We start from the raw sequence: 55,344 nt of genomic DNA on the forward strand, positions 1-55,344 counted from the left end.
GGAGACGCGTGGCAAGCTGCCGTTGATCAACTCATCTTGGGGGCTGACAGAAACCGCGCCAGCCGCCTTGTTGCAGCACGAACCGGCAAAGGGCGCGGGTATCGTGGGCGTGCCGCTGCCCGGTGTGACCGTGAAATTGATCCCTGATGACGACGGGCGCTGCGATGTGCGGGTGGCGGGGCCGACGATCACCAAGGGCTATCATGACAATCCCGATAAATCCGCTGATGCGTTCGACGAAGACGGGTTCTTTGTCACGGGCGACGCGATGCGTTTTGTCGACCCGGAGGACCCTTCGCGCGGGCTGATGTTTGACGGGCGCATGTCCGAAGACTTCAAGCTGATGACGGGGACATGGGTGCGCGCGGCGCAGCTGCGGCTGGATATGCTGGCTGCCTTGGCCCCTTATGTGTCGGATCTTGTGCTGACAGGTCAGGGTCGTGCCGAAGTGGGCATGTTGCTGGTGCCCAACCACGCCACGATCAAGGCCGAGGGCTGGCAGGTGTCGGATGATGCGGGCGCAATGATCTGCCCGCCGCTGATGGAAAAGATCGGCGCAGTGATGAAGAAATTGGCCTCGAAAACAATCGGCAGCGCGTCGCGTGTGACGGGTGCGGTCATCATGACCGATCCGCCTTCGATGGGCGATGGAGAGGTCACGGCCAAAGGCAATCTTAACTTTCCCAAGATGCTGATGCGCCGGGCGGAATTGGTCGACCGGGTTTACGATCCCGCAGACGGTGCGCGTATATCGGCGGTTTAATGCAATAAACTGCCCAATAGGGCGAGTTGTCTTGCGGCAGTATTTAGTAAGTGCACAATAAAGCATCGACGTTTGGGAGGACCGAGATGACCGCTGCCAACACAATAGCGAATGCAGTCACATATTTCGTCGACCGTCACACTGAAGAAGGGCGCGCTAACAAAGTTGCGTTCCGAGAGATTGGCCGTGACCGGACATTGACCTACGGAGAGATGGCTGCGGGGGCGGGGATGGTTGCGGGCGCGTTGGCGCGCGCCGACATTCGCCCCGAAGAACGCGCAGCAATATTGGTGCTGGACCAGATCGAATTTCCGCAGATTTTCTGGGGTGCCATAAAATGCGGGGTTATTCCCGTGCCCCTCAACACGCTTTTGGCGGCCTCCGTCTATGATGCGATCCTGCGGGATGCACGGGCTGCGATCCTTTTTGTATCGGCCGAGCTGTGGGACGTCACCAAGGACGCGGTCGCGGGAAACCCCTATTTGCGGCATGTGGTGGTGATCGGTGACCCGGTCGACGGCACCACCAGTTTTGACGATTTCATTGCGTGTGCCGCGCCGCGCGACACCTTGCCGGTCAGCCCGGATGAGGTTGCATTCTGGCTTTATTCATCTGGGTCGACGGGCCAGCCGAAAGGCGTCGCGCATGTGCATTCCGCCTTGCGGGCGACCTCTGACACTTACGGGAAACAGGTGCTTGAAATTGCCGAGGACGATGTTGTGTTCTCTGCCGCCAAGTTCTTTTTTGCTTACGGTCTCGGCAATGCCATGTCGTTCCCACTGTCTGTCGGGGCAACGACCCTGCTGCTTGCGGGCCGCCCGACGCCCGATGGTGTTGTGGATATTCTGAACGCCGAAAAGCCGACTGTATTTTGCGGCGTGCCGACGCTTTATGCCGCGATGGTCGCCCATATGGACAGCGCGGGCAGCCTGAAGGTGCCACTGCGCACCTGTATTTCAGCGGGCGAGGCTTTGCCGGAAGAGGTGGGGTTAAGGTGGGAAAAACACGCGGGCACCAGCATCCTTGACGGTGTGGGATCGACTGAAATGCTCCATATTTTTCTAAGTAATCGCAAAGATGATCTGGTGTATGGCACATCGGGTGTTGCTGTGCCCGGTTATACGCTGCGTTTGGTGGACGAGACAGGCGAGGACGTGCTGCCCGGCGGCGTGGGCGAATTGTTGGTGAACGGGGCCTCGGCTGCGAATTCATACTGGAACCAACGCGACAAATCCCGCAACACTTTCGAAGGTGTTTGGACCCGGACAGGTGACAAATACGAGTTGGCCGAGGATGGCCGGCTGACCTACTGTGGGCGCACGGATGATATGTTCAAGGTGTCCGGCATCTGGCTGTCGCCGTTTGAGGTTGAAGGTGCGCTGGTCAGCCATCCGCGCGTGTTGGAAGCCGCCGTTGTGGCTGCCGAAGACGCCGACGGGCTGGAGAAACCCAAGGCTTTCGTCGTGCTCAAGGATGGCAGCGCGGATGATGCCTTGCTGGCCGAGCTGAAAAGCCACGTCAAAGAAAAGATCGGCAAATGGAAATATCCCCGCTGGATCGAGGTGGTCGAAGACCTGCCCAAAACAGCGACGGGAAAAATACAACGGTTCAAATTGCGAGGGGAAGCATGATGGGTGTGACATGGTCAAATGAAGCGGGTCAGCGGCTGACGGCGGGTGGGAAATCTCTGGAATATGCTGCATGGGGCCCAAAACCTGCCGATGCTCCAACGCTTGTGTTGCTGCACGAAGGGTTGGGCAGCGTTGCGTTATGGCGTGATTTTCCGCAGGCGCTGGTGGATGCCACCGGCTTTGGTGTGCTGGCCTATTCGCGGGCGGGCTATGGGGCATCTGATCCCGTTGATCTGCCGCGCCCGCTGGACTACATGACCCGCGAGGCGGAACAATCTCTGGGCGATGTGCTGGATGCTGCGGGGATTGAGCATGCGATTTTGCTGGGCCATTCCGATGGGGCCACGATTGCCACGATCTATGCGGGGTCGGTGTCCGATATGCGTATCCGGTCGCTGATTCTTTTGGCTCCGCATTTCTTTACCGAGCCGGACGGTTTGGCAGCGATCAGATCGGCAGGCGATGCCTATGCCAATGGAGGGCTAAAGGAAAAGCTGGCCAAGTATCACGACAATGTAGATGTCGCGTTTCACGGCTGGCATGATGTCTGGACTGATCCGGGGTTCGCGGCGTGGAATGTCGGCGATAGCATCGACCATTTGCGTATACCGGTGCTTGCCATTCAGGGGCGCGATGATCCTTACGGAACGCTGGCCCAGATCCAAGAGATCGAGACCCGGATATATTCCCCTCTGGAAACAGCGATTTTGGACAACTGCGGGCATGCGCCGCAGTCGGATCAACCCCATGCCACCTTGGAGGCGGTCCGTGAATTCTGCGCCCGCCTAGACCGGATTGAACGCGAAATCGTTCAGATGGCCTAGGGCATGGGCGTTTTGGTTCCACCGCATGCACATGTGCCGGGCCTGAACGCGCGCCATCCCGAAGATTGGTTTGATCATATCAAGGCGAGTGCCACCGACGAAACGCCGGTTCAACTGCTGCATCAGACCGAGGCGTGGCAGGCCGGGTTATCCTATTTCCATGGCGGGTATTTTTGGGAATGCCACGAGGTTCTAGAGGCGGTTTGGATGCATGCGCCTGATCCCTCACCTGAACGGACCTTTGTGCAATCCATGATCCAACTGGCCAACGCGCGGCTGAAAGTTCGGATGGGCAAACCGAACGCGGCGCGTAGGCTCTGTGCTATGGTCGATGATCTGTTGGGGCAATGCGGGGCGGCTGAAACGATTCTGGGGCTGCGGCTGAGCGATACCAGTGCTTGGGTCGAAGCAACGCGAGTGCAGATAAATATGCTAGATAATGCATGAAATACCAAGTTACTTGGCCTAAATTCAGAAATATATGGCAATAATATGCCATATTGTGCACTAATTGACCAAAGAGACGGTGTTGTGAAGTGGCGACAAACCGGACCGACAAGGGAGACTGCATGTGACCAAGATTATCGATTTTCAAACTGATCCGTCCAAATATCGCCACTGGAAAATCGATTATGATGGCCCTGTTGCCAACCTCTATATGGATGTGGATGAAAACGGCGGGCTGTTTGAGGGCTACGAGCTAAAGCTGAATTCCTATGATCTGGGCGTTGATATCGAATTGGCAGATATCGTGCAGCGGATGCGGTTTGAACATCCAGAGGTTAAAGTCATTGTGATGCAATCGGCCAAGGACAAGGTGTTTTGCGCCGGTGCCAATATCCGCATGCTTGGCGGCGCTGCGCATAGTCACAAGGTGAACTTTTGTAAGTTCACCAACGAGACGCGCAACACCTATGAAGCGGCGCTGGCAGACAGTGGCCAAAACTATATCTGCGCGGTCAAAGGGGCCTGTGCAGGGGGCGGATACGAACTGGCTCTGGCGTGCAATCACATCATGCTGACCGATGATAGCACGTCCTCGGTTGCCCTGCCCGAGGTGCCGCTGCTGGCGGTTCTACCCGGTACAGGCGGCCTGACCCGCGTCACCGACAAGCGCAAGGTTCGCCGGGACCGCGCCGATGTGTTTTGTTCGATCGAGGAAGGCGTGAAGGGCAAGCGTGCCAAGGAATGGCGTCTGGTCGATGAGGTGATCCCGAATTCAAAGTTTGACGAAACGGTGGTTGCACGCGCACGCGAGATGGCTGCAAATTCGGACAAGGTAGATGTGGCGCAAGGTATTGAACTCACACCCCTGTCGCGAAGCTTCACCGCGGATGGCATCACCTATTCCACCGTTGAGGTGGTGCTGAACCGCAGTGCAAAACGCGCGACGGTGACCATCAAAGGGCCAGATGCCGCGGCCCCTGCCGATGTGGATGCGTTGGCAGCTCAAGGCGCAGAGGCATGGATATTGCGCTGTGCACGGGAACTCGACGACGCCATCCTGCACTTGCGCAACAACGAAAAGGAACTGGGCCTGATCGAATTTCAGACCCAAGGTGATCCGGAGCTTGTGATCGCCCATGAGGCGCTATTGCTGGCCAACAAGGATCACTGGCTTGCCAATGAAATCCTGCAATACTGGAAACGTGTGTTGAAGCGGGTTGATATGACCTCGCGCAGTTTGGTTGCGATTGTCGAACATGGATCGTGCTTTGCAGGCCCCTTGGCCGAACTGCTGTGGGCCGTGGATCGCAGCTATATGATGCTTGAGGAATTTGACGGGGATAACCGCCCCCTTGCGACGGTGACCCTGAGCGATGGCAACTTTGGTACATATAAAATGGGCAATGACCTGACCCGGCTTGAAACGCGGTTCTTGGGTACGCCCGAGGATATCGCGACGCTTGAGGGCCTGAAGGGTCAGCAGCTTGAGGCCGATGCCGCCGATGATGCCGGATTAGTCACTTATGTCTATGACGACATCGATTGGGAGGATGAGGTGCGCCTGTTTATGGAGGAGCGCGCCAGCTTTAGTCCCGATGCCATGACGGGGATGGAGGCGAACCTGCGTTTTGCCGGCCCCGAAACCATGGAAACCCGCATATTTGGCCGCCTGACCGCGTGGCAGAACTGGATTTTCCAGCGTCCCAACGCGGTTGGCCCTGACGGCGCGCTGCAACGTTACGGCACAGGCATGCGCGGTGAATACAACATGGAACGTGTGTAACGGGCGCGGATTTTTTCAAAAAATCCGACCCAAAATCTTTGAAAGATTTTGACCCCACGAGGAGGAAATCAATGATCGACCTAATCAACGTAAGCTATGACACCCAAATTCCGAATAACGTGAATCTGAGCCAGGACAAAAAGGTGCTGAAAGCGCTGGAGAAATGGCACCCGGGCTACATCAATTGGTGGAACGACCTGATCCCGCAAAACTTTCAGGAATCGATGGTGTATTTGCGCACGGCCGTGTCGGTTGATCCAAAGGGCTGGGCAAAGTTCGATTATGTAAAGATGCCCGAATACCGCTGGGGTGTTTTGCTGGCCCCCGCGGTTGAAGATCGTAAAATCCCGATGGGTGAACATTACGGCGAACCCGCGTGGCAAGAAGTGCCCGGCGAATATCGCAATATGCTGAAACGTCTGATCGTGATCCAAGGCGATACGGAGCCGGGATCGGTCGAGCAGCAGCGCTTCCTTGGGCTGACCGCGCCATCGCTTTACGACATGCGCAACCTGTTCCAAGTCAATGTCGAGGAAGGCCGCCACCTGTGGGCGATGGTATATCTGCTGCAAAAATACTTTGGCCGTGATGGGCGTGAAGAAGCGGATGATTTGCTGGTGCGGTCCTCGGGTTCGGATGACAGCCCGCGCATGCTGGGCGCGTTTAACGAAGAAACGCCGGATTGGTTGTCGTTTTTCATGTTCACCTATTTCACCGACCGTGACGGCAAAATGCAGCTGGAAAGCCTTGCGCAATCCGGGTTCGACCCGCTGTCGCGCACCTGCCGCTTTATGCTGACCGAGGAAGCGCACCACATGTTTGTCGGCGAAACCGGCGTGGGGCGCACCATTCAAGCGACGCTTGAGGCGATGAACAAGGCGGGCATCACCGACCCCTATGATATCAATAAGATCCGCGATTTGGGCGTGATCGACCTGCCCACGATCCAGAAAAAGCTGAACCTGCACTATACACTGTCGCTGGATCTGTTCGGCCAAGAAGTATCGACCAACGCGGCCAATGCGTTCAACTATGGTATCAAAGGCCGGTACATGGAGCAGCGGATCGACGATGATCACAAACTGCAAAACGATACCTATGCGGTGACGTCAGTGAAGGATGGCAAGATCATCACCGAAGACGTGCCTGCGCTAACCGCGATCAACATGCGTCTGCGCGATGATTATGTGCGTGATGCGGCAGGCGGTGTCGGGCGCTGGAACAAGCAGATCGCCAAGGCTGGGATCGATTACGAATTCAAGATGCCGCACGAGGGTTTCCACCGTCAGATCGGCGTGTTCAGCGCCGTGGCTGTTGACCCCGATGGTAATATCATGTCGTCGGATGAATGGCACAAACGCAAAGACGAATGGCTGCCGACCAAGGCGGATGGTGATTATATCCAATCGTTGATGGTACCTTGCTATGAGCCGGGTAAATACGCCAGCTGGATCGCCGCACCCAAAGTTGGCATCGATAACAAGCCGGGCGACTTTGAATATGTAAAGTTGCACATGGCCTAAAGCGCGCGGTGGGGTGTACCCACCCTACGCAGATAAAAACGATGGGTGGGCTTTGGTCCGCCCATCCGCACATAAAGCCGCAGGAGCATGCGTCATGAACCAGCCCGTCAAACAGCACCTCATCGACCCCGAGATCTGTATCCGGTGCTATACCTGTGAAATGACCTGCCCTGTGGGCGCGATTGAACATGACGACAACAATGTCGTGGTGAATTTCGACACCTGTAATTTTTGCATGGATTGCATTCCCGTCTGCCCGACTGGATCGATCGACGAATGGCGCGTGGTCGACACACCCTACACGCTGGAGCAGCAGTTCGAGATGGACGAGCTGCCCGATCAAGAAGACATCGCCGCACCCGCCCCATCGTCGGACGAGGGGGCCGTGGACCCAATTGCGGCATTATTGGCCGAGGCACATAAAGGCGCGGGCGGAAAAGCCAAAGCACCGCTGACGGCCAGCAAGCCCGCCGTAAATATGTACAACCTTGGCAAGCCGGCCAAGATGAAGGTGCAGGGGAATTACCGTCTGACCGATGACCCTGACCACGACTTGCGGCACATCATCCTTGACCCCGGCGCGCTGCCGTTTCCGGTGCTCGAAGGGCAATCGGTTGGCATCCTCCCCCCCGGCACCGATGCAGATGGCAACGCGCATCTTCCACGGCTTTATTCGATTTCTAGCCCGCGGGACGGTGAGCGCCCCGGTTATCACAACATCTCGCTTACGGTGAAACGCGAGGAAGGCGGGCTGGCGTCAAACTTCCTATGTGATCTGGAAACCGGAACCGAGGTCGAGGTGACAGGCCCCTTTGGCGCGACATTCCTGATGCCAAGCGATCCGAAGGCGCATTTGCTGCTGATCTGTACAGGGACCGGTTCCGCGCCTATGCGCGCCTTTACCATGCAGCGCCAGCGCAGCGGCGCGACAGGCGGCATGACAATGTTCTTTGGCGCGCGTACGCCGCAAAGCCTGCCGTATTTCGGCCCGCTCAAGAAGATACCGGAAAGCCTGATGAAACAGCATCTGGTGTTCAGTCGCGAGGCGGGCACAGACAAGGAATATGTGCAGGACCGGATTATCGCTGAGCAGGAAGCCATCGCGGAATTGTTGGTCGATGAACACACCTATATTTATATCTGCGGGTTGCGGGGCATGGAGGAAGGTGTTGAAAGGGCGATGACTTCAATCGCCGAAAGCATGGGGCAGCAATGGGAAGCGTTGCGCGACACCATGCGTGAAGACGGCCGCTACCATGTGGAAACCTACTGAATGACCGACACGCCTTTTGTTCATGAAATTCGCGTCACTTGGGGCGATTGCGACCCGGCGCAGATCGCCTATACCGCCCGTCTACCATGGTTCGCCCTAGACGCGATCAATGCCTGGTGGGAAGAACATTTCGACGGCGAAGGTTGGTTTCAGATGGAAATCGACCGCAATATGGGCACGCCTTTTGTGAACCTGTCGATGGATTTCAGCAGCCCCGTCACCCCGCGCCATCGTCTGATGTGCGAGACTTATCCGACGCGGCTGGGCGAGAAGTCCATCACATTCGGGATGAAAGCCTATCAGAATAATGTGCTGTGTTTCACGGGCAGCTTTACCTGCGTGTTCACCCAAGCGGACGTTTTCAAAAGCATGCCAGCACCTGATCGTATCCGCAAAGTGGTCGAACCGCTGATACGCGAAGGGTAATGCATTTTTTTGCAGAATATTCTTGATCCCGCGGGGTATGGCGGTAATCTTGCACTATTGTTCATTTATGGATGTTTATGCCGGATAGTTTGCCCCCGCCCACACCAGGCGAAGAGCTGATCAAGCGGATTGCCGTGCGGGTACGAGAGGCGCGAAAATCCCGTGGCCTACCTCGCCGTGTCTTGTCTGAGTTGTCTGGCGTGTCACCACGTTATCTGGCCCAGCTTGAGGCGGGAGAGGGCAATATCTCGGTGATATTGCTGCAACGGGTTGCCGGTGCGCTTGACCTCAAGATCGATGCATTGCTGGCCGAGAATATGCCGCTTGACCGAGACGCCGAAAGGATGGCGCAGGTGTTCAGCAAGGCCAGCCCGGACATTCAGCAACAGGTGCGTGCGTTATTGTTCGCGCACAGCCAGACCGAATTGCGGGCGGGCCGTATCTGCCTGATAGGTCTACGCGGTGCGGGAAAATCGACATTGGGTAAATTGGCGGGCGAAGTGCTTGGGCTGCCATTTATTGAATTGAACAAAGAGATCGAGGCCGCGTTGGATATGCCAATTGCTGAAGTGCTGGCGCTTTATGGGCAAGAGGGATACCGCGAGCTTGAGGCTGAAGCGCTGGAACGGGTCAGCGCGACGCATGATAGAATGATCCTTGCGGCTGCGGGCGGCATCGTCGCCGAGAAAACCACTTATGTGCGGCTGTTGCAGCGGTTTCACACGATCTGGCTTCATACCAGCCCTGCGGAATATATGCAGCGTGTGCGGGCCCAAGGTGATGAGCGTCCGATGGAAGGTAATCCTGCGGCAATGACCCAGTTAAAGACCCTGTTGGACACCCGTACACCGCTATACGAACGCGCAGATTCGCAGGTCAATACGTCAAACCGCCCGGTCAAGGCATCGCTCAAGGACCTGCTGCGGATTATTGAAAAACGCCGTTTTCTGGATGTGCTTGACGGGTGACCGCGCCACGGCAAAGCCATGTGGTGTTGTACGATTTGGGCACGGCCTGCTTGGATCTGATCGCCGCGCTGTCTAGGGCCGGGTTCGCCATCAGCGTGATAGAGCCTGACCGAGATGATGCAGTACGGGTGGGGGATATCCTTGGCCGACGGCTGCCTGATCTGCAGTTGCGCGTGGACAGTGGCGTGCCGGGCTACTGCGATGTGTTCGTTTGCCACGCCGCCGCCGCAGGGCACGCACCGCCGGGTGCATTGGTTGTAGTTCTGAACGGACCGCAGGGGTTTTCTAATGTACCCGCACCGGCCCGTACTGTCGCACTGAATTTACTGGACCCCCGCTTGATCGAAGTCAGCCTTGGTCGCGCCTCGGCCGAGCTGCGTGGTAAAGCCTTGGATTTCGCCAATGCGCTGAATGTGCCGGTGATTCAAATTGAGGGGGGCGCATTTACCGGCACGATCTTGCAAGATACGGCCCTTGCATTGGCGGACCGACTTTTGCTGGTGGGCATTACCCCGTGGGAGTTGGACGAGGCGTTGGAAAAGGCAGGGTTCGTCCAAGGGGTGCTGAAGGCGCAGGACCATATTGGACTAGAGGTTGCCTTTGCCCGGCGCCGGGCGGCTGGCACCGATCTTTTGGTGGCTGATCGCATGGTCCGTGAGGGCAGGCTCGGGCGGTCTATCGGGGTCGGATGGTATCGCTATCCGGGTGGTGGCGGCGCGGTGATCGATCCGCTGATGGAAGATATGATCGTCGAGGAAGCCCGCTTTGCCCGGATTGACCAACTGCCGTTGGCGGCAACCGAGGCCTCGGACGCTTTGATCGTCGGGGTTATGAATGCGGCCAGCGCAGCACTGCAAAGCGGTGTGACGTCTCAAGAGCTGGATCAACTGGCGTTTTATGCGTTGGGGCTGCCGGACCTCACGGCGCGCGCACGGTCCTTAGGGCAGGGGCCTTTGACACAACAGTTGCGAAACCTGCACGCGGTTCACCCTGAACTTTGGGCTCCATCCCCTTTTCTGCCGCTGCTTTTCTAATGTGCCTGGAATAGCGGGTACGAAAAAGGGCCACGTAGAACGCGGCCCTTTTCCCAAGATTATGTGGATGTAATTACATCGTCCAAGCCATACGTGCAGGGTGATATTCAAACCCGATGTGGTGGCCCGCGCCAACCAGACCTTCTTTGGTGTGGTTATAAAGCGAGCGCCAGTATGGTTGGATTGTCACGCCTTCGCCTTGGATCAACGCCTCGCCTTCAGCCATGATCGCACGGCGTTTTTCAACGTCAGCAACAGACAGCGCTTTGGTCAACAGGGCATCGAATTCGGGGTTGGACCAGCCGAATTCATTCCATGCCTCACCGGAACGATAGGCCAGCGCCCAGATTTGCACGCCCAAAGGCCGCGCGTTCCAGTTGGTCGAGGAGAACGGGTATTTTGTCCAGTCGTTCCAGAACGTCGAACCGGGCAGGATCGTCCGCTTGACCTTGATGCCCGCATCCCGCAATTGCGCGGCAACGGCATCGGTGGTGTCCTTGCGCCAAGCATCGTCGATCGAGAACAACTCGTGCTCGAAATCAGCCATGCCTGCCTCTTCCATCAGCGCCTTGGCAGCAGCAGGATCGACCTTGCGCGGGGGCAATTCCGCGTATTCCGGGTGCATCGGACCAACGTGGTGGTTTTCGGCAACCAAGCCGCGCCCGGCATAGCCAAGCTCAAGCAGGACGGCATTATCAACCGCCATTGTAATGGCCTGACGGACACGCGCATCGGCGTATGGCTTCATGCCGTCCACTTCGGCAAGCTGGTTGGGACGGACCACGATGGTCGCCGCAGTGGCAATTTCGTTTTCGTTCCAGCCATCAAGCGTTCCGAACACGTCGATGAATTCACCCTCGATCGAATAGGTTGCATCGATTTCGTCAGCTTCGGCTGCCGCAACAAAAGCGGAGGGGTCTGTGCCGTAGTCGATGTATTCCAGACGGTCGATATAAGGCCCGCCATACACCTCGGTGCCCCACCATGTGTGTTCCGTGTTTCGGACCAAGACGCTTTTTACACCTACTTCAAGCGATTCAGGAAGGTAGGCACCGGTCCCAATGGGGTTGTCCAGCATGGTTTCTGGATCAAAGCCTTCGGGAACAATTGCGGCGGGATAATCGGCCATGCCGGGGATCAAGGTGATATCAGGGCGCGGCAGCGTCAGCTTGACCGTGTGGTCGTCAACAGCGGTAATCGAGCCTTCGATTGCCTTGCCTGTTTCCTCGTCGATCAGGGTCGCAAAACGGCCGGCCATCGAATTGCCCTCGACGGCCTTGTCGCACCATCCTTCGATGTTGCGCACAACGTCGGCGGCGGTAAAGGCTGTGCCGTTGTTCCAGGTGACGCCCTTGCGCACGTTCAGGGTATATTCGGTGGCGTCGTCGTTGATTTCCCAGCTTTCCAGCAAGGCGGGGGTGAACGTGCCGTCATTTTCCCAGATCGCCAGATATTCCAGCCACCCGCGCGAGAAGTTCGCGATTTGTGACCAGTCATAGGTGCGCGGATCTTTGAGGGCGCGCACTTCCATTTGCATGCGGACTGTGCCGCCTTCTTTGTGGGCGGCAGCGCTGGCGGGGGCGGGCAGGCCGATCATGGCATAGGCGGTGGCAGTGGTTGCGCCAAATGCGCTGGCCAACGCCAGAAATTCGCGTCGGTTTACCGGATCTGCCTTGGCAGCCTCGGCTGATTTTAGAATGGCCTCTGGCAGGGGCTTACCGGTACGGGTCAAAAAACTCATGATCTTCCTCTCTGTTGGTGTGACTACGGCTTTTGCCGCTTTCCACGTTCGCCCCCATGGCTGTAGCCGCAGGGTTGGTGATGCAGTTGATCTGCGCTTGTTACCCAGTTGAACCTAGGCTTGGTTGGCTGAGTGTCAACTTTGCGTTGCCATGCGTCAAGACCGTAGCCGGGCATTAGCCGTTAAAGCCTTGGAAATGAGAAAAATGCGGCGCGTTGCGCCATTTGATTTTGGCATCTGCCACAGGCAGATGCGTGCCTCCGGCGGGGATATTTATGAGCCAGAGAAGTCAGGGCGTGGTGGTTTGCCGTGCTGCGGCGAGCAGGTGTTCGAGCCTGTCCAGATCACCGATTTCATTTGCGAAGATCAGCACGAGCCGTGCGTTAAGGGCATGGCTTTGCGCGTCGGTCAAACCGGCATGGGCATCCATCAGCGCATTGTAAAAGCTGTCCGCGTCGAGGCCGAGGGTGTCGTCGAGGATCATATCATTGCTCCGAGGGCGCGGTCACGGGCCGCGATGATTGCGGCGGGGGCGGGTGTGTCAAAGACGGCGCAGACATGACCGTCGGGACGCAGGAGGTAGATTTTATCCGTACCGTAACGGGTTTCGGCGTGGCCATCCGTGGCGCGGTAGCAAGGATAGTCTGCGGATTGGTTGATGCCGATGCGCGCGATGCCTGCGATATCGGGCAGGGTCATTGGGCTGGCGGTGATCAGGGTAAAATTGCCGTGGGTTGCGGTAAGTAACCAGGTTTGGTCCTGCCCGTCATGCAGGGGGGCATCGATCAGCGCGGTACCTGGCGGCACCAGCGCGGCACCCGGGGTTTGCAGGGGGGAAGCGGAGAGATTGCATGGTTGTGACAGCCGGCCCGAGTTGATCAGTTTGCACGCAAAAGGGTGTTCGGTAGCAAGCTTGAGAACCTGATCACGAAAGAGGGCCTCGATGGGTGACTTGGGCGTCATGAAATTGGTGGCGCGTGACGAGTTGATGATGTTTTCTGCGGAGCCGTGGACCCGTTCGATGTTGTAGCTTTCGAGAAGCGGTTCGCGGGCGTTTCCCTGCAGGACTGCGGCAAGTTTCCAGCCCAGATTATCCACGTCTTGGATGCCGCCATTACCGCCCCGAGCGCCAAAGGGGCTGACCACATGGGCGCTGTCGCCGACAAAGATCACGCGGTTATGCACGAAGCGATCCAGCTTGGCGCAGCGAAATTTATAGACGCTCATCCAGTCGAGGCGAAAGGGGGTATCGCCAACGATGGCCTTGATGCGCGGGATGACTTTGGCCTCGGTCGCTTCTTCCTTGGGGTCGGTATCGGGTCCAAGTTGCAAGTCGATACGGTAGATGTTGTCGGGCTGTTTGTGCAGCAAGGCGGATTGGCCACTATGGAACGGCGGGTTGAACCAGAACCAGCGTTCGGGTGTGTCGTCGCTGCCAAAAGGCGAGGTTTCCATCTCTACGTCAACGATCAGGAAGTGTTCCTCGAAGGTTTGGCCGTTGAAGGGGAGGTTCATGCGTTTGCGCGTGGCCGAACCCGCGCCGTCGCAAGCGAGGTAATAGTCGGCTTCGACTGTGTAGTCGCCATCGGGGGTGGTGATATCAAGCGTGGCATGGTCGCCGTGGTCACTGTGATTTGTGACCTTGTTGAGGAAACGCAGGTCGATCAGGTCGGGGAATTCTGCAGCGCGTTCTGCCAGATATTGTTCGACGTAATATTGCTGCAGGTTGATGAAGGCTGGATATTTGTGACCCGGCTCAGGCAGTAGATCGAAGGCGTAGACCTGATTTTCGCCGTGGAAATTACGCCCGACTTTCCAGGTGACGCCCTTGGCCAGCATCCGTTCGCCAACCCCCAGACGATCAAAGATTTCGAGGGTCCGTTTCGCCCAGCAGATTGCGCGCGAGCCAACGGACACCACATTGTTGTCATCCAGCACGACCGACGCCGTGCCACGTTGGGCCAGATCAATCGCCATCGCCAGCCCGATGGGGCCAGCGCCGACGATCACCACGGGATGGCGGGGTTCGGGCCGCGTCAGGCCCGGAGGGGGCGTATAGGGGAATGGGGCGTAATCATAGGCCATGGCGGGTTTAGCTTTGCAATTGTTCCCACATCTCGATGTCGCGTTTGTCGGTCCAGATGCGGGGGTGACTGATCCCGCGGGCCTCGTCATAAGCGCGGGCGACGTTGAAGGGCAGGCAATGTTCATAGATCGCGTAATCAGCGAATTTTGGGTCGCATTCCGCGCGCACAGCATCCCATGCGTCTTTCAATGTGCCGTTACGTGCAGCGACGCGGGCGGCGGGGCGGTACGTGCTTTCGACGAAGTCGCGGGTATTTTCAATGGCGGCGTTTACCATGTCGCTGCCCACCAGCGCATCGCCGCGACCGGGGGCGATGGCATCGACATCATAGGCTTTGATCGCGTCCAGCGTATTACCCCAATCGGCGAAATAGCCGTCGCCACAGTAGCAGGCGGAATGGTATTCAACGATATCACCGGTGAACATGACGTTTTCATCGGGGACATGGACGACAATATCGCCCGCAGTATGGGCGCGGCCCAGATGCATCAAGTCAATACGGCGGTTACCGAGGTACACAGTCATACGGTCGTTGAAGGTGGTCGTGGGGTAGGTGAGCCCCGGAATGGATTCATGCCCCTCGAACAGGCGGGGGAAACGTTGGAATTCGCTGTCCCAATCTTCTTGGCCACGCTCATTGACCATGCCGCGTGCCATTTCAGACATGATGATCTGATCCGCGTTGAAAGCCGAGGCCCCTAGGACGCGGACGGCGTGGTAATGGGTGAGTGCCACATGGGTGATGGGCTTGTCGGTGACCTCGCGGACTTTCTCGATGACTTTGCCCGCGAGGCGGGGGGTCGCCTGCGCCTCGACGATCATGACGCTGTCATCACCGATGATGACGCCTGAATTCGGATCGCCCTCGGCGGTGAAGGCCCAGAGGTCTTTACCGACTTCGGTAAAGGAGATCTTCTTTTCGGTCATGTCCCCTTGGGATGCGAATTTCTTGGCCATTTGTATTCCTTTATCGACTGTCTGCGCGCGGGGCGATTGTGGGTGCCTCCGGCGGGAGTTTATTTGGCAAAATGAAGCGAGGATCAGGGTTGCGGTTTGGCGGGAAGAATTGTGCCGGAGCAGGCACCAAACCCGATCCGGTAGCCGTTGCCTTGGGCGTGGCCGGTCAGGATCATTGTATCGCCGTCCTCGATAAAGCTGCGGGTGGAGCCGTCGGACAGGGTGATAGGTTCCTTGCCGCCCCAGCTGAGTTCAAGCAGGCTGCCACGTTCGTTTTTTTCGGGGCCCGAGATCGTGCCGGAGCCGAGCAAATCGCCAGCGTTCATCGCACAGCCAGACGAGGCGTGATGCGCCAGTTGTTGCGGCGCGGAATAATACATCGTGTTGTAGTTTGTACGTGCGAGGACTTCTTGTTCGCCGCCATCGGGTTGGATCAATATGCTTAGGTCGATGTCATAAAGCATCGGTTTGGGTTCTTGCAGATAGGGCAGTAGTTCCTTCTCGCGGTCCGGTGTCGGGGTCCGGAACGGGTCGAGCGCTGCGGCTGTCACGATCCAGGGGGAGATTGAGGTTGCAAAGGCTTTGGCTTGGAACGGGCCGAGCGGTTGATATTCCCAGGCCTGGATGTCGCGGGCTGACCAGTCATTCAGCAGCACGTAGCCAAAGATCATTTCATCTGCTTCGGCGACGCTGATCATGTTACCCATTTCGGTAGAAGTCCCGACGATGGCACCCATCTCAAGTTCGATATCCAGGCGTTTGCAGGGGCCGAAAGTCGGCGTATCGGCATCTGGTGCTTTGAGCTGCCCGTTCGGGCGATAGATGTCGGTGCCCGAGACAACCACGGTAGAGGCGCGGCCGTTATAGCCGATGGGAATGTGCAGCCAATTGGGCGGCAGCGCGTTTTCCACCCCACGAAACATCGTGCCGACATTGGTGGCATGGTGACGGCCAGCGTAGAAGTCCGTGTATTCGGAGACAACGAAAGGCATGTGCAAACGGATTTCCGACATCGGCACAAGATGTGGGGCGGCTTTGGCTTGATCAGGACTGCCGGAGGCGAGAAGAGCGGTAAGTTGCGCGCGCAGCTTGGCCCATGTGTCTGGTCCCAGATCCATCACGTCGTTCCAATAAGGCACGTCAAACACCGGGTCGAAATGCAGCAGGATCAGATCCTCGGCCTCGACCGCGGCCATGTCCAGAACCATATCGCCAATGGCAACACCGCAACGCGGTTCAAGGCTGTCGGTCGAAAACACGCCATAGGGCAGGTTGTTGAGTGGGAAATCAGTGTCGGCGCTGTTGGCGCTTTCCACCCATGAAGTCAGCAATGTCATAGTCTGTCCTTGAATTAATTTGTCTGCGCGACCCTTGGATCAGAGCCTATTTCTTGCCCGGTGTACCGTCGAACTTTTTCTCGAGGCTGTCCCAACAATCGATGTAGTCATCCTGCAAGGGGGCCTCCTGCGCGGCGAACTTGGTCAGATGCTGTGGGAAGCGGGTTTCGAACATAAACGACATTGTATTGTCGAGTTTTTCCGCCTTGAGATCGGCATTCGACGCGCCCTCGAACGCATTTTTGTCAGGCCCGTGGGGCAGCATCATATTGTGCAGCGACATGCCACCCGGGATAAACCCTTTGGGCTTGGCGTCGTATTGGCCATAGATGTTGCCCATGAGTTCGGACATGACGTTTTTATGGTACCATGGTGGGCGGAACGTATCCTCGGCGACCATCCAGCGTTCGCGGAACAGCACAAAATCGATATTCGCGGTGCCTTCGACGCCCGACGGGGCTGTTAGCACGGTAAAGATCGACGGGTCGGGATGGTCGAACAGGACAGCGCCCACAGGGCAATAGGTGCGCAGGTCGTATTTGACAGGGGCGTAATTGCCGTGCCACGCAACGACGTCCAAGGGGGAATGGCCGATCTTGGTTTCGTGAAATTGTCCGCACCATTTGATCGTCACGGTTGAGGGCGCATCGCGGTCTTCGAACGCGGCGACCGGTGTTTTGAAATCGCGGCGGTTGGCCATGCAGTTTGCGCCAATCGGGCCACGACCGGGGAGTTCGAATTTCTGGCCGTAGTTTTCGCAGACAAAACCGCGCGCTGGGCCTTCGATGACTTCGACGCGGTAAACCAAACCGCGCGGGATGATCGCGATTTCCTTGGGTTCAAGGTCGATCACGCCCAATTCTGTGCAAAACCGCAAACGGCCCTCTTGGGGGACGATCAACATTTCGCTGTCGGCGGAGTAGAAATAGGCATCGACCATGCTGTCGGTGACCAGATAGATGTGGCTGGCCATGCCGATCTGGGTGTTCACATCGCCCGCCGTCGTCATGGTGCGCATGCCGGTCAGCCATGTGAGTTTCTGGATGGAATGCGGCACCGGATCCCAGCGGTATTGACCAAGGCTGGTCACGTCCTGCGGGATATGCGGCGCGGATTTCCAATAGGGCAGATCGATTTTTTCATAGCGGTGCGAATGTTTCACCGACGGACGGATGCGGTAGCACCATGTGCGTTCGTTCTGATGGCTGGGCGCGGTGAAGGCCGTGCCGGACAGCTGTTCGCCGTACAGGCCGTAATTGCATTTTTGCGGGCTGTTCATGCCTTGGGGCAGGGCACCGGGTAACGCTTCGGTTTCAAAGTCATTGCCGAAACCGGGCATATAGCCTGCGGTCGTGCCCATCGGGCTGGTTGCTGTCGTCAGGTCGGATGGGGTTACTTGGCGGTTCACGAAAGCCTCCCTTGCAAAATCTGTTGCGTTTGTAATAGTTGTTTTTGTAACTAACAAGCGGTCCCTTACATGTCAGACGCCGATTTCGACCTTACCCAGTTCCTGCCCTATCTGCTGAACCAAGCAGCCGAGGCAAGCAGTCTGGAGTTCCAGAAAATCTATAAAGACCGGTATGGGATGCTGAGAACCGAATGGCGGGTGCTGTTTCATCTCGGGCTTTACGGGCGCATGACCGCAAGCGAGATCGGGGCGCGCGCAAATATGCACAAGACCAAGATCAGCCGCGCGGTGCAACGGCTGGCAGAGCGGCGTTTCGTGACGCGTTCCCGTGACGATGCCGACCGCAGGGTCGAACATCTTGCCCTGACGGCACAGGGACAGGCGGCCTATGCGGATCTGCATCAGGTTGCGCAACGCTATGATGATGAGCTGACGGCGGGCCTTGGCCCGGCAGAGCGCGCAGCGCTGAAAAAGATGCTGGTGGCGCTTTCGGCGAAATTTCCTGCGGGCTTTACTTGAGCGCGGTTCGGCGTCACCGATAGCACATGAATGATCAAGCCCGTGGATTTCTAATTACCTTGATCGGCGTCCTTTGCGTGGTGCCGGATTCGCTGTTTGTGCGGCTGATTGATGCGCCTGCGCTTACGATCGCGTTTTGGCGGTTGGTGGTGGCTGGCGGGTTTATCTGCGGCTGGATATTTTGGACCAAGGGTTCGGGGCCGTTCCTCGCGGTGCTGAAAACCGGGCGCTACGGCGCGATATATATGGTCGGTACAGGGGCGAGCGGCGTTTTGTTTGTGCTGGCGGTCAGTCTGACGTCGGTCGCCAATGTGGTATTCATCATCGCATCGCTGCCTGTTTTCGCCACGATCTATAGCCGGATTTTTCTGGCAGAACCGATCAGCCGGCGGATGTTGATCACGATTGCAGCCGTCTTGGTGGGCATGGCACTTATCGCCTACGGGTCGGGGCAGTCGGGGCATGCCAGTTTGGCGGGCGATCTGCTTGCTTTGGCCGTGTCCGCATTGTTCGCAGCAGGTTTGACGGCGGCGCGTTATGCCAAGGCCGTGTCCATGGTGCCGGGGGCGGGCTTGTCCTATTTGATTGCTGCAGGGTTGATTGCACCCTTTGCCGTGCCTCTTGCGATGCCCGTCGATCAGGCCCCACTGGTGTTGGGTCACGGTGTGTTCATTATGGTGAGTTCGGTCTTGTTGGCGCTTGGCCCGCGCTACATTCCCTCGGCCGAGGTTGGGTTGCTGGTACTTTTGGAATCGGTGCTGGCACCGCTATTGGTCTGGGCCGTCGTGGGCGAAAACCCGGGTGCCTATGCGTTGACCGGCGGGGGGCTGGTGATCCTGGCGCTGTTCACATCAAATATGATGGCCTTGTCGCGCCGGGACCGTATCAGAAATTGATCTCTACTCCGGGCAGGTTGAGAGCCTTCATCAGATCGCGTAACTCTTGGCGGGCGGCCACGTTCGAGATGTTGAGTTGTTTGACGCCGATGTCCTTGAGGTCCAGCAGAGTCAGCCCGCGCGGGAACAGCTCGCGGAAAATGACCCGCTCGTTAAAGCCGGGCGCAATCCGAAAGCCGATCCGCTTGCTGAGGTTCAGGATCGCACGCTCCATCTTGTCTTTGTTGACCATGCGCTGCGCGCCCATCCGGTTGCGCACGACGATCCAGTCAATCGGGGCAAGCCCGGCCTGAGCGCGCAACTGCCGCGCATTCCAGACCATTTCGGAATAAACCGACGGGCCGGTGATTTTGTCGCCAGTGGCATCCGTATGGGCCAGCAGATCAAAATCGATAAAGCTGTCATTCAGCGGGGTGATCAGCGTGTCGGCCAGCGAATGGGCAACCTGGCTAAGCCGGGTGTGCGAACCGGGGCAGTCAATCAGGATAAAATCGCTGACCGGTTCCAGCTCGGCAATGGCGGCGCTAAGACGGTGATCATAGATGTTTTCACCGGGCTTTAGGGCATCGGCCTCTACCTCGGGCAGTTCGTGCATGGACGGGGATGGCAGATCGAGATCGGCGGATGCGAGAAATGATTTGCGATTGTCGATATACCGCCCAAAGGTGCGCTGGCGCAGGTCGAGGTCCAAAACACTGACCCGGTGGCCCATCCGCGCAAGGGCGGTTGCGACATGCATTGAAACGGTTGATTTGCCCGCTCCGCCTTTTTCATTTCCGACGACGATAATATGCGCCATTTCCAGCTGTCCCTTCTACTCCCCCGCTTTTGCCGGGGCCACATTGGGGCGAACCATATGGCAGATATGGTGCTTTTGAAAGGACTAGCGCGCCCAGTATTGTGGTTATTGTATCAGGGCTTTGCCGCGTTCCATCTTGTGATGAATTGGCGGGCGTCACGGCGATGCGGGCCGTTTGATGTGGTTGGGTTGAATTACGCGGACGCGCTCAGATGGCTGCGGCAGGCGGTGATCATCTGCGTCAGTTCACGCCGGTCGCCATATAGCCGCTTTAACGCAGCGGCTAGTACCAATGCTTGGCTATATTGCCGGCTGCGCATCAGGTTTTGAGCTGCGGACAGATCTTGTGTCCACAGTTCTGGCTGGGCGGGCGGTGCGTATTTGGGCGCAGGGGGCTGTTGCTGAGGTTTTCGGACGGGACGGCGGGTCAGGCAAGACGTGGTCATCAGCGAACCTTTCGAGGAGGGCTGAGGCGACGTTGCCTGGAAATCCTTTTCAAAACCTAAACGCGGCTGCGTTGGGACATGAAAATTTATGCGAAACGCGGGTGGGTTTTCGGCGGCTTGCCGGACTGGTTGGGCACGCCATCAATGGGTCGCTTGCACGTTGTGCCAGACCGTGCCTGTAGAGCCAACGAAGATGTCGGTCTAGCATAGGAGTTTAAACGCGGTACAATACTTGAGCTTATCAAGAAGGAAGGCGCAGTATGATTTCCTACGTCACCGTTGGCGCTGATGATATCGCGCGTGCAAAGCGGTTTTATTCGGCGTTTCTGCCAGCCCTTGGTTACGGGCTAAAGGAAGGCCCCGAAGGGCTAAGCTATGCGCTGCCTGTCGAGCCGGGTCAGTCACCGGTTCTGCCGGATTTCTACGTAAAGCCAACCTTTGATGGGGCCCCGGCGACCGCTGGAAACGGTGCCATGACTGCGTTCGAGGCACGCAGCCAAGCCCAGGTTCGCGACCTTCACGCCGCCGCCCTTGCCGCTGGCGGTTCGGATGAAGGCCAGCCGGGTTTTCGCCCGTCATACGGGCCGCATTTTTACGTCAGCTATCTTCGCGACCCTCAAGGCAACAAGATCGCGCTGTTCTCTAGCGATCTGAACGAGCCGGGGCGGGACGGATAACACGGCTCGCGCAGTGCTGCCCTGAATGTGGAAAGGCGAAAAGTAACCAATTAGCTGAATGGTGCGCATTGGTCTCAGCATTTAAAACTCAATGCGGCATCAATCAGGTGCCGCAATTGGCGACTGTGCATCTTTGCGTCGGCACTGGCCATTCCCGGCACCTGTAGTGAGTATCGGGTGATTGATGCCCCGACGATGACAGCGATGAACATGGCCAGACGCTCTTTGACGTGGGCACCGTCCATTCGGGCCTCAAGTGGGTCAATTAATTTGTCGAACAGGGCGACCCGCACACGTTCACCGACAATGGGGTCATCCGCGTTTAGGATAATCATCCGGGTCGTGGAGAACTTGTGATCTTCCGACGTGGGATCCGTGAATTTTTCAATCGCCGTTTCAATTGGGTCATTGGCAGGGTCAAGCAGCTCCGGCCAATTAAGGCATTCTTTTAGGCTCGCATTAAACAGACCCAGCTTGCCGCCGAAGTAGCGTGAAATCAGTGCGACATCGACACCGGCCTGCCCGGCGATTTTTCGTAAGGATGCATTGGAATAGCCGAACTCTCCAAACTGCCGAGTGGCGGATTGTAAAAGCGCGCTGCGTGTATGTTCTGACTTGCTCATGATTTTTTATAGGTCGCTCAATATTTGTCAACAAGTGTTGACTTCATGCGCATGCGCCCCTACCTCCACTGTCAACGATTGTTGACTTATAGGGAAAGCACATGTCCAACACAGCACTTATTACCGGCGCATCTTCTGGCATTGGTCGCGAATTTGCACGGTATCATGCGGCAAAGGGGGGTGACTTGATCATCACAGCGCGTCGGGAGAACAAGCTTAACGAACTCAAAGACGAGCTTGAGAGCAAGCACGGCATTAACGTGAAAACGATCCCGCTTGATTTGGGGGCGCAAGGGGCTGCCAAGGCGCTTTATGATGCCACACAGAGTGCGCAGATTGATATCTTGATCAATAATGCCGGTTTCGGGGGACATGGTACATTCTTGGACCGGGGTCTTGAGGCCGACATGAACATGCTTGATCTCAACGTCGCTGCGTTGGTGCAGCTGTGTCACTTGGTTGGCAAAGATATGGTCGCGCGCGGCAGTGGCAAAGTTCTTAACGTCAGCTCAACGGGGGCTTATCAACCCGGCCCCTTGCAGGCGACATATTTTGCGACCAAAGCGTTTGTGAGCACTCTTTCCCCCGCGCTTGATTTTGAATGGCGCCCCTACGGGGTGACCGTCACGGCGCTAGAACCCGGATTCGTTGATACAGGCTTTGCACAGGCGGCCGCGATGGATCAGCTTGCAATGACACAGGATAACCCGGCAACGCCCGAAAATGTCGCAAAATTCGGGTATGAGGCCATGCTGAAAGGCAAATTGCGGGTCATCAATGATCGGAAAATGCGGTTCATGCTGAACTGGTTGGTCCCCCTTTTGCCACGCCGTATGGTGATGAAAATGGTCTATGATATGCAAATGAAGTAAATCGCAGGACGCGGCAGTACGGCGTCAAACCGGATACGGCCTCCCCCGCAAACACCCCCAAAAAAAATGGCGCGCCTCGCTGAGGCACGCCATTTTTGTTCGTAATAGGCAGAAGGGTTTAGAAGCCCAAACCTGCATATTTGTTTTTGAACTTGGACACGCGGCCGCCGGTATCCATCAAGCGGGATGTGCCGCCGTTCCATGCAGGGTGCACGGAGGGGTCAATATCCAACGCCAGCTGGTCGCCTTCTTTGCCGTAGGTCGATTTCATTTCCACGACGGTGCCGTCTGTCATTTTGACGTTGATCGTGTGGTATTCGGGGTGTGTATCGGCTTTCATGACAGCTCTCCTTACGCGTTCGCGCCAGATTTTGGCTTGTAATGGGCGTTCTCGACAATCCGTGCCGATTTGCCGCGACGGCTGCGCAGGTAATACAGCTTGGCGCGACGGACGCGGCCACGACGGACAACGGTGATGCTTTCGATGTTGGTCGAGTGCAGCGGGAATACGCGCTCTACGCCTTCACCAAAGGAAATCTTGCGCACGGTGAACGAACCGGCAATGCCGTGGCCGTTGTTGCGTGCAATGCAGACGCCTTCGTAGTTCTGAACGCGGGTACGTGTACCTTCGGTCACTTTAAAGCCCACGCGGATGGTGTCACCAGCGCGGAAGTCTGGGATTTCTTTACCCAGTTCGGCGATTTGTTCCGCCTCGATCTGTGCAATCAGGTTCATCTGATCGTCTCCTATGAATGCTCGCGGTTAGTCCACGAAGTTTTGCGCGATCCCATAGCTTCGGTCTGTCTGGCGGGCCTGCCGTAGCACCCCATCGAAGGTAGCATCATCTTTGCTTTGAATTTCTGCGGATGCAGAAAAGGCTGGAGCCGCAAAAGCGATTCCAGACGTAGGCGTCGTATAGGTCGGATATTCCCTTGGATCAAGAGGGTATCACCGCCTAAATGCGTCGCCCTTTAGGTGGTGAAATAGGGGGCCAGATTGCTGCGCACGCGGTCCAGCATGGTGTCGCCGTCCATGTTGGGCACGAACGTCTGGTCGGTGATCGCCTCGTAGGCGTCGATATAGACCTGCGAGGTTGCTGCAATCAGATCGGCGGGAATTTCAGGGATGTTATCCTTGTAAGGGTCGCAGCGCGCATCGACCCACGACCGGATAACATCCTTGTCAAAGGACGGGGGGCGGGTGCCGTTTTCAAGCGCCGCCTGATACCCATCCGCCAGCCAAAAGCGTGAGCTGTCAGGCGTGTGAATTTCATCAGCCAGTAGGATGTTCCCATCGGCATCGGTGCCAAATTCGTATTTCGTATCGACTAGGATCAACCCGTTCTTGGCGGCCATTTCTTGTCCTCGGGCAAACAGCCGCAAGGCGATGTCGCTGATCTGATCCCATTGTGCTTGGGTGAGCAGACCCTGTTCTACGATTTCGGTTTCCGTCAGCGGCGCGTCATGACCGCCATCGAATTCTTTGGACGTGGGCGTGATGATCGCATGGGGCAGCGCCTCATTATCACGCAGCCCGTCGGGGAAGCTGTGGCCGTACATCTGCCGCGCGCCCTTTTTGTACAGCGTCAAAACCGATGTACCGGTGGAGCCGGCCAGATACCCGCGCACCACAATCTCGACGGGCAGGATGGTCAGGCGTTTGCCGATCACCACATTGGGGTCGGGGTATTCCAGCACGTGGTTGGGGCAGATATCTGCGGTGTTATCAAACCAGAACCGCGCCGTTTGGGTCAAAACCTGACCCTTGAACGGGATCGCCGTCAGGATCCGATCAAAGGCCGATATCCGGTCCGATGAGATCAGGATGCGGCGGTCATCTGGCAGATCATAGCAATCGCGCACCTTGCCGAAATAGGGGTTTGGCAGCTCGTCAATGCGGGCGTGGTCAAGGGTGCGGCTGAGGTCGGTCATGATTTGCCCTTTGGTTTTGGCGTGTATTTTGCCCACATATCAGGGCGGCGCTGTTCTGTCAGCCGTTCGCCTTGGGCCAACCGCCATTTCGCGATTTCGCCGTGGTTGCCCGACATCAGAACGGGTGGTATTTCGCGGCCCATCCATTCGGCGGGACGGGTGTATTGGGGATGTTCCAACAGGCCCGAGGAATGGCTTTCCTCGACCGTGCTATCTGCGTTGCCCAGCACACCGGGCAGCAGGCGCACGGTGGCGTCGATCATCGCCTGCGCCGCCAGTTCGCCACCGGTCATGACAAAATCGCCCAAGGACACTTCGGTAATGCCATAGTGTTCGATCACGCGTTCATCGACGCCCTCAAAACGGCCACACAGCATGGTGACGCCCGAACATTTAGCCAGATCGGCGGCCATCGCCTGATCAAAGCGGCGTCCGCGCGGCGACATGTACAGGATCGGCCAACGTCCCGCCGCGCCCGACATGGCTTCTTCGATCGCGGGGCCAACCACATCGGCACGCATGACCATGCCAGCACCGCCGCCTGCGGGCGTGTCATCAACGTTGCGGTGTTTACCAATGCCATAGTCGCGTAGATTATGGGTGCGTAGCTGCCACTTGCCCTCTTGCAGGGCGCGGCCCGTCAGGCTGGCCCCCAGCACGCCGGGGAAAAGTTCGGGGAATAGCGTGACAATCTCGGCCCGCCAAACACCTGCGTAATCGGGGGTGTCTTGCATCAATTCGCGGGGTTTCAGCGTCGGACGTACCGATTGGCGGCCGTGAGAACGGGGCTTTGCGGGCCCGTCAGGGGCGTTTGTCTTGCTTGGCGGTGTTGTCATGTCACATTGGCCTTTTCCAGCACGGCTTTTGCAGGGCCGCGCGGGGTCTGGAACGCCGCCCCATTTTGCAGGCGCGGCTTAATCAGCCTTGGCATCGGGGAGTATCCCATCGGGGGGATCGGCGATAATGCGACCTGTGGCCAGATCGACCGTGGGAACCGCCGCCTTGGTAAAGGGCAGGAACACGGTGGCCGAGGTGCCAGCAAGCTGCGTTTCCAGCAGATCATCCGCGCCGTGGTTTTGAACGGTCTTGACCTTACCGATCAACGTGCCGCCCGTATCAAACACCTCAAGCCCGATCAGGTCGGCATGATAAAACTCATCGTCGGGCAACGAGGGCAGCTGATCCCGCCGGGCAAACAGCACGGTGCCGCGCAGGGCGTCTGCTTCTTCCTTTGACGTCACATCCGTGATGCGGGCGACAAAGCCGTTCTTGATCGGACGCACCAGCGCGATTGCAAAGCTGCGCTTGCCGTCTTCTGATGTCAGGGGGCTGTAGGTTTCGATGTCTTCGGGAACTGCACAATAGCTTTTGACGCGCAATTCGCCGCGCACGCCATATGACCCCGCAATCGCGCCTACGGATACTTTGTCGTTCATTGCAATAACTCCGAATTCACACAGATTGTGCCGGTCCACTGACCTTCACCAGCCCGACATTCGCTTTTCATCAGCGTACGTTCAAACCAGATGCCAATGGCAATACCTAAACCAAGAATAAAGATGAGACGCAGCAATCGGAACATGATCGGCTTTCGGGTCAGGGACGACGTCAGGGCGCGGTCGGTGTCAGAGTGATGAGAAAGTACATCGGACAGCCTGCATTGGCAAAGTGATGCCAGCTGTCGAATACACCTGTAGCTTCCCGGCGCAGCAAAGACCGCGCCGGGGAACCGTTTGATTATTCTGCTGCGGCTTCTTCTGCTGCAGGTTCTTCCGCTGGTGCTGCTGCGGCTTCTGCTGCTGCGGCGGCCTTGGCGGCTTTTTCTTCAACGCGCTCTTGGGCTTTCTTGCCCGGTGTACCCTTCTTGGGGTTGTTGCGCTCTGTCTTTGGGGTCACGCCTGCGGCTTCGAGCATACGTGCAACACGGTCTGTTGGCTGTGCGCCTTTGCTCATCCAATACTGAACGCGTTCAACGTCCATTTTCACGCGCTCTTCGCTGTCTTTGGCCAGCAGAGGGTTATATGTGCCCAGCTTTTCAATAAAGCGGCCATCGCGTGGCATGCGGCTGTCGGCAGCAACGATACGGTAGAACGGGCGCTTTTTGGAACCGCCACGGGCGAGACGAATTTTCATGGACATGATGTATTTCCTTTGGGTTTAGGTGTGGTGGGTTTCACCCACCCTACGACTGGTGTTGTTTGTGGTGCTGAATGACTTCAGCGATGATGAAGTTCAGAAACTTCTTGGCGAATTCGGGATCGAGGTCAGCCTCTTTCGCCAAATCTTCGAGACGTGCGATCTGACCGGCTTCGCGGTTCGGATCGGACGGGGGAAGGTCGTGTTCAGCTTTGAGTTTCCCCACAGCCTGAGTGTGTTTGAACCGCTCGCCCAGCGTGTAAACAAGGATTGCATCTAGGCGGTCGATGCTCGCGCGGTGTTCTTTAAGAACCTCGGCGGCCAATTTAGCACTATTGGTCATTACAGCCCCAATTCATCGACGGTCGCGCCGTTGAACATCGGCTTGGTGAACGAACGGTCATAACGACGGATGCATTTGGTCGCCTTGGCGTGCTCATAGGCGCGCAGGCATTCAGGATCGTCCCACATCTTTGCGCGGTACGCCTCGTAATCGGCGAGCGACGCAAAGGAAAAGTGGCAATAGGCGATGTCGTTGGGGCCTTCATGCGGCATATGATAGCCGTGATGGATGCCGCCCAGCTTCACCACAAGGTGCAGCCACGCTTTTGCATAGATTTCGAATTCCGGTAATTTGTCGGGGTCGATTTCATATCTGACGGTGCAACTGATCATTTCTTTTTCCCAAATCCTGACAGGCCGCCGGGCAGGCCCATGCCGCCGCCCATACCGCCCATGTCGGGCAGCTTGCCGCCCATTTGTTTCGCCGCGGCTTCAAGCGCTTTGGGGTCCATGCCTTGGGCCATGGCCGCAGGGTCCATGCCGCCTTTGCCGCCCATCATGCCCTTCATGGCTTGTTTGAGCATGCCGCCTTTGCCCATCTTTTTCATCATATCGCTCATCTGGCGCTGCATCTTCATCAGCTTGTTCAACTCGGACACTTCGAGGCCGGCACCCTTAGCGATACGTTTCTTGCGGCTGGCTTGCAGCAGCGCGGGGTTGGCGCGCTCTTTCTTGGTCATGGATTGGATCAGGGCAATCTGGCGCTTGAGCACCTTGTCGTCAAAGCCCGCTTCTTCGACCTGTTTGGCCATTTTACCCATGCCGGGCATCATGCCCATCATGCCTTGCATGCCGCCCATCTTGAGCATCTGTTCAAGCTGCATTTTCAGGTCGTTCATATTGAACTGACCCTTGGCCATGCGGCGCATCATCTTTTCGGCTTGTTCGGCCTCGATGGTTTCTTGGGCTTTTTCAACAAGGGCGACAATGTCACCCATGCCAAGGATACGACCCGCGATGCGTTCAGGTTCAAACGTCTCGAGCGCGTCCATCTTTTCGCCAAGACCGACGAATTTGATCGGCTTGCCAGTGACGGCGCGCATGGACAGGGCCGCACCACCGCGACCGTCGCCGTCCATGCGGGTCAGGACCACGCCGGAAATGCCGATGCGGTCGTTGAAGTTTTCAGCTGTTTGCACGGCGTCCTGGCCGGTCAGGCCATCGACCACCAGCAGTGTTTCGCGCGGGTTGGACACGTCGCGGACGGCTTCGACCTGTTGCATCAACTCTTCGTCGATGGACAGGCGACCCGCAGTATCCAGCATATAGACGTCATAGCCGCCCATGGCGGCTTGGGTCTTCGCGCGTTTGGCGATCTGGACGGGGTTTTCGCCCTTAACGATGGGCAGGGTATCAACGCCGATTTGCACACCGAGAATCGCCAGCTGTTCCATCGCGGCGGGGCGGTTAACGTCAAGTGACGCCATCAGCACGCGTTTGCCGTCGCGGTCTTTGAGACGTTTTGCCAGCTTGGCAGTCGTTGTCGTCTTACCGGACCCTTGCAGACCAACCATCAGAATCGGGGCAGGGGCGTTGTCGATTTTCAGCGAGCCGGGCTCGCCTTCGCCGCGGAGCACGTCAATCAGAGTGTCATGGACAATCTTGACGACCTGTTGACCGGGGGTGATCGATTTGGTGACCGCTTGGCCGGTGGCTTTGTCTTGGACGGCTTTGACGAAATCACGGGCGACGGGCAGGGATACGTCAGCCTCAAGCAGGGCGACGCGAACTTCGCGTAGGGCGGTTTTGACGTCTTCTTCGGACAGCGCCCCTTGTTTGGTGAGGCGGTCAAAGACGCCGGAAAGGCGTTCGGATAGATTCTCAAACATGGGCCATGGCCCCCTTCGGTCGGTTGCGGATGATCCTAATCTAGGAAGCCCGCGTTAAATACACAAATGCCCCCACGGGCGTAACACGCTGGTGGGGGGCGATCTCTGGCCGCGCCAGAGACCGGAAGGCATAGTGCTTCCGGGATTTGTGGGTCGTTTAAGTGAGGGGCGGGTTTGAGTCAACCCGCCCGTCGTGCCCGGTGATCAGGCGGCCAATGCGTCAATGGCGTCGTTGGCGCGCGCCATCGTGCCGTCGGGGTCTTTGGCTAGCGCATCTGCGGAAACGATGGTGACGTCGGTCATGCCCATAAAGCCAAGAACAGTTTTCAGGTAGCTGGTGTTGAAATCCGCAGGGGATCCAGCTGGAACGCCGCCCGATGCCATCGCGATGATCACGCGTTTGCCTTTGACCAGACCTTCGGGGCCGGTTTCGGTATAGCGGAAAGTCACGCCGGTGCGGGCGATCAGATCGATCCATGCCTTCAGGGATGCAGGCACGCTGAAGTTATAGAGAGGCGCACCAATAACGATTGTATCTGCGGCCAACAGCTCGGCGACCAGTTTGTCGGATTCGATCAAAGCCTCGGCTTGCTCGGGGGAGCGGGCCTCGGCCGGGGTAGCGCGGGCAACGGCCCATGTTCCGGTGATTTGCGGCAGCGGTTCCAGTGCAAGGTCGCGCACGGTTACATCTGTATCGCCCAGCGTGGCGATGATGCGGTCGGTCATGGCGCGGGTTACGGAATCGGTGGTGTTGGCAGAGGAGTCGACGCGTAGAATAGACATGGGAGATGTCCCTTATTTTGAGTTTCTGTTCCCTGATCTAGATGCGCCTTGCACGGGCGGACGCAACTTGCGAAAACCGCGTAGGATCTGTTCGATTTTGCACATATTTTCGTTTGAAAGGGTGCCGCAGTGGATAATTGGGATGAGATTAAGACAGCTTATCAAGTCGCGCGCATGGGCACAGTGAGCGGCGCTGCCGAAGTTTTGGGCGTGCATCATGCCACCGTGATCCGCCATATTGATGCATTAGAGGCGCGCCTGTCCGTCAAACTGTTCCAGCGGCATGCCCGTGGCTACAAGGCAACCGAGGCGGGGGAGGACCTGTTGCGCGTGGCGCAGGCGACGAACGATCAGTTCAGCCAGTTGGCCAACCGCATTAAGGGGCGCGGAGAGAGCGTATCAGGCGAGCTGGTCGTGACGTCCTTATTAGGGCTTGCCGATTGGGTCACGCCCTTGCTGGTTGAATTCCAAAAGCAGAACCCGGAAATTTCCATCCGTTTCCTGACTGGCGAACGACTGTTCCGGCTTGAGTACGGCGAAGCGCATGTGGCGATCCGCGCGGGCAAAGTGCCAGAGCAGCCGGACAACGTCGTGCAGCCCTTCAGGGCGCTTAGGGTCGGGCTGTTTGCGCATCGCAGTTATATCGAGGCGTTTGGCAAGCCATCGGGGGTCGAGGATTACGGAAACCACCGTTTTGTTGTTCACGACGACATGGAGAACCGCGCGCCGTTCTTTCAGTGGATGCGAGCCGTGGTGCCGAAAAGCGCGATGACCTTTCGCTGTCTGGATTCAAATGCGCTGACAACGGCCATTCGCAGCGGTGCCGGTATCGGGTTTGTTGGATACGAGGAAGTGCTGGATGATCCCGATCTGATCGAGGTTCATCCGCAGTTGCCTGAATGGGATTCAGCACTGTGGCTTGTTACCCATGTCGATTTGCACCGAACGCCCAAGGTTCAGGCGCTGCTGAAATTCTTGAAAGACAGCGCAAAGGTGCAATCTGGTGCGGCCTGATATTCAGGGGCATCTGGCAATGCTCACGTTCTCGGCTTTGGTGGCGGGGGCATTTTCATTGGGGTCGATGTCGGCGAACATGATATCGCCTGCTGCGTTGAATGCTGCTAGGTTTGTTATTGCGGGGGCTGTGATTGCTGTTGCGGTTGCCGCGACGACGGGGATCACACGTGAAGCCGCCCGTGCGCCGTGGCGCTACGTGATATTGGGCGGGCTTTTCGCCGTCTATTTTGTGCTGATGTTCGAGGGGTTGAAAACTGCGCAGCCCGTTAGTGCTGCGGCGGTTTTCACACTCACCCCTGTCATTGCGGCAGGTTTTGGTTGGCTGTTGTTGAGGCAGAAAACAACGTTGCGGATGGCCTTGGCGCTGGCCATCGGTGCGATTGGGGCGCTTTGGGTTATTTTCCGCGCAGATATCGCCGCCCTACAACGGTTTGAGGTCGGGCGCGGCGAGGCGGTGTATCTTATCGGCTGTGTCAGCCACGCGCTTTATACGCCAATGGTGCGCAAGCTGAACAGGGGCGAGCCTGCGGTGGTGTTCACATTGGGGACGCTTATCGGTGGTGGGGCGTTGATCTTTATCTATGGGTGGCGTGATGTGCTGGGCACGAACTGGCTGGCGCTGCCGCCTATCGTTTGGATAACGATCCTTTATGTCTCGGTGGCGGCGTCCTCTGCCACGTTTGTTTTGCTGCAGTTTGCGTCGCTGCGACTGCCCTCGGCCAAGGTGATGGCCTATACCTATCTGACACCAAGCTGGGTGATTTTGTGGGAGGTCGCGTTGGGCAATGGCACGCCATCGACGATTGTATTGGGGGGCGTGGGGTTAACGATACTGGCGCTGTACCTTTTACTGCGGAATGACCAAGTTTTGACCTAACGTGATAAATAAATAAACAAATTTGGGAACCGATGCGTTTGCCAAGGAGTTATCATCACGGAAAGTTAATAAAGGAATGGTTACATGCGTAGCATTATCTATCTAATCGGTCTGGTCGTAGTTGTACTTGCCATCTTGCGCTTTGCGTTTGGCATTATCTAACTACATCAAGCATGGCTCTTTCGTGTTATTACCTCGTCACGGAAGAGCCAGCAAAACCTACTCCAACTCGATTGCTTCAGCGTTTGACGATTCCGCTTTAATCTCCGCTGCCAGAAACTTTTCAAAATCATCCAGATTTACCGGGTCAAACTGACCAAACCCTTGCATCCACACCGATGGCGACTGCAGTGCAGAGGGTTCAAGTTTGCACCACTTAAGGCGACCACGCTTTTCCTGCGCGATCAGGCCTGCCCGTTCCAACACGCCCAGATGCTTGGAAATCGCGGCAAGGGACATATCAAACGGCTCGGCGACATCCGTCACGGCCATGTCATCCTCTAGCAACATCGACAGAATGGCCCGACGGGTCGGGTCAGCAAGGGCTGCGAATATGGAGTCTAGCTGGGCGGACATGGTGCTTCTTTGTTACCGGTTAAGGGGTGTGGATTAGCTTTCAGATATCCATAGCGGATCGGACCCTCAACCAAAAGGTTGAATAACAATCAGGCGCGATTTCGGGCGGTTTTGACTCCGTGGCGGGGCTTTTTCATCTGTTTTGAATTTGCAAAATAAAGCAAAATCAATTGGATACACGAGTATTCAATCCTGTTGACTCGGCTGGGCAGTAAAAGTAGCTAAGCACCAACACATCCACGGGGATTTTTGGCGTGACCGATCCGGACCAACAGCAGCGACTAAAGCAGCTTGAGGCCAAGATCGCGGCGGCAAAGCAAGCGCAAGCACCAAAGCCCCGCGTGGATGAGCATTATTCTCAGGCATCGCTCGCCTGGCGGATGGTGATTGAGCTTTGCGCCGGTCTTGGGATCGGTTTTGGCATCGGGTATACGTTGGATTGGTTCTTTGGAACGCTCCCGATATTCATGGTGCTGTTTGTAATGCTGGGCCTTGCGGCTGGGGTAAAGACGATGCTCCGCTCTGCGCAAGAAATCCAGGAAAAGAAGATGGCCGAAACGGTCGAAGAAGATAAAGGGCCCTGACATGGCGGCAGAAGCACACGGCGAAGAAGCGGGCGGCTTGGTTTTCCACCCGATGGATCAGTTCATCGTTAAGCCGTTCTTTGGCGATGGCGCTGTTTCTTGGTACACGATCACCAACGCAACCGTTTGGATGGCTCTGGCTGTTCTGGCCGTGTTCGCCTTGCTGGTTCTGGGCACCTCAAAACGGTCGGTTATCCCGACACGCTTGCAGTCGGTAGCCGAGCTTGCCTACGGCTTTATCTACAAGATGGTCGAAGACATTTGCGGTAAAGAAGGGGTTAAATATTTCCCCTACATTATGACACTGTTCATGTTCATCGTATTCGCGAACTTCCTTGGCCTGCTGCCAATGGCGTTCACGCCAACATCGCATATCGCTGTCACTGCGATCATGGCCTTTGCAGTATTCTTTGCCGTTACCATTCTGGGCTTCGTCAAAAACGGCGCGTCTTTCTTGGGCTTGTTCTGGGTCTCCAGCGCACCGCTTGCACTGCGCCCTATTCTGGCACTGATCGAAGTGATCTCGTATTTCGTGCGCCCGGTCAGCCACTCCATTCGTTTGGCGGGTAACATGATGGCTGGTCACGCCGTGATCAAAGTTTTCGCAGGCTTCGCCGCGATTGCAGCCATCGCGCCTTTGTCCGTCGTGGCAATCACCGCGATGTATGGCCTCGAAATCCTGGTGTCCTTTATCCAGGCCTACGTGTTCACCATTCTGACGTGTGTCTATCTGAAAGACGCGCTTCATCCGCATCACTAACAACGGGCGTGGGTCATTCTGACCTGCCCCACTTCATCACCTCAATTCCATCGTAAGGAGAATTCTCATGGAAGGCGATATCGTACAAATGGGCGCATACATTGGCGCGGGTCTGGCATGCATGGGCATGGGCGGCGCGGCAGTCGGTGTGGGCAACGTTGCAGGCAACTACCTTGCCGGCGCACTGCGCAACCCTTCGGCAGCTGCTGGTCAGACTGCAACACTGTTCATCGGCATCGCGTTTGCAGAAGCCCTGGGGATCTTCTCGTTCCTCGTTGCTCTGCTGTTGATGTTCGCCGTTTAAGCGTCAGACTGACACTTCCTTACGCTTCGGGCAGCGCGTTACGGCGCGCTGCCCAAGGGATTTGAACGTTTTGACAGGAGGCCACAATGGCAACTGAACCAATTGATATGGAAGTCGCTGGCATGTGTGTCAACGAATTCGGCGGTGCCATTGGCATGCCCCAACTTTGCGGCGAATGGTTCGGCAACCAGATCTTCTGGCTGGTCGTGGCGCTTGTTGCGATCTACTTCATTCTATCCCGGATTGCTTTGCCGCGCATTGGATCGGTTTTGGCTGAACGCCAAGGCACAATCACCAATGACATCGCTGCTGCCGAAGACCTTAAGGTCAAGGCAACAGAGGCAGAAGCCGCATATGATAAAGCGCTGATCGATGCCCGCGCCGAGGCGCACCGCATCGTTGCAGCCGCAAAAGCAGATATTCAAGCCGATCTGAACAAGGCAATTGCGCAAGCAGACGCCGAGATCGCCGAGAAAGCTGCTGAATCCGAAAAAGCCATCTCTGAAATTCGCGCAAGCGCCATGCAAAACGTCGAAGAGGTGGCAAAAGACACCGCTCAGGCGATTGTGGCAGCCTTGGGTGGTTCCGCAGATGCGAAAACTGTTTCCGCGGCCGTCGAAGCCCGGATGAAAGGATAAGCCATGCGTTTGACTTTCTCAGCTTTGATTGCAGGCCTGGTGGCATCACCGGCTTTTGCAGCGGGCGACGTTTTCTTTTCGCTGAACAACACAGACTTCATCGTGTTGCTCGCGTTCATTCTGTTCATCGGTGTTTTGTTCTATTTCAAAGTACCTTCGTTGTTATCGGGCATGCTCGATAACCGGGCGGAAGGGATCAAGTCGGAACTGGACGAAGCCCGTGCCCTGCGTGAAGAAGCGCAGACACTTTTGGCCAGCTACGAGCGCAAGCAGCAAGAAGTCAAAGATCAAGCCGACCGGATTGTAACAGCTGCAAAAGCTGAAGCGACCGAAGCTGCGGATCAAGCCCGTGCCGATCTGGAGAAATCCATCGAGCGTCGTTTGGCCGCCGCCGAAGAGCAAATCGGTTCGGCACAAGCTGCTGCCGTGAAAGAAGTACGTGACCAAGCGATTGTGATCGCTGTTGCCGCTGCAAAGGAAGTCATCGCCAAGAAGATGACCGCCGCAGAGGGCAATGCCTTGATCGCAAGCGCAATCGCGGATGTAGATTCCAAGCTGCACTAAGCTTAGCTATCTTAACGAAAGGCCTCGGATACTCTCCGGGGCCTTTTGCGTTTGTGGCTAGTTTTCTAAAGGTCAGTCTTGCTGCGTCTCGTGTTGTAGTCGTTGATGCGCAACAACTTCGTTACGCTCTGCCCGTTGCTGATCGCGTAGCGCGTTCTCCACATAGTTCAGATGTGCTTCGACAGCGGCGCGGGCGGCAACGGGATCACGGGCCTGAAGCGCATCATTGATCGCGCGGTGCTGATCCAGAAGGGCAGACCGCGTAGTGCGCTGTTTGAACATCACCTGCCGGTTATAGAACACGCCACCTTGCAGCAGGTCGTACATCGACCGCATCATATGCAGCATCACGACGTTATGGCTCGCTTCGATAATGGCCATGTGGAACTGCGCATCCAGCTGTGCTTCGTCCTCGGCTGCGCGGGTATCTTGGGCGGTTTCCATCTTGCGAAAGGTGGTGTCGACAACCTTTAGATCCGTGTCTGACGCCAAACGTGCCGCGCGTTCTGCGGCTAGGCCTTCCATGTCGCGGCGGAAAGACAGATAGTCGAACACCGCCTCGTCGTGGCGCGAGAATAGTTCGATCAGCGGTGCCGAAAAGGCCCCACCGAGCACGTCTGCCACATAGACGCCGGCACCGGGTTTGGCGATCAGCAGTCCCGATTTGTCGAGCTGTGCAATCGCATCGCGCAGGGACGGGCGCGACACATCAAGCCGTTTGGCCAGTTCACGTTCTGCCGGTAAGCGTTCCCCGGGGCGTAATATGCCGCGCAGGATCAGCTGCTCGACCTGCCGCACGACGGCATGCGATAGCTTTTCTGACGATACAGGCTGAAATGGCATGAAATGACCTCTCGAATTGGTCAAATTATATGACCGGCAGGGGGCAGCGACAATATCTTTGTCAGTGTTTCACCCGCTGTTAATCGCTGTGGCGTACCGATTGGGCATGAGAAACATATATTTGCTTGTCCTTATCGTTTTTAGCTTGGCCGCGTGCAACACAGCCGGCCCGCATTTCAGGGGGCTGACTGCCACTAGGGTTGCCGTTGACGGGTCCGTGTTTGATGTACGGGTTCGGGGAAACCTGGCCGAAGCGATGCGCATAAATTTCGAATACGCGCCCCGTTTAGGTCCGATCACGGATCGGGCTGCTTTTGCGATGTCTGCGGTCAGCGGCTGTGACGTGACGGAGGTGTGGGGCGATCAGGCATTGGCCACGGGCGTTCTGGCATGCCCAACCTCAGGCGCGCCTCGCGCAGTACGCCCACCCATCAAGTGCAGCTTGTCGGCCCAAACGCCGACCAATTCAGAAAATCCAGCGATGCACAGTTTGTCGTGTAATACCGGGATCTAGCGCAATATCTTGTGGATAAGCGGAGACTACCCTCTTTCCCTAGCGTCTTTGGATTGACAGGACGCGATGCATCACGCCTACTTGCATGCATCTTGGGAATCAGACAAGCGAGGGCAATTGCGGTTTTCCAAACTCAGACTGACGGGCTTTAAAAGCTTTGTTGATCCAACGGACCTGATCATCGCAGATGGTCTGACAGGTGTGGTTGGCCCCAATGGCTGTGGCAAATCGAACCTGCTCGAGGCATTGCGGTGGGTGATGGGGGAAAACCGTCCGACTGCCATGCGCGGTGGCGGCATGGAAGATGTGATCTTTGCCGGTGCCTCGACCCGCCCTGCGCGCAACTTTGCCGAAGTCGCCCTGCATATCGACAACACCGAACGACTGGCCCCGGCTGGGTTCAACGATGCCGATCAGATTGAAATCGTGCGCCGTATCACGCGGGATGTTGGCAGTGCCTATAAGGCGGCTGGCAAAGACGTACGCGCCCGCGATGTCCAGATGCTGTTTGCAGATGCCTCGACCGGGGCGCATTCGCCAGCCTTGGTACGGCAAGGCCAGATTTCGGAACTGATCAACGCCAAACCCAAGAACCGCCGCCGCATTCTGGAAGAGGCTGCCGGGATTTCTGGGCTATATGCGCGGCGCCACGAGGCCGAGCTGAAACTGAATGCTGCCGAGGCAAACCTCGCCCGTGTTGATGATGTGATTGAACAGCTGGCGGCGCAATTGGCGCAGCTCGCGCGTCAGGCGCGGCAAGCGGCGCGGTATCGTGAAATCGGGAATGACCTGCGCAAATCCGAAGGTATGCTCTTGTACCGTCGTTGGCGCGAAGCTGATGATGCGCGTGCGGCCGCGGCCGACGAGCTGCGCATTCGTGTGACCGAGGCGGCGCAAGCCGAAGGCGCGGTGCGCCAGGCCGCCAAGGCGCGTCAAAGCGCCGAGGATGCATTGCCGCCGTTACGCGAAGAGGATGCGATTGCGGCGGCTGTTGTTCAGCGTCTTGGGGTGCAACGCGATACCCTTGCCGATCAAGAAGCCCGCGCGCAGGAAACTATTGATGCGCTGACCAATCGGATCGCGCAACTGACCCGTGATATCGAACGCGAGGCTGGGTTGAACCGCGATGCGGGCGACACAATCCAACGGCTTGAGTGGGAATCAAAAGAGCTTGAGAAAGCAGGGTCCGGCCATGCGGCGGCGCTGGAAGCCACGGCTGAAACCGCCCGCGAGGCCGCATCGGTTCTGCAAAGCCATGAAGCGGCATTGTCGCAAATGACCGAGGACGTTGCCCGCCTTGCGGCGCGGCACGGATCGGCGGAACGTCTGCTGGGCGACAGCCGTAAAACCTTGGCCAAGTCAGAGAGCGAGGCCGAAAAGGCACGCGATGCTGTCGCGCAAAGCAAGGCTGCGTTGGTGAAGGCTGCGGCTGATTTCGATGCGGCAAAGACCGCCGAGGCTGCCGCCGCGCAGCAGGCTGCGGCTGCGGAAACGGCCCTGAACGAGGCGGAAGAGCAGCGTGCGCTAACGCAAAGCCGGGAGGCAGAAGCACGCGCAGAACGGTCGGAAGCGGAAGGCGAGATGAACGCCCTGCGCGCCGAAGCCGGTGCGCTGGCCAAACTGGTGGAACGGGACACTGCCGAAGGTGGGCAGATATTGGACCGCTTGCAGGTCGAACACGGATTCGAAAAGGCGCTTGGTGCGGCATTGGCTGATGATCTGCGTGCGCCTCAGGTTAACGCAGATGGCCCATCGGGCTGGGCCGTATTGCCTGCCTATGATGTGGTGCAACCGCTGCCCGACGGGGTGACGGCGCTGACGGCCCATGTGTCCTTGCCCGATGTTCTGGCCCGCAGAATGAGTCAGATCGGCCTTGTAGAGGCGGACGACGGACCACGGTTGCAGGCAGCATTGCGCCCCGGACAACGTTTGGTGTCGCCCGAGGGGGATTTGTGGCGTTGGGACGGTTTCCGGGCATGGGCAGAGGATGCGCCATCCGCCGCTGCGCTGCGTTTGCAACAGATTAACCGGCTCGAAGTGTTGAAGCAGTCGTTGGAGCAGGCCAGTCAGCGTGCCGATGGCGCGCGGGATGCGCATGAAGCATTGCAACAGACCCTGAGTGCGCAAACTCAGGCGGACAAGCTGGCCCGCGATGCCCGCCGGGATGCTGATCGGGCGGTTGCGGATGCTGGCCGTGCGCTGAGTCGGGCCGAGGCCGATCGCAATCTCGCAGAGGGCCGGCTGGAGAGCCTTGGGCTGGCGGTATCGCGCCACGAGGAAGAAGCCATGACTGCGCGCCAATCCGTGACCGAGGCCGAGCGCGCGCTTTCCGAGCTTGATGATGTGGCTGAGGCCCGCGAAGGTGTTGAAACTTTGCGGATGACGGTGGAAGGCGCGCGGATTGCGATGATGTCGCGCCGGTCTGCCCATGATGAATTGCGTCGCGAGGGCGATGCCCGGTTAAAGCGCGCGCAAGAAGTGACCAAAGAATTGAGCGGCTGGCGTCATCGTTTGGACACGGCTGAAAAGCGTAGCGCCGAGCTCGTGGAACGGAAGATTACATCAGAGGCCGAATTGAAAGACGCGAGTGCCGCACCCGCCGAGATCGCAGCCAAGCGTGATGAGTTAACCCAAGCGATCACCGCAGCAGATGCGCGCAAGGCAGAGGCGGCGGATCGTTTGTCGCTGGCCGAGGGCCTGCTGCGCGAGGCGACAGTGGCCGAGCGGGATGCAGAACGGCTGGCATCAGAGGCGCGCGAAGCGCGTGCCCGCTCTGAGGCGCGCGGGGATGCGGCCAAAGAAACGGTGGCCTATGCTGCGGAACGCATCGCCGAAGATCAGCAGATGACGCCCAATCAGTTGTTGGCATCACTGGACATGGACCCTGAAAAAATGCCGGGATCTGATGCGTTGGAGGCTGATGTGAACCGGCTGAAACGCCAGCGAGAGGCGTTGGGTGCCGTGAACCTGCGCGCCGAAGAAGATGCCCGCGAAGTTCAGGAAGAGCATGATAACCTAGCCACCGAGAAAGAAGACCTGACCGAGGCGATCAAGACATTGCGCAGTGGCATTTCCAGCCTGAACCGAGAGGGGCGCGAGCGTCTTTTGACGGCGTTTGAACAGGTCAATAACAACTTTTCGATGCTGTTTAGGCATCTGTTTAATGGCGGTGAAGCGAATTTGGTCATGGTTGAATCCGACGATCCGTTGGAGGCCGGGCTTGAGATTATGTGCCAGCCTCCGGGCAAAAAGCTGAGCACGCTGAGCCTGTTGTCCGGGGGGGAGCAAACCCTGACCGCAATGGCGTTAATCTTCGCGGTATTCTTGGCCAACCCGGCCCCAATTTGTGTGCTGGACGAGGTTGACGCACCGCTGGACGACGCCAACGTGACGCGGTTTTGCGATCTACTGGACGAAATGTGTCGCCAGACCAATACGCGGTTTTTGATCATCACCCACCACGCAGTTACCATGGCCCGGATGGACCGGCTGTTTGGCGTCACGATGGCCGAACAGGGCGTTAGCCAACTGGTGTCGGTTGATCTGAAGAAAGCCGAAACACTCGTCGCCTAGAGCAAGTACAGGGGCTAACCCCGTCCGTGCGGCGCGTAGAAGTCGATATTGGGATTGATCGGTATGATCCGGTTCGGGTTTATCGTCTCATGGCTATAATGATAATGGCGCACGATGTGATCCATCCTTACCGTGTCGTGCACACCGGGCATCTGGTATAATTCGCGTGTATAGGCCCAGAGGTTCGGGTAATCGATGATCCGCTTGCGATTGCATTTGAAATGCGTGTGGTAGACGTTGTCGAACCGCACCAGCGTCGTGAACAACCGCCAGTCAGCCTCTGTCAGGGTGTCGCCCATCAGATATCTATTGTCGGCCAAAATCCCCTCAATCCAGTCGAGGCTGCCAAAGAGAGGGTGAACCGCTTCGTCATAGGCGGCTTGGGTCGTGGCGAAGCCGCATTTATAGACGCCATTATTGACGGTGTCATAGACGCGGCTGTTAACCGCTTCGATGTCATCGCGCAGGTGTTCGGGCCAGTAATCTGCGCTGTTGCAGGTGATCGCGTTAAACGCGCTGTTGAACATCCGGATGATTTCAGAAGATTCGTTTGAAACGATCGTCTCGTTGGTTTTGTCCCATAGAATAGGCACGGTCACGCGGCCGCTGAACTTTGGATCTGCGCGGGTATAGATGTCGCGAGCATAGGGGTAGTCAAACAACGTGTCACCTGTGGCACCGGGGAAATCCGTTGCGAATTCCCAACCCTCGCCCAGCATATCGGGGTGAACGGCCGAGATCGAGATGTGATCCTCGAGACCCTTGAGCGCGCGGAAGATGAGCGCTCGATGCGCCCACGGACAGGCATAGCTTACATACAGATGATACCGTCCGCTTTCGGCTTTGAACCCGCCATCGCCGCTGGGGCCAGCGCTGCCATCTGCTGTCACCCAATTGCGAAATTTCGCGGCCGAGCGTTCGAACTTCCCGCCAGAGGATTTCGTATCGTACCATTGGTCTTTCCAGACGCCATCTACCAAAAGGCCCATTGATCACTCCTTTACTTTGTGAGGCTAAGCTATCGCGCTGTAAGATTATGGCCACAGGTATGCGCGCACATCAGCGTCTGCAAAGATGCACCACTGTTATCTTTTTCCAAGCACCAGTTGATTTCGCGCAGCTTCACGTCATCTTGGTTAACAATGGGGGTGTAATATGGAAATTTCTCTGCCAAAGGAAATCCAAGCCGGATTAGATGCGGCGCGCATGAAGAGCTTGCGCAAGGCATCTAAGCTGCGGATTGATGTAAATGGAACGCAGCATCGGGTGCTACGCCATTGGAAAACCGGTTTTTCAATGGAAGCTGAAACCGCGCCACGGGTACGTGGATTGGTGGATCTGTACGATGGGTCAATCCATCTGTTTCAGTGCTTGATCGTCGCCGCCCAAAGAGAAGGCAGCGAGATGCAATTCGAGTTCAAGCGCGCGACCAAAGTCTCGCAGCAGCCAGCGCTTGATTTTGTGCGGGCAAATGATGCGCCCGTGGCATTGATTGCCAAGGGCACACCGGTTTAGCTTTACTGAAGGTCGCTGAACGCGTCACGCAGCCGATTGCAGGCTTCTTCGATACGCGCGCGGGGCGTCGCGATGTTAAAGCGCAGGAATGTATCGCCGCCTTTGCCAAAGGTTGTGCCGTGGTTCGCTGCAATGGCGGCGGTTTCTTCGACCCGTTTGGTGAACTCATCCCGGTCCATGCCTGTTCCGTCGAAGTCGACCCATGCCAAATAGGTTGATTCCAGCGGCGTCGACTGTAGTCCGGGAATGGCATTGATGGTGGCATCGAAAATACGGCGATTGTCATTCAGATAGGTAACCAGCTCATCCACCCATGCAGCCCCTTCGGGCGAATAGGCGGCTGTGGCCATGACCAACCCAAATGAATTTGGGGAAATCCCCATCGCATTCATTCGTTTGGCAAAAGTCGCGCGCAGCTTGGGGTCTTGGATAATCACATTGCCGCAATGCCCGCCCGCGATGTTAAAGGTCTTTGTTGTCGCGGTCATCATCACCAGACGATCCTGTACATTGTCCATCAATGCCATCGGTGTATGGGTAATGCCGGGCATGACCAGATCGTGATGGATTTCATCAGACACCAAAATCAGATCGTGACGCTTGGCAAAGGCAACAACCTGCGCCAGTTCGTCTTTGGTCCAAACGCGGCCGCCCGGATTGTGTGGCGAACAGAACACCAGCATGGTCTCATCGCCTGTCATCTGGGCGTCATACGCGTCAAAATCCAGCTCGTACCGGCCATCATTGTTCGCCATCGCACATTCAACAACCTTGCGGTCCGAAGCGGCGATCACCCGCGCAAAAGCGTGATAAACGGGGGTGAACAGGACTACACCATCGCCGGGCTTGGTAAAGGCGTCGATGCACATCGAGGTGCCGTTGACCAACCCATGTGTCGTAAAGATCCAGTCCTGTTTGATTTTCCAGCCGTGACGGTTTTCCATCCACCACTGGATCGCGGACAGATATTGGCTGTCATCGCCAAAGTAGCCGTACACGCCATGGTCCAACATGCCTTGGAGCGCGTCTTGCACAACCGCGGGCGGGCGGAAATCCATATCAGCGACCCACATGGCAATGCCAGTGTCCGCTGGCACGCCGTAAATCGGCTCCATCTTGTCCCATTTAGCGCAATGGGTGCCGCGGCGGTCGATGATCTCGTCAAAACTCATAGGTCGCTCCTGAAATATTTCGCCTGCAAGCTAAACCTAATCTGCCTGACCGCAAGCCCTGAGGTTGCGATGTGACACCGGTTGGCCTAAATCACATGCATGAAACGTAACATTCTTCTTCACCCCGACCCACGCCTGAAAAAGGTCTGCGCCCCTGTCACGAATATGACGGATGAATTGCGCGCTTTGGCAGATGATATGCTGGCCACGATGTATGACGCACCGGGCATTGGCCTTGCCGCCCCGCAGGTGGGCGTTCTTGACCGGCTGATCGTTATGGATTGCGTCAAGGAAGAAGGCGAAGCGCCGCGTCCTTTGATCATGTTCAACCCTGAAATCATCGCGGGGTCAGACGATTTGAACACCTACGAGGAAGGGTGTTTGTCGATTCCTGATCAATATGCCGATGTGACCCGCCCGGCCGAGGTCGACGTGCGCTGGATTGACCGGGACGGCAACGAACAGACCGAGACGTTCAGCAAGCTGTGGGCCACCTGCGTACAGCACGAGATTGACCATCTCGATGGCAAGCTTTTCATCGATTACCTCAAGCCGTTGAAGCGCCAGATGATCACCCGTAAAATGACCAAGCTAAAACGCGAACTGGCCCGCGCATGAGCGTGCTGGACATTGTGATCTGGCCAGACGCCCGGCTGACGCAGGTTTGCAAGCCGGTCGACATTATCACGCCCGAGATTGTGCAGTTGATGGCCGATATGTTTGACACGATGTATGATGCCCCCGGGCGCGGCTTGGCGGCCCCTCAGGTGGGGCGGAGCGAACGGATTTTCGTCTTTGACGCGGGCTGGAAAGAGGGCACGCCAACCCCGATCGCTTGTGTAAATCCACAGATTATAGCACTCTCTGATGAACGTTTGACGGGGGAGGAAGGGTGCCTTTCGATTCCCGGTGTTCCGATGGATGTCGACCGCGCGGCTTCGGTGACTTTGCGCTGGACTGACCTTGAAGGCACTCAGGAGCGTAGCTTTTCCGGGGCTGAGGCGGTGATCGTTCAGCATGAATACGACCATCTGGACGGCATCGTAATCTATGATCGTGTGGAAAAGGATACGACCCAATGACGGTTCGGAAAATTGTGCCATGGCCCAATGTTTGCTTGCGTACAGCCGCGGCGGATGTGCCCGATATTACAGATGAAATTCGCGGTCTGTGGGATGATATGATTGACACGATGGACGCTATGCCCGGTGTTGGCCTTGCCGCGCCGCAGATCGGGGTGATGCTGCGGGTTGCGGTGGTCGATGCATCGCAAGGGCGGGACAAGCGGATCAGGCTGGCCAACCCCGAGATTTTGGATGCCTCCGCGATCATGAACGAACACGACGAAGCAAGCCCAAACCTGCCCGGTGTGTCGGCCAAGGTAAAGCGACCACGCGGCGTGACGGTGCGCTATCTTGATGAGAACGGCGTTATCACACGTCGTGATTTTGTCGGGCTCGAGGCCACAAGCGTACAGCACCAGATCGACCATTTGGCGGGCAAGATGTATTTCGATAACCTGAGCAAAACCCGCCGGGATATGCTGCTGCGCAAGGCGCGGAAATTCAAAGGATAGCCACATGCGCGTGATCTTTATGGGAACGCCCGAATTTTCAGTGCCGGTGCTGGATGCGCTGGTATTGGCGGGGCATGATGTCGTGTGTGTCTATTGCCAGCCGCCGCGCCCCGCAGGCCGTGGGAAAAAGGACCGCGCCAGCCCTGTTCAAGCACGGGCAGAGGCCTTGGGCTTGCCTGTCCGGCATCCCGTTTCGCTTAAAACGCCCGAGGCGCAGGCGGAATTTGCCGCGCTCAATGCCGATATCGCGGTGGTCGTCGCCTATGGCCTGATCCTGCCGCAAGCCATCCTTGATGCGCCAGCGCAGGGATGTGTGAATATTCACGCCAGTCTGCTGCCGCGCTGGCGCGGTGCTGCACCCATTCACCGCGCTATTATGGCCGGTGACGCGGAAACCGGCGTTTGCATCATGCAGATGGAGGCTGGTTTGGACACAGGCCCTGTGCTTTTGCGCGAGGCGACGCCGATCCGGGCGACCGAAACCACAATTCAGTTGCACGACCGGCTGAGTGAGATGGGCGCACGTTTGATTGTGGATGCCTTGGCAAAGCTGCCTGATCTGGTGCCTGAACCGCAGCCCGAGGGTGGCGTGACCTATGCCGCCAAGATCGATAAATCCGAGGCACTGATTGACTGGACCAAACCCGCAGTCGAGGTCGACCGTCTGATCCGTGGGCTGTCACCCTTTCCCGGTGCGTGGTTCGATCTGGATGGGACACGGATCAAGGTGCTGGGATCATCCCTTGCAGATGGCAGCGGTACGGCTGGCGAGGTGTTGGACGCAAGCCTGCGGGTTGCCTGCGGAACGGGGGCCGTCCAACTGACACGCTTGCAACGTGCGGGCAAAGCGGCCCAAGATATCGATGTGTTTCAGCAAGGCGCGCAAATCGTGCCGGGCACGATTTTGGGCAAAGGATAACGCTATGTTTCCATCGATAATCGGCACCGTCGTGATCGCAGGGATCGTTGGTTACCTGGCGGAAAAGTCGGGTTTTACCCGCAACGGGATTCTGGCGTCGATCATCATATGTGTGGGCGGCGCGTTTCTGTTTTACTTTGTGCGCTTGATGTTCGGGTTCGGGTTCAATTCACCGGGGCTGAACGCGATTGTTTCATCCATCGGCGCGCTGATTATTGTCCCGTTCCACTGGCGTCGCAAATAGCCTTAGACGCGGGGCGGGCGGCCTTTGTAGACGGGCAGGTTCCACCCGAAATAGAGCGATCCGGCACGCAAAACCCATGTCACGCAGGCCCCAGCAAACAGGGCGATGGCATCGTCATTTAGAAAAATGCGCAGGACGACGGCCGTGGCCGCCCCTGCAAAGGCGGCTGTGACGTATAGTTCGCCCTGTTTCAGAACCAGCGGCACCTCGTCCACCACCACGTCGCGCATCAAGCCGCCCATGCAGCCGGTGATCATGCCCATCAGGACCACGATGACTGGGGACTGATCTAGGGAAAACGCGACACCTGCACCAGCGGCCACAGCCACGGCCAGTGCAAAACTATCCAGCCAAATCAATGTGCGGTAACGGCTTTCAAGCCGATGCGCGGTAAAGAAAACCACAAAGGCCGCCGCAGCGGCGACGCCCAGATAAGCAGGGTTCGCGATCCAGAAGATCGGGTTGCGGTCCAATAGCAGGTCGCGCACCGTACCGCCGCCCAAGGCCGTCAGGCATGCGATAAACCCAAAGCCCACCAGATCAAGCTGGGCCCGGCTGGCAACCAAGGCACCTGTGATCGCAAAGACCAAGACGGACGCGTAATCAAGAAGGTCGGTCAAGATCATTTGCCTTTGAACGGGGCCATGCCCGCCCTTGCCAATTCATCCGCGCGTTCATTTTCGGGATGGCCCGCGTGGCCCTTGACCCATTCCCACGTAACCTTGTGGCTTGCGTTGGCTGCATCCAGACGTTGCCACAGCTCGGCGTTCTTTACGGGCTTTTTCGCGGCGTTCTTCCAGCCGTTTTTCTTCCAGCCGTGGATCCAGCCAGTGATGCCATTTTTGACATAGTTGCTGTCGGTCACGATGGTAATTTCAGTCGCGCGGGCCAGTGCTTCAAGCGCGCTGATCGCGGCCATCAGCTCCATCCGGTTGTTGGTGGTGGCCGCTTCGCCGCCCTTCAACTCGCGTTCTTTGATAATCTTGCCGTTGTCGGTTGCGCGCATCAAAACGCCCCAGCCGCCGGGGCCGGGATTACCTGAACAGGCCCCATCGGTATATGCAGTCAGTTTCGCCATGCGCGCAGGCATACCCAGTCTGCGAGGGTGCCGTCCAGCCCCTTATCGCGTCCTGTTGCATGCTCTTTGACGGTCAGGCCCGCATCAGCCAAAAGACCGGTCAATTCGTCGTGGGTGAAGTAGGTATAAAGCCGGCCCAGCGTATCGCGACGTTCGCCTGTGCCGGTCTTTACCCCGATGTGAAATACCCCGTTCGGGCGCAGGGCGGCGGCGATGTTTTTCAGATGGCGCGGCATGTCGCGGCGCGGCGCGTGCAAAAGGCTGAAGTTGGCCCAAACCCCATCATAGAGATCGGTGCCGGTCAGATCATCAAAGCTGGCTTGTTTCGCCGTGACCCCGTGTTTCTGTGCGGCGAGGGCCACCATTTCGGGCACAGGGTCTATCGCGGTAACCTTAAGGCCCGCGCGGGCCATATGCTCGGCTGCGATGCCCGGACCGCAGCCCAGATCCAGAACGGTGCCGCCTGGTTTTACCGCGCGGATGAACGCGTGCAGTTGTGGATCACCAGTGATGCTCTGATTGAACTCAGCGTATTCCTGCGCTTTGTCTGCGTAGACGCCTAGCGTTTCTGGATCGCTCATAAAAACACGCCTGTCGCGAGGCAGATCAATACAATGGCGGTTAATAAGACACGCAACTTCATCCACCATTCAGGGGCCAGCCCCCACCGCCAAAACGCGAAATCTAGCGCCAGCAATCCGGCAAAGCCGAACATCAGGTTCATGCCAGCCCCGACCGGGCCGCCGCCCGTCATGAAAAACGCCCAAAGGGCTGGGATGACTGCAAGGGTGTACCCCGTCGCGGCCTGTGGGCCATCGGCCTTGGTGGCAAAGCCCCACAAGACGCCGGACATGAATGACAAAATCACTGCGCCATAGAAAAGCTGGATATAGGGACCAACAAAACGGCCCCCCAGATTGGCGGCAGCCCAGGTGGCTAGGGGTTCATTGACCACCGTCAACGCGCCCCAGATGAACGGGATCAGACCGGCAAGGCCAAGAATAAGCGGGGCGCGGGGAATAGTTGTCATGCGGGCACCCGCAAGACGCGCGGAACCTTGAATTCAACGTTTTCGATGGCGGTTTCGACCAGTTCTTCGGTGACGTCGTAGCGGGATTTAAAGGCGTCGATGACTTCGTTGATCAGCACCTCGGGGGCGGATGCGCCTGCCGTGATCCCGATGCTTTTGATCCCGTCTAGCGCGCGCCAATCGATGTCGTCAGCGCGCTGAACAAGCTGGGCATAAGAACAGCCCGCGCGCGATCCGACCTCGACCAGCCTTTTGGAGTTGCTGGAGTTCGGGGCACCGACGACCAGCATGGCGTCGCATTTAGGGGCCATGGCCTTGACCGCTTCTTGGCGGTTGGTCGTGGCATAGCAGATGTCTTCCTTGTGGGGGCCAACAATGGCCGGGAACCGCGCGTTCAGGGCCGCGACGATGTCTGCGGTGTCATCGATGCTCAGGGTTGTTTGCGTAACATAGGCCAACTTTTGCGGGTCCCGCACGGTCACGGTTGCCACGTCTTGCGGGGTTTCGACCAGCAGCACTTCGCCGTCGGGCAGTTGCCCCATGGTGCCGACGGTTTCGGGGTGCCCTTCGTGACCGATCATAATCATCTGAAGCCCTGCATCTGCGTGGCGCTGCGCTTCGATGTGGACCTTGCTGACCAAAGGGCAGGTGGCATCAACATAGACCATATTGCGGGCCTGCGCAGCATTAGGGACCGATTTTGGGACACCGTGGGCGGAAAAAATCACCGGGCGGTCATCGGGGCATTCCGAGAGTTCCTCGACAAAAACGGCACCCTTTTCACGCAACCCGTCGACGACGAATTTATTATGTACAATCTCGTGGCGAACATAGACAGGTGCCCCCCATTTTTCGAGCGCCATTTCAACGATCTTGATGGCGCGGTCCACCCCTGCACAAAACCCACGGGGGGCCGCAAGATAAAGGGTCAGGGGTGATTTTGACATGTCCGGCTCCTTGGGCTTGGTGATTAGATAAGTGCTGCAGGCACAATCGTCCAGACGGGAGCGGCGGCCGCGCAAGCATATCGTCCGTGGGAAGCCGCGTCCTATGGAACCTTGGTAAGGTGCCGTTTCATATTTTGAGCTTCTTTCGCCTTTGCCAGCACTCGAAAACCAATTCAGAGCCTATGCCCGTAGCGTTTGCCGCATAATTGTAACGGGCTTTTTGCGCGCAATCAGTCTTCGCTGGTTTCGCGCGGGGGGCGGCCAATGACGTCGCGCAGATCTTCCAACTCGATAAAGTTGTCCACCTGGCGGCGTAGATCATCCGAGATCATCGGCGGTTGGCTGCGAATGGTGCTGACAACGGACACACGCACGCCTTGGCGCTGCAGGCTTTCGACCAGAGGCCGAAAATCACCATCGCCCGAGAAGATCACGATGTGGTCGAGACGCGGTGCCAGTTCCATCGCATCGACTGCCAGTTCGATGTCCATGTTACCTTTGACTTTGCGCCGGCCCATGCTGTCGGTGTACTCCTTGGCGGGCTTTGTCACCATCGTGAAGCCGTTATAGTTCAGCCAATCAACCAAGGGACGGATCGGCGAATATTCTTCGTTCTCAAGCAGTGCAGTATAATAGAACGCGCGCAACAGTTTTCCGCGTCTCATAAACTCGGTACGCAACAACTTGTAGTCAATATCGAAACCAAGGCTTTTGGCAGCGGCGTAAAGATTCGAACCATCTATGAATAGAGCTAAGCGTTCGTCTTTATAAAACATATGATGTCCTTGTAGTAATAGGCTGCTAGGGAGGTTGGTTGCGAGAATGATATCACAGATTACGATTTTTTTGCGTGAAATCAATCATGTCCTTTGGGAACCCATAGCCATTTGTGACGAGGCGGCAAGTGATAAACAACTGTAGATATGTAAGTACCGTGCGAGATATCGCAAAAGTGTCTTGGGTTGCGCTTGGCGGTAATCAATCATCAATAGCGGGTGGCCCGGCCGAGACCGTTGCCTATGCAATCGATCTCTTGAAAGCGCAGGGATATAATTTACACGCCAAGAGCCGGCTTTTTGCCAATCCTGCGTTTCCGCTGGGATCGGGTCCGGATTACGTGAATGCTGTGGTCGGGTTCCAGACCGATTGCGCGCCTCATGAGACCCTCGAGGTGTTACACGAAATCGAGGCAAAGCTGGGCCGGGAACGGCATGTGCGGTGGGGATCACGATCTGTTGATCTTGATCTTATCGCGGTGGGGGACGCGGTTTTCCCCGATGTGCAGAGACAGAATCACTGGCGTAATTTGCCCTTGGACGATCAGATGATCCAAACGCCTGATGAATTGATCCTGCCGCACCCACGGATGCAAGATCGGGCGTTTGTATTGGTGCCTATGGCCGAAATCGCCCCGAATTGGCTGCATCCGATACTGGAAAAGACCGTTTTGCAGATGTTGAATGACCTGCCGCAACAAGATAAAGACGACGTCAGACCGATTGAATAAGCCCTTGTAAATCTCGCAAAGGGCTTCTAAATAGTCGGCTTCTTGCAGCATTTCTTATTGGAGCATCCCTATGGCCCGCGTCACTGTTGAAGATTGTGTGGACAAAGTTCCAAACCGGTTCGAGCTTGTTATGCTTGCCGCGCACCGTGCCCGTGAAATTGCAGCAGGTTCCCCTGTTACAGTTGATCGTGACAATGATAAAAACCCTGTCGTTTCCCTGCGCGAAATCGCTGACGAAACACAGTCTGCTGACGATCTGCGCGAGCGCCTGATCGAAAGCAATCAGAACCAGATCGAAGTTGACGAACCAGAAGAGGACGCAATGGCGTTGCTGATGGGGGCTGAACAGGACAAGCCGGAAGAAGACAGCATGTCCGAAGAAATGTTGCTGCGGCAATTGATGGCAGCACAAGGGCAGGGCTAAGACCCGCGCCCTTCGGGGCTATGAGGCAGTACAGGCATGAACACCGCCGAAATTACGGCTGACGATCTTGTCGCGCTTGTTCGCGCCTATAACCCTAAGTCCAACGAAGAACACATCCGCCTCGCCTATGACTACGGTGAGAAGATGCACGAGGGGCAGTTTCGCCATTCAGGCGAGCCCTATTTTACGCATCCGGTTTCTGTCGCCGCTATTCTGACCGAGCAGCAGCTGGACGACGCCACGATCATCACCGCGCTGCTGCACGACACGATTGAAGACACCAAGGCGTCTTACGCCGAGGTCGAGAAACGGTTTGGCCAAGACGTGGCCGAACTGGTTGATGGCGTTACAAAGCTGACCAATCTTCAGCTGAATTCGACCGAAACCAAACAAGCCGAGAATTTCCGCAAACTGTTTATGGCGATGTCCAAGGACCTTCGGGTGATCTTGGTCAAGCTCGCGGACCGCTTGCATAATATGCGCACGATTAAATCGATGCGCCCCGACAAGCAGGTTCAAAAGGCCCGCGAAACCATGGATATTTATGCGCCACTTGCCGGGCGCATGGGGATGCAGTGGATGCGTGAAGAGCTGGAGGATCTGGCCTTTCGCGTGCTGAACCCCGAGGGGCGGCAATCAATCATCCGGCGTTTTATCACGTTGCAACGCGAAACGGGCGATGTGATTCAGCGGATTACCGGCGACATGCGCCAAGAGCTTGAAAAAGCCGGGATCGAGGCCGAGGTCTTTGGCCGTGCGAAAAAGCCGTATTCGATCTGGCGCAAGATGCAGGAAAAGGATCAGTCGTTTTCGCGGCTGTCCGACATCTATGGTTTCCGGGTAATCACCACCACTGACGACGCCTGCTATCGCGCGCTTGGGGTTATCCATCGCCGTTGGCGGGCTGTGCCGGGCCGGTTCAAGGATTACATCAGCCAACCTAAAACCAACGGCTATCGGTCGATTCACACAACTGTTTCGGGCCGTGATGGTAAACGGGTCGAGGTTCAGATCAGAACCCGCCAGATGCATGATGTCGCCGAAACCGGCGTGGCCGCGCATTGGTCGTATCGCGACGGTGTCCGGTCGCGGAACCCCTTTGCCGTTGATCCGGTGAAATGGGTCGCGCAACTGACTGAACAGCTGGATTCCGAGGAAGATCACGAAGATTTCCTCGAGGCGGTCAAGCTTGAGATGTATGCAGATCAGGTGTTCTGCTTTACGCCCAAGGGCGAAGTGGTCAAGCTGCCCCGTGGTGCAACTCCGATTGATTTTGCCTATGCGATCCATACGCGGATCGGGTCGGCCTGCGTGGGGGCCAAGATCGACGGGATGCGGGTGCCGCTGTGGACCCGTGTCAAAAACGGCCAGTCGATCGAGATTATTACGGCACAAGGCCAAACGCCGCAGGTCACGTGGTTGGATATCGCAACTACAGGCAAGGCCAAGACCGCGATCCGCCGGTCCCTGCGCGAGGTGGATCGTGCGCGGTTTGTGAGCCTTGGGCGCGAATTGGCGCGTTCCGCCTTTGAACAGATCGGCAAACGTGCGACCGAAAAAGTGCTGCGCACGGCGGCGCGGAACCTGAGATTGGACAGCCCCGAAGACTTGCTTGCGCGGCTTGGCTCTGCCGATCTGACGGGCGGCGAAATCGTACAATCCGTCTATCCGCATCTGCAACCAAAGCCGGGCGAACAGGTGGACCAAAAACGCGCCGTTGTCGGTTTGCAGCCAGGGCAGTCCTATGACCGTGCCCCGTGTTGTCAGCCGCTGCCGGGTGAACGCATTGTTGGCATCACCTATCGCGGCAAGGGTGTCACGATCCACTCGATTGATTGTGAACGGCTGTCTGCTTACGAGGATCAACCAGAACGCTGGCTGGATTTGCGCTGGCATGACGGCCCGCATCCTGCCGCCTATGGCGCGACGCTGGATCTGACGATTGGCAACGGTGCCGGTGTCTTGGGGCGGATTTGCACGTTGATCGGTCAATCGGGTGCCAATATTTCAAATCTGGAATTTTTGGACCGCAAACCTGACTTTTACCGGTTGCTGATCTACGTAGAGCTGCGAGACATAGCGCATCTGCATTCTTTGATGCCGACCCTAGAGGCAGAAAGCGAAGTGGCTGAGATCAGCCGACATAGAAACATGAAGGCTTTGAAAGCGAACGACAAAGAAGCCTGAGCACGCGAAGTTTGCCAAATCCAAGGACGAAGAGTTGATTTTTAAACGTCGCGACCCGAAACCTGCATTGCGCGCCATGGCCGAGTTCATGTGGCCGCGTGGTGGTTGGACGCGTGCGTTTCATTACGTCAAACACCGGATGCGTCGCTTGCCGGACACCCCCGAACGCATTGCGCGGGGCATTTGGGCGGGTGTTTTCACGACGTTTACGCCGTTCTACGGGATGCACTTTATCGTGGCTGCGTTGGTATCTCGGCTGATGCGGGGCAATATGTTGGCCGCTTTGATGGGCACGTTTTTTGGCAACCCGCTGACCTATGTGCCGATTGGGCTGTCATCGCTGTCGATGGGGCATTGGATATTGGGCTCTCCGATGCAGCGGGGGGAGCATCGGTCTTTCGGCGGTAAATTCGTCGACGCGGGCTATGACCTGTTTGCCAATTTCATTGCAATCTTTACCGACCGCACCGCGGATTGGTCTGGGCTGACCGTTTTTTGGCATCAGGTGTTTTACCCCTATCTGATCGGGGGCATTTTGCCCGGTATCATCTGTGCGACCATCGCGTATTATCTGTCGGTGCCACTGCTGCGGGCCTATCAGAAACGCCGAAAAGGTGTGATCAAAGCGAAATTCGAGGCGCTCAAGAAAAAGGCCGCAGCCAAGGCCGAAGCGAAACGTATTATGGAGCAGACGGCTCAGAAGGGGAGTGATCATGGCAGTGCAGGGTAAGCTGAGACTTGGGGTCAATATTGACCATGTCGCCACGGTAAGAAATGCGCGGGGCGGCGCGTATCCCGATCCGTTGCGTGCCGCGCGCGCAGCACAGGACGCCGGTGCGGACGGCATTACCGCGCATCTGCGCGAAGACCGTCGCCACATCACCGATGCCGACATCGAAGGGCTGCAAGAGGTGCTGACCGTGCCGCTGAATTTCGAGATGGCAGCCACGGATGAAATGCAGGCCATCGCCTTGCGTCACAAGCCCCATGCGGTCTGCATCGTGCCCGAAAAGCGCGAGGAACGGACAACCGAGGGCGGCCTTGAGGTTGCCCGCGAAGAGAACAAACTGGCCCATTTCATCGCCCCCTTGCGGGACGCTGGCTGCCGGGTGAGCATCTTTATCGCAGCCGATCAACGCCAGATCGAAGCGGCTAACCGCATCGGTGCTGAAGTGATCGAATTGCACACCGGTGCCTATTGCGATGCCTTTGCCGAAGGGCATTGGGAAGTCGCGCAAAAGGAACTGCAAAAGCTGGAGGAAATGGCCAAGTTCGGGCATGATCTTGGGCTGGAAATCCATGCGGGGCATGGTTTGACCTATGACACCGTGTCCCCCGTGGCAGCGTTCCCCGAGGTCCAAGAACTGAACATCGGCCACTTCCTGATCGGCGAGGCGATCTTTCTCGGGCTTGGTCCGGCCATTGAAGAAATGCGCCGCCTGATGGACGATGCACGGGCAGAGTAAGGCGGTAATATGATCCTTGGCATCGGGACTGATCTTGCAAATATCGAACGTATTCAGGGAACGCTTGACCGTTTTGGCGACCGGTTTCGCAACCGTGTTTTTACGGATACCGAACAACGCAAGGCAGAGCGTCGCCGCGATGTTGCAGGCACCTATGCAAAACGTTGGGCGGCCAAGGAAGCATGTTCAAAGGCGCTTGGGACGGGCCTGCGGATGGGGATTGCGTGGAAAGACATGGCCGTCACCAACCTGCGCAGTGGGCAGCCGGTGATGCACGTGACCGGTTGGGCGGCCGAGCGATTGTCGAAAATGACACCCGCAGGGCACGAGGCGATTATCCACGTCACATTGACCGATGATCACCCTTGGGCGCAGGCTTTCGTGGTGATTGAGGCGCGCCCAATCACGTAATTCCCGCCGTTACCTTGATATCTCTCGCTATGGATGTGCTGGCGCGTCGCGCATCGCTTGACTTGGGGCAGTCCTGCCCGCATGTAACCACAAACAGATCATCAGGAGCGCCAGCATGGCTGCGAAGGAAAAAACAGGCAACGCGATTGTCGAAACTATCAAAACAATCGTCTATGCGTTGTTGATTGCAGGTGTATTTCGCACCCTGTTTTTCCAACCGTTTTGGATTCCGTCCGGGTCGATGAAAGAGACATTGCTGATCGGTGATTTTCTGTTCGTGAACAAGATGGCATATGGCTACTCCTACGCGTCCTGCCCCAGCATTATTGCCCCGCGGTTCGGGATCGAAATGGATGCGAAAGACATCTGCGGTGTGTTTGATGGCGACAACAGCCGGCTGTTCGCATCCGAGCCAGAACGCGGCGACGTGGTTGTGTTTCGTCACCCAGTTTCGGGCCGCGACTATATCAAACGTTTGATCGGCCTGCCCGGTGACAAGGTTCAAATTTCGCGTGGCGTGATTAGCATCAACGGCACTGCCGTTAAGCTGCGCGACGATGGGGT

64 protein-coding genes (2 of these 64 running past the window's edge) are annotated in these 55,344 nt (G+C 57.2%); 35 read left to right on the forward strand and 29 right to left on the reverse strand.

Annotated elements, in window-relative coordinates; genetic code table 11:
• The 10 genes from BM347_RS16095 to BM347_RS16140 all read left to right on the forward strand — a co-directional run.
• Positions 1-763, forward strand: the end of a protein-coding gene (locus BM347_RS16095; RefSeq protein WP_093917531.1) for a feruloyl-CoA synthase. Its footprint begins 1,052 nt before the window's first position; 763 of the gene's 1,815 nt are visible here — the last part of the coding sequence; the start codon falls outside the window, past its left edge; its stop codon occupies positions 761-763.
• Positions 764-849: 86 nt separating this feature from the next.
• On the forward strand, positions 850-2,394 hold the full coding sequence (locus BM347_RS16100) for a benzoate-CoA ligase family protein (protein WP_093917532.1): 1,545 nt from the start codon (positions 850-852) through the stop codon (positions 2,392-2,394).
• Positions 2,391-3,218 carry an alpha/beta fold hydrolase gene (locus tag BM347_RS16105; RefSeq protein WP_342742195.1) on the forward strand — a complete coding sequence of 276 codons (828 nt, stop codon included), beginning with the start codon at positions 2,391-2,393 and terminating at the stop codon, positions 3,216-3,218. The genes BM347_RS16100 and BM347_RS16105 overlap by 4 nt, the downstream gene beginning before the upstream one ends.
• 3 nt (positions 3,219-3,221) lie before the next feature.
• Positions 3,222-3,665 (forward strand): DUF309 domain-containing protein, encoded by a 444-nt coding sequence (locus BM347_RS16110; RefSeq protein WP_093917533.1) that lies wholly within the window; start codon positions 3,222-3,224, stop codon positions 3,663-3,665.
• Positions 3,666-3,789: 124 nt separating this feature from the next.
• A complete protein-coding gene (gene boxC / locus BM347_RS16115) occupies positions 3,790-5,448 on the forward strand; it encodes a 2,3-epoxybenzoyl-CoA dihydrolase (protein WP_093917534.1) in 1,659 nt (552 codons plus the stop codon).
• A 71-nt stretch (positions 5,449-5,519) separates the two neighbouring features.
• On the forward strand, positions 5,520-6,971 hold the full coding sequence (boxB, locus tag BM347_RS16120) for a benzoyl-CoA 2,3-epoxidase subunit BoxB (RefSeq protein WP_093917535.1): 1,452 nt from the start codon (positions 5,520-5,522) through the stop codon (positions 6,969-6,971).
• Positions 6,972-7,065: 94 nt separating this feature from the next.
• Complete coding sequence (gene boxA / locus BM347_RS16125; protein ID WP_093917536.1) at positions 7,066-8,244, forward strand: benzoyl-CoA 2,3-epoxidase subunit BoxA; 1,179 nt, start codon at positions 7,066-7,068, stop codon at positions 8,242-8,244.
• Positions 8,245-8,670: an acyl-CoA thioesterase gene (locus BM347_RS16130; RefSeq protein WP_093917537.1), complete on the forward strand. Its 426-nt coding sequence runs from the start codon at positions 8,245-8,247 to the stop codon at positions 8,668-8,670.
• A gap of 77 nt (positions 8,671-8,747) precedes the next feature.
• Positions 8,748-9,638: a helix-turn-helix transcriptional regulator gene (locus BM347_RS16135; RefSeq protein ID WP_093917624.1), complete on the forward strand. Its 891-nt coding sequence runs from the start codon at positions 8,748-8,750 to the stop codon at positions 9,636-9,638.
• Positions 9,635-10,672 (forward strand): 3-hydroxyacyl-CoA dehydrogenase family protein, encoded by a 1,038-nt coding sequence (locus BM347_RS16140; RefSeq protein WP_093917538.1) that lies wholly within the window; start codon positions 9,635-9,637, stop codon positions 10,670-10,672. Before BM347_RS16135 ends, BM347_RS16140 begins: the two co-directional genes overlap by 4 nt.
• 73 nt (positions 10,673-10,745) lie before the next feature.
• Here BM347_RS16140 and BM347_RS16145 read toward each other — a convergent pair whose 3' ends face one another.
• The 6 genes from BM347_RS16145 to hmgA all read right to left on the reverse strand — a co-directional run bounded on the left by BM347_RS16145 (position 10,746) and on the right by hmgA (position 18,153).
• Positions 10,746-12,413 (reverse strand): ABC transporter substrate-binding protein, encoded by a 1,668-nt coding sequence (locus BM347_RS16145; protein ID WP_093917539.1) that lies wholly within the window; start codon positions 12,411-12,413, stop codon positions 10,746-10,748.
• A 289-nt stretch (positions 12,414-12,702) separates the two neighbouring features.
• Entirely contained in the window at positions 12,703-12,897 is a 195-nt protein-coding gene (locus BM347_RS16150; protein WP_093917540.1) for a DUF2783 domain-containing protein, read from the reverse strand.
• On the reverse strand, positions 12,894-14,498 hold the full coding sequence (locus BM347_RS16155) for an FAD-dependent oxidoreductase (protein ID WP_093917541.1): 1,605 nt from the start codon (positions 14,496-14,498) through the stop codon (positions 12,894-12,896). Before BM347_RS16155 ends, BM347_RS16150 begins: the two co-directional genes overlap by 4 nt.
• Positions 14,499-14,505: 7 nt before the next feature.
• Entirely contained in the window at positions 14,506-15,456 is a 951-nt protein-coding gene (locus tag BM347_RS16160) for an MBL fold metallo-hydrolase (protein WP_093917542.1), read from the reverse strand.
• A gap of 83 nt (positions 15,457-15,539) precedes the next feature.
• Positions 15,540-16,793, reverse strand: coding sequence for a fumarylacetoacetase (fahA, locus tag BM347_RS16165; RefSeq protein WP_093917543.1), 1,254 nt, complete (start codon positions 16,791-16,793; stop codon positions 15,540-15,542).
• A gap of 46 nt (positions 16,794-16,839) precedes the next feature.
• On the reverse strand, positions 16,840-18,153 hold the full coding sequence (hmgA, locus tag BM347_RS16170; RefSeq protein WP_175498609.1) for a homogentisate 1,2-dioxygenase: 1,314 nt from the start codon (positions 18,151-18,153) through the stop codon (positions 16,840-16,842).
• 117 nt (positions 18,154-18,270) lie between these two features.
• On the opposite strand from hmgA, the gene BM347_RS16175 reads away from it, so the two are divergent.
• Positions 18,271-18,720: a MarR family winged helix-turn-helix transcriptional regulator gene (locus BM347_RS16175; protein WP_093917545.1), complete on the forward strand. Its 450-nt coding sequence runs from the start codon at positions 18,271-18,273 to the stop codon at positions 18,718-18,720.
• Positions 18,721-18,746: 26 nt separating this feature from the next.
• Positions 18,747-19,616 carry a DMT family transporter gene (locus BM347_RS16180; RefSeq protein WP_093917546.1) on the forward strand — a complete coding sequence of 290 codons (870 nt, stop codon included), beginning with the start codon at positions 18,747-18,749 and terminating at the stop codon, positions 19,614-19,616.
• On the opposite strand, the gene BM347_RS16185 is transcribed toward BM347_RS16180, so the two are convergent.
• Positions 19,606-20,415, reverse strand: a complete 810-nt coding sequence (locus BM347_RS16185) for a division plane positioning ATPase MipZ (protein WP_093917547.1) — start codon at positions 20,413-20,415, stop codon at positions 19,606-19,608. The two genes, BM347_RS16180 and BM347_RS16185, sit on opposite strands and share 11 nt — an antisense overlap.
• Before the next feature lie 194 nt (positions 20,416-20,609).
• Positions 20,610-20,861 (reverse strand): hypothetical protein, encoded by a 252-nt coding sequence (locus BM347_RS17475; protein ID WP_139226520.1) that lies wholly within the window; start codon positions 20,859-20,861, stop codon positions 20,610-20,612.
• 260 nt (positions 20,862-21,121) lie between these two features.
• Between BM347_RS17475 and BM347_RS16195 the strand changes: the two genes are divergently transcribed.
• Positions 21,122-21,538: a VOC family protein gene (locus BM347_RS16195; RefSeq protein ID WP_093917549.1), complete on the forward strand. Its 417-nt coding sequence runs from the start codon at positions 21,122-21,124 to the stop codon at positions 21,536-21,538.
• 74 nt (positions 21,539-21,612) lie between these two features.
• Here the strand turns inward: BM347_RS16195 and BM347_RS16200 are convergent, their stop codons facing one another.
• Positions 21,613-22,161, reverse strand: a complete 549-nt coding sequence (locus BM347_RS16200) for a TetR family transcriptional regulator (protein WP_093917550.1) — start codon at positions 22,159-22,161, stop codon at positions 21,613-21,615.
• A gap of 101 nt (positions 22,162-22,262) precedes the next feature.
• Between BM347_RS16200 and BM347_RS16205 the strand changes: the two genes are divergently transcribed.
• Positions 22,263-23,033 (forward strand): SDR family NAD(P)-dependent oxidoreductase, encoded by a 771-nt coding sequence (locus BM347_RS16205; protein WP_093917551.1) that lies wholly within the window; start codon positions 22,263-22,265, stop codon positions 23,031-23,033.
• Between the two features lie 118 nt (positions 23,034-23,151).
• Here BM347_RS16205 and rpmE read toward each other — a convergent pair whose 3' ends face one another.
• From rpmE to BM347_RS16255, 10 genes are all read right to left on the reverse strand, one after another.
• A complete protein-coding gene (gene rpmE / locus BM347_RS16210) occupies positions 23,152-23,373 on the reverse strand; it encodes a 50S ribosomal protein L31 (RefSeq protein WP_093917552.1) in 222 nt (73 codons plus the stop codon).
• 11 nt (positions 23,374-23,384) lie between these two features.
• Positions 23,385-23,768, reverse strand: coding sequence for a 50S ribosomal protein L19 (gene rplS, locus BM347_RS16215; RefSeq protein ID WP_093917553.1), 384 nt, complete (start codon positions 23,766-23,768; stop codon positions 23,385-23,387).
• A gap of 236 nt (positions 23,769-24,004) precedes the next feature.
• Complete coding sequence (locus BM347_RS16220; protein ID WP_093917554.1) at positions 24,005-24,964, reverse strand: phosphoribosylaminoimidazolesuccinocarboxamide synthase; 960 nt, start codon at positions 24,962-24,964, stop codon at positions 24,005-24,007.
• On the reverse strand, positions 24,961-25,800 hold the full coding sequence (gene trmD, locus BM347_RS16225; protein ID WP_093917555.1) for a tRNA (guanosine(37)-N1)-methyltransferase TrmD: 840 nt from the start codon (positions 25,798-25,800) through the stop codon (positions 24,961-24,963). Before trmD ends, BM347_RS16220 begins: the two co-directional genes overlap by 4 nt.
• A 78-nt stretch (positions 25,801-25,878) precedes the next feature.
• On the reverse strand, positions 25,879-26,400 hold the full coding sequence (gene rimM, locus BM347_RS16230; protein WP_093917556.1) for a ribosome maturation factor RimM: 522 nt from the start codon (positions 26,398-26,400) through the stop codon (positions 25,879-25,881).
• Positions 26,401-26,701: 301 nt separating this feature from the next.
• Positions 26,702-27,103, reverse strand: a complete 402-nt coding sequence (gene rpsP / locus BM347_RS16235) for a 30S ribosomal protein S16 (RefSeq protein WP_093917557.1) — start codon at positions 27,101-27,103, stop codon at positions 26,702-26,704.
• Positions 27,104-27,146: 43 nt separating this feature from the next.
• On the reverse strand, positions 27,147-27,443 hold the full coding sequence (locus BM347_RS16240) for a chorismate mutase (RefSeq protein WP_093917558.1): 297 nt from the start codon (positions 27,441-27,443) through the stop codon (positions 27,147-27,149).
• Positions 27,443-27,775: an NIPSNAP family protein gene (locus tag BM347_RS16245; RefSeq protein ID WP_093917559.1), complete on the reverse strand. Its 333-nt coding sequence runs from the start codon at positions 27,773-27,775 to the stop codon at positions 27,443-27,445. Before BM347_RS16245 ends, BM347_RS16240 begins: the two co-directional genes overlap by 1 nt.
• Positions 27,772-29,271, reverse strand: a complete 1,500-nt coding sequence (gene ffh / locus BM347_RS16250; RefSeq protein ID WP_093917560.1) for a signal recognition particle protein — start codon at positions 29,269-29,271, stop codon at positions 27,772-27,774. Before ffh ends, BM347_RS16245 begins: the two co-directional genes overlap by 4 nt.
• Before the next feature lie 204 nt (positions 29,272-29,475).
• On the reverse strand, positions 29,476-30,054 hold the full coding sequence (locus BM347_RS16255) for an FMN-dependent NADH-azoreductase (RefSeq protein WP_093917561.1): 579 nt from the start codon (positions 30,052-30,054) through the stop codon (positions 29,476-29,478).
• Positions 30,055-30,183: 129 nt separating this feature from the next.
• Here BM347_RS16255 and BM347_RS16260 point away from each other — a divergent pair, with 129 nt between their 5' ends.
• Both BM347_RS16260 and BM347_RS16265 read left to right on the forward strand, forming a co-directional pair.
• Positions 30,184-31,068 carry a LysR family transcriptional regulator gene (locus tag BM347_RS16260; RefSeq protein WP_093917562.1) on the forward strand — a complete coding sequence of 295 codons (885 nt, stop codon included), beginning with the start codon at positions 30,184-30,186 and terminating at the stop codon, positions 31,066-31,068.
• The gene (locus tag BM347_RS16265; RefSeq protein WP_093917563.1) at positions 31,058-31,948 is read left to right on the forward strand and encodes a DMT family transporter; all 891 of its coding nucleotides are present in this window, start codon (positions 31,058-31,060) and stop codon (positions 31,946-31,948) included. The genes BM347_RS16260 and BM347_RS16265 overlap by 11 nt, the downstream gene beginning before the upstream one ends.
• Before the next feature lie 219 nt (positions 31,949-32,167).
• Here the strand turns inward: BM347_RS16265 and BM347_RS16270 are convergent, their stop codons facing one another.
• Complete coding sequence (locus BM347_RS16270; protein ID WP_093917564.1) at positions 32,168-32,524, reverse strand: ArsR/SmtB family transcription factor; 357 nt, start codon at positions 32,522-32,524, stop codon at positions 32,168-32,170.
• A 254-nt stretch (positions 32,525-32,778) separates the two neighbouring features.
• On the opposite strand from BM347_RS16270, the gene BM347_RS16275 reads away from it, so the two are divergent.
• The 5 genes from BM347_RS16275 to BM347_RS16295 all read left to right on the forward strand — a co-directional run bounded on the left by BM347_RS16275 (position 32,779) and on the right by BM347_RS16295 (position 35,374).
• Positions 32,779-33,108, forward strand: a complete 330-nt coding sequence (locus BM347_RS16275; RefSeq protein ID WP_093917565.1) for an AtpZ/AtpI family protein — start codon at positions 32,779-32,781, stop codon at positions 33,106-33,108.
• Position 33,109: 1 nt separating this feature from the next.
• The gene (locus BM347_RS16280) at positions 33,110-33,868 is read left to right on the forward strand and encodes a F0F1 ATP synthase subunit A (RefSeq protein WP_093917566.1); all 759 of its coding nucleotides are present in this window, start codon (positions 33,110-33,112) and stop codon (positions 33,866-33,868) included.
• Positions 33,869-33,935: 67 nt separating this feature from the next.
• Entirely contained in the window at positions 33,936-34,172 is a 237-nt protein-coding gene (locus BM347_RS16285; RefSeq protein ID WP_008227326.1) for a F0F1 ATP synthase subunit C, read from the forward strand.
• 86 nt (positions 34,173-34,258) lie between these two features.
• On the forward strand, positions 34,259-34,810 hold the full coding sequence (locus BM347_RS16290) for a F0F1 ATP synthase subunit B' (RefSeq protein ID WP_093917567.1): 552 nt from the start codon (positions 34,259-34,261) through the stop codon (positions 34,808-34,810).
• Positions 34,811-34,813: 3 nt separating this feature from the next.
• The gene (locus tag BM347_RS16295) at positions 34,814-35,374 is read left to right on the forward strand and encodes a F0F1 ATP synthase subunit B (protein WP_093917568.1); all 561 of its coding nucleotides are present in this window, start codon (positions 34,814-34,816) and stop codon (positions 35,372-35,374) included.
• 72 nt (positions 35,375-35,446) lie between these two features.
• On the opposite strand, the gene BM347_RS16300 is transcribed toward BM347_RS16295, so the two are convergent.
• Positions 35,447-36,217, reverse strand: coding sequence for an FCD domain-containing protein (locus BM347_RS16300; protein WP_093917569.1), 771 nt, complete (start codon positions 36,215-36,217; stop codon positions 35,447-35,449).
• 631 nt (positions 36,218-36,848) lie between these two features.
• Between BM347_RS16300 and smc the strand changes: the two genes are divergently transcribed.
• The gene (smc, locus tag BM347_RS16310) at positions 36,849-40,304 is read left to right on the forward strand and encodes a chromosome segregation protein SMC (RefSeq protein WP_093917625.1); all 3,456 of its coding nucleotides are present in this window, start codon (positions 36,849-36,851) and stop codon (positions 40,302-40,304) included.
• A 14-nt stretch (positions 40,305-40,318) separates the two neighbouring features.
• Here smc and BM347_RS16315 read toward each other — a convergent pair whose 3' ends face one another.
• A complete protein-coding gene (locus tag BM347_RS16315; RefSeq protein ID WP_093917570.1) occupies positions 40,319-41,293 on the reverse strand; it encodes a glutathione S-transferase family protein in 975 nt (324 codons plus the stop codon).
• Between the two features lie 166 nt (positions 41,294-41,459).
• Here BM347_RS16315 and BM347_RS16320 point away from each other — a divergent pair, with 166 nt between their 5' ends.
• Complete coding sequence (locus BM347_RS16320; RefSeq protein WP_093917571.1) at positions 41,460-41,819, forward strand: hypothetical protein; 360 nt, start codon at positions 41,460-41,462, stop codon at positions 41,817-41,819.
• Positions 41,820-41,821: 2 nt separating this feature from the next.
• Here BM347_RS16320 and BM347_RS16325 read toward each other — a convergent pair whose 3' ends face one another.
• On the reverse strand, positions 41,822-42,991 hold the full coding sequence (locus BM347_RS16325; RefSeq protein ID WP_093917572.1) for a MalY/PatB family protein: 1,170 nt from the start codon (positions 42,989-42,991) through the stop codon (positions 41,822-41,824).
• Positions 42,992-43,090: 99 nt separating this feature from the next.
• Here BM347_RS16325 and def (BM347_RS16330) point away from each other — a divergent pair, with 99 nt between their 5' ends.
• Genes def (BM347_RS16330) through BM347_RS16350 form a run of 5 tightly spaced genes read left to right on the forward strand, consistent with a single transcriptional unit; the run spans position 43,091 to position 45,730 of the window.
• Positions 43,091-43,609 (forward strand): peptide deformylase, encoded by a 519-nt coding sequence (def, locus tag BM347_RS16330; protein ID WP_093917573.1) that lies wholly within the window; start codon positions 43,091-43,093, stop codon positions 43,607-43,609.
• Positions 43,606-44,073, forward strand: coding sequence for a peptide deformylase (gene def / locus BM347_RS16335; RefSeq protein WP_093917574.1), 468 nt, complete (start codon positions 43,606-43,608; stop codon positions 44,071-44,073). Before def (BM347_RS16330) ends, def (BM347_RS16335) begins: the two co-directional genes overlap by 4 nt.
• Entirely contained in the window at positions 44,070-44,567 is a 498-nt protein-coding gene (gene def, locus BM347_RS16340; RefSeq protein WP_093917575.1) for a peptide deformylase, read from the forward strand. The genes def (BM347_RS16335) and def (BM347_RS16340) overlap by 4 nt, the downstream gene beginning before the upstream one ends.
• Before the next feature lie 4 nt (positions 44,568-44,571).
• Positions 44,572-45,486: a methionyl-tRNA formyltransferase gene (gene fmt, locus BM347_RS16345; protein WP_093917576.1), complete on the forward strand. Its 915-nt coding sequence runs from the start codon at positions 44,572-44,574 to the stop codon at positions 45,484-45,486.
• Positions 45,487-45,490: 4 nt separating this feature from the next.
• Entirely contained in the window at positions 45,491-45,730 is a 240-nt protein-coding gene (locus BM347_RS16350) for a hypothetical protein (protein WP_093917577.1), read from the forward strand.
• 2 nt (positions 45,731-45,732) lie between these two features.
• Here BM347_RS16350 and BM347_RS16355 read toward each other — a convergent pair whose 3' ends face one another.
• The 6 genes from BM347_RS16355 to BM347_RS16380 form a co-directional block, all read right to left on the reverse strand.
• Positions 45,733-46,356, reverse strand: coding sequence for a trimeric intracellular cation channel family protein (locus BM347_RS16355; RefSeq protein ID WP_093917578.1), 624 nt, complete (start codon positions 46,354-46,356; stop codon positions 45,733-45,735).
• The gene (gene rnhA / locus BM347_RS16360; RefSeq protein ID WP_093917579.1) at positions 46,353-46,808 is read right to left on the reverse strand and encodes a ribonuclease HI; all 456 of its coding nucleotides are present in this window, start codon (positions 46,806-46,808) and stop codon (positions 46,353-46,355) included. Before rnhA ends, BM347_RS16355 begins: the two co-directional genes overlap by 4 nt.
• Positions 46,796-47,389: a class I SAM-dependent methyltransferase gene (locus BM347_RS16365; RefSeq protein ID WP_093917580.1), complete on the reverse strand. Its 594-nt coding sequence runs from the start codon at positions 47,387-47,389 to the stop codon at positions 46,796-46,798. The genes rnhA and BM347_RS16365 overlap by 13 nt, the downstream gene beginning before the upstream one ends.
• On the reverse strand, positions 47,386-47,838 hold the full coding sequence (locus BM347_RS16370) for a DUF3429 domain-containing protein (protein WP_093917581.1): 453 nt from the start codon (positions 47,836-47,838) through the stop codon (positions 47,386-47,388). Before BM347_RS16370 ends, BM347_RS16365 begins: the two co-directional genes overlap by 4 nt.
• Entirely contained in the window at positions 47,835-48,785 is a 951-nt protein-coding gene (gene ispH / locus BM347_RS16375; RefSeq protein WP_093917582.1) for a 4-hydroxy-3-methylbut-2-enyl diphosphate reductase, read from the reverse strand. Before ispH ends, BM347_RS16370 begins: the two co-directional genes overlap by 4 nt.
• Before the next feature lie 230 nt (positions 48,786-49,015).
• Positions 49,016-49,561 (reverse strand): LabA-like NYN domain-containing protein, encoded by a 546-nt coding sequence (locus BM347_RS16380; protein WP_093917583.1) that lies wholly within the window; start codon positions 49,559-49,561, stop codon positions 49,016-49,018.
• Positions 49,562-49,719: 158 nt separating this feature from the next.
• Between BM347_RS16380 and folK the strand changes: the two genes are divergently transcribed.
• The 7 genes from folK to lepB all read left to right on the forward strand — a co-directional run.
• Positions 49,720-50,292 (forward strand): 2-amino-4-hydroxy-6-hydroxymethyldihydropteridine diphosphokinase, encoded by a 573-nt coding sequence (gene folK, locus BM347_RS16385; protein ID WP_245764301.1) that lies wholly within the window; start codon positions 49,720-49,722, stop codon positions 50,290-50,292.
• A 70-nt stretch (positions 50,293-50,362) separates the two neighbouring features.
• On the forward strand, positions 50,363-50,716 hold the full coding sequence (gene rpoZ / locus BM347_RS16390; RefSeq protein ID WP_093731733.1) for a DNA-directed RNA polymerase subunit omega: 354 nt from the start codon (positions 50,363-50,365) through the stop codon (positions 50,714-50,716).
• Between the two features lie 36 nt (positions 50,717-50,752).
• Positions 50,753-52,903 (forward strand): RelA/SpoT family protein, encoded by a 2,151-nt coding sequence (locus BM347_RS16395; protein ID WP_093917585.1) that lies wholly within the window; start codon positions 50,753-50,755, stop codon positions 52,901-52,903.
• 34 nt (positions 52,904-52,937) lie between these two features.
• Positions 52,938-53,633, forward strand: coding sequence for a DUF2062 domain-containing protein (locus BM347_RS16400; RefSeq protein WP_093917586.1), 696 nt, complete (start codon positions 52,938-52,940; stop codon positions 53,631-53,633).
• Positions 53,617-54,369, forward strand: a complete 753-nt coding sequence (locus BM347_RS16405; RefSeq protein WP_093917587.1) for a pyridoxine 5'-phosphate synthase — start codon at positions 53,617-53,619, stop codon at positions 54,367-54,369. The genes BM347_RS16400 and BM347_RS16405 overlap by 17 nt, the downstream gene beginning before the upstream one ends.
• Positions 54,370-54,378: 9 nt before the next feature.
• Positions 54,379-54,780: a holo-ACP synthase gene (gene acpS / locus BM347_RS16410; RefSeq protein ID WP_093917588.1), complete on the forward strand. Its 402-nt coding sequence runs from the start codon at positions 54,379-54,381 to the stop codon at positions 54,778-54,780.
• A 115-nt stretch (positions 54,781-54,895) separates the two neighbouring features.
• On the forward strand, positions 54,896-55,344 hold the 5' portion of the coding sequence (lepB, locus tag BM347_RS16415) for a signal peptidase I (RefSeq protein WP_093917589.1). The gene runs 388 nt beyond the window's last position; only the first 449 of its 837 coding nucleotides appear in the window; the start codon lies at positions 54,896-54,898; its stop codon lies beyond the right edge, outside the window.

Source organism: Sulfitobacter marinus (genome assembly GCF_900116285.1).
GTDB classification, from domain to species: Bacteria; Pseudomonadota; Alphaproteobacteria; order Rhodobacterales; family Rhodobacteraceae; genus Sulfitobacter; species Sulfitobacter marinus.

Bases quoted from the DNA above. Each gene is read 5' to 3' on its own strand.
- BM347_RS16100 (WP_093917532.1), top strand. From the start codon at position 850: ATGACCGCTGCCAACACAATAGCGAATGCAGTCACATATTTCGTCGAC.
- BM347_RS16105 (WP_342742195.1), top strand. From the start codon at position 2,391: ATGATGGGTGTGACATGGTCAAATGAAGCGGGTCAGCGGCTGACGGCG.
- BM347_RS16110 (WP_093917533.1), top strand. From the start codon at position 3,222: ATGGGCGTTTTGGTTCCACCGCATGCACATGTGCCGGGCCTGAACGCG.
- boxB (WP_093917535.1), top strand. From the start codon at position 5,520: ATGATCGACCTAATCAACGTAAGCTATGACACCCAAATTCCGAATAAC.
- boxA (WP_093917536.1), top strand. From the start codon at position 7,066: ATGAACCAGCCCGTCAAACAGCACCTCATCGACCCCGAGATCTGTATC.
- BM347_RS16130 (WP_093917537.1), top strand. From the start codon at position 8,245: ATGACCGACACGCCTTTTGTTCATGAAATTCGCGTCACTTGGGGCGAT.
- BM347_RS16135 (WP_093917624.1), top strand. From the start codon at position 8,748: ATGCCGGATAGTTTGCCCCCGCCCACACCAGGCGAAGAGCTGATCAAG.
- BM347_RS16145 (WP_093917539.1), bottom strand. From the start codon at position 12,413: ATGAGTTTTTTGACCCGTACCGGTAAGCCCCTGCCAGAGGCCATTCTA.
- BM347_RS16150 (WP_093917540.1), bottom strand. From the start codon at position 12,897: ATGATCCTCGACGACACCCTCGGCCTCGACGCGGACAGCTTTTACAAT.
- BM347_RS16155 (WP_093917541.1), bottom strand. From the start codon at position 14,498: ATGGCCTATGATTACGCCCCATTCCCCTATACGCCCCCTCCGGGCCTG.
- BM347_RS16160 (WP_093917542.1), bottom strand. From the start codon at position 15,456: ATGGCCAAGAAATTCGCATCCCAAGGGGACATGACCGAAAAGAAGATC.
- fahA (WP_093917543.1), bottom strand. From the start codon at position 16,793: ATGACATTGCTGACTTCATGGGTGGAAAGCGCCAACAGCGCCGACACT.
- hmgA (WP_175498609.1), bottom strand. From the start codon at position 18,153: ATGGGCACGACCGCAGGCTATATGCCCGGTTTCGGCAATGACTTTGAA.
- BM347_RS16175 (WP_093917545.1), top strand. From the start codon at position 18,271: ATGTCAGACGCCGATTTCGACCTTACCCAGTTCCTGCCCTATCTGCTG.
- BM347_RS16180 (WP_093917546.1), top strand. From the start codon at position 18,747: ATGAATGATCAAGCCCGTGGATTTCTAATTACCTTGATCGGCGTCCTT.
- BM347_RS16185 (WP_093917547.1), bottom strand. From the start codon at position 20,415: ATGGCGCATATTATCGTCGTCGGAAATGAAAAAGGCGGAGCGGGCAAA.
- BM347_RS17475 (WP_139226520.1), bottom strand. From the start codon at position 20,861: ATGACCACGTCTTGCCTGACCCGCCGTCCCGTCCGAAAACCTCAGCAA.
- BM347_RS16195 (WP_093917549.1), top strand. From the start codon at position 21,122: ATGATTTCCTACGTCACCGTTGGCGCTGATGATATCGCGCGTGCAAAG.
- BM347_RS16200 (WP_093917550.1), bottom strand. From the start codon at position 22,161: ATGAGCAAGTCAGAACATACACGCAGCGCGCTTTTACAATCCGCCACT.
- BM347_RS16205 (WP_093917551.1), top strand. From the start codon at position 22,263: ATGTCCAACACAGCACTTATTACCGGCGCATCTTCTGGCATTGGTCGC.
- rpmE (WP_093917552.1), bottom strand. From the start codon at position 23,373: ATGAAAGCCGATACACACCCCGAATACCACACGATCAACGTCAAAATG.
- rplS (WP_093917553.1), bottom strand. From the start codon at position 23,768: ATGAACCTGATTGCACAGATCGAGGCGGAACAAATCGCCGAACTGGGT.
- BM347_RS16220 (WP_093917554.1), bottom strand. From the start codon at position 24,964: ATGACCGACCTCAGCCGCACCCTTGACCACGCCCGCATTGACGAGCTG.
- trmD (WP_093917555.1), bottom strand. From the start codon at position 25,800: ATGACAACACCGCCAAGCAAGACAAACGCCCCTGACGGGCCCGCAAAG.
- rimM (WP_093917556.1), bottom strand. From the start codon at position 26,400: ATGAACGACAAAGTATCCGTAGGCGCGATTGCGGGGTCATATGGCGTG.
- rpsP (WP_093917557.1), bottom strand. From the start codon at position 27,103: ATGTCCATGAAAATTCGTCTCGCCCGTGGCGGTTCCAAAAAGCGCCCG.
- BM347_RS16240 (WP_093917558.1), bottom strand. From the start codon at position 27,443: ATGACCAATAGTGCTAAATTGGCCGCCGAGGTTCTTAAAGAACACCGC.
- BM347_RS16245 (WP_093917559.1), bottom strand. From the start codon at position 27,775: ATGATCAGTTGCACCGTCAGATATGAAATCGACCCCGACAAATTACCG.
- ffh (WP_093917560.1), bottom strand. From the start codon at position 29,271: ATGTTTGAGAATCTATCCGAACGCCTTTCCGGCGTCTTTGACCGCCTC.
- BM347_RS16255 (WP_093917561.1), bottom strand. From the start codon at position 30,054: ATGTCTATTCTACGCGTCGACTCCTCTGCCAACACCACCGATTCCGTA.
- BM347_RS16270 (WP_093917564.1), bottom strand. From the start codon at position 32,524: ATGTCCGCCCAGCTAGACTCCATATTCGCAGCCCTTGCTGACCCGACC.
- BM347_RS16280 (WP_093917566.1), top strand. From the start codon at position 33,110: ATGGCGGCAGAAGCACACGGCGAAGAAGCGGGCGGCTTGGTTTTCCAC.
- BM347_RS16285 (WP_008227326.1), top strand. From the start codon at position 33,936: ATGGAAGGCGATATCGTACAAATGGGCGCATACATTGGCGCGGGTCTG.
- BM347_RS16290 (WP_093917567.1), top strand. From the start codon at position 34,259: ATGGCAACTGAACCAATTGATATGGAAGTCGCTGGCATGTGTGTCAAC.
- BM347_RS16295 (WP_093917568.1), top strand. From the start codon at position 34,814: ATGCGTTTGACTTTCTCAGCTTTGATTGCAGGCCTGGTGGCATCACCG.
- BM347_RS16300 (WP_093917569.1), bottom strand. From the start codon at position 36,217: ATGCCATTTCAGCCTGTATCGTCAGAAAAGCTATCGCATGCCGTCGTG.
- BM347_RS16315 (WP_093917570.1), bottom strand. From the start codon at position 41,293: ATGGGCCTTTTGGTAGATGGCGTCTGGAAAGACCAATGGTACGATACG.
- BM347_RS16320 (WP_093917571.1), top strand. From the start codon at position 41,460: ATGGAAATTTCTCTGCCAAAGGAAATCCAAGCCGGATTAGATGCGGCG.
- BM347_RS16325 (WP_093917572.1), bottom strand. From the start codon at position 42,991: ATGAGTTTTGACGAGATCATCGACCGCCGCGGCACCCATTGCGCTAAA.
- def (WP_093917573.1), top strand. From the start codon at position 43,091: ATGAAACGTAACATTCTTCTTCACCCCGACCCACGCCTGAAAAAGGTC.
- def (WP_093917574.1), top strand. From the start codon at position 43,606: ATGAGCGTGCTGGACATTGTGATCTGGCCAGACGCCCGGCTGACGCAG.
- def (WP_093917575.1), top strand. From the start codon at position 44,070: ATGACGGTTCGGAAAATTGTGCCATGGCCCAATGTTTGCTTGCGTACA.
- fmt (WP_093917576.1), top strand. From the start codon at position 44,572: ATGCGCGTGATCTTTATGGGAACGCCCGAATTTTCAGTGCCGGTGCTG.
- BM347_RS16350 (WP_093917577.1), top strand. From the start codon at position 45,491: ATGTTTCCATCGATAATCGGCACCGTCGTGATCGCAGGGATCGTTGGT.
- BM347_RS16355 (WP_093917578.1), bottom strand. From the start codon at position 46,356: ATGATCTTGACCGACCTTCTTGATTACGCGTCCGTCTTGGTCTTTGCG.
- rnhA (WP_093917579.1), bottom strand. From the start codon at position 46,808: ATGGCGAAACTGACTGCATATACCGATGGGGCCTGTTCAGGTAATCCC.
- BM347_RS16365 (WP_093917580.1), bottom strand. From the start codon at position 47,389: ATGAGCGATCCAGAAACGCTAGGCGTCTACGCAGACAAAGCGCAGGAA.
- BM347_RS16370 (WP_093917581.1), bottom strand. From the start codon at position 47,838: ATGACAACTATTCCCCGCGCCCCGCTTATTCTTGGCCTTGCCGGTCTG.
- ispH (WP_093917582.1), bottom strand. From the start codon at position 48,785: ATGTCAAAATCACCCCTGACCCTTTATCTTGCGGCCCCCCGTGGGTTT.
- BM347_RS16380 (WP_093917583.1), bottom strand. From the start codon at position 49,561: ATGTTTTATAAAGACGAACGCTTAGCTCTATTCATAGATGGTTCGAAT.
- rpoZ (WP_093731733.1), top strand. From the start codon at position 50,363: ATGGCCCGCGTCACTGTTGAAGATTGTGTGGACAAAGTTCCAAACCGG.
- BM347_RS16395 (WP_093917585.1), top strand. From the start codon at position 50,753: ATGAACACCGCCGAAATTACGGCTGACGATCTTGTCGCGCTTGTTCGC.
- BM347_RS16405 (WP_093917587.1), top strand. From the start codon at position 53,617: ATGGCAGTGCAGGGTAAGCTGAGACTTGGGGTCAATATTGACCATGTC.
- acpS (WP_093917588.1), top strand. From the start codon at position 54,379: ATGATCCTTGGCATCGGGACTGATCTTGCAAATATCGAACGTATTCAG.